Annotated in this window: 62 protein-coding genes, 3 tRNA genes and 2 pseudogenes; 39 read left to right on the forward strand and 28 right to left on the reverse strand. The window is 31.6% G+C overall.

What is annotated here, in order from left to right:
• Nucleotides 1-49: 49 nt before the first annotated feature.
• Nucleotides 50-886: an oxygen-dependent coproporphyrinogen oxidase gene (hemF, locus tag AAHM86_RS04250; RefSeq protein WP_410521579.1), complete on the reverse strand. Its 837-nt coding sequence runs from the start codon at nucleotides 884-886 to the stop codon at nucleotides 50-52.
• A 28-nt stretch (nucleotides 887-914) separates the two neighbouring features.
• Nucleotides 915-2210: an MFS transporter gene (locus tag AAHM86_RS04255; protein WP_342267381.1), complete on the reverse strand. Its 1296-nt coding sequence runs from the start codon at nucleotides 2208-2210 to the stop codon at nucleotides 915-917.
• Nucleotides 2211-2646: 436 nt separating this feature from the next.
• Between AAHM86_RS04255 and AAHM86_RS04260 the strand changes: the two genes are divergently transcribed.
• Entirely contained in the window at nucleotides 2647-4185 is a 1539-nt protein-coding gene (locus AAHM86_RS04260) for a patatin-like phospholipase family protein (RefSeq protein ID WP_342267382.1), read from the forward strand.
• Between the two features lie 130 nt (nucleotides 4186-4315).
• Nucleotides 4316-5170, forward strand: coding sequence for a cytochrome c oxidase subunit 3 (locus AAHM86_RS04265; protein WP_342267383.1), 855 nt, complete (start codon nucleotides 4316-4318; stop codon nucleotides 5168-5170).
• Between the two features lie 21 nt (nucleotides 5171-5191).
• On the opposite strand, the pseudogene AAHM86_RS04270 reads toward AAHM86_RS04265, so the two are convergent.
• From AAHM86_RS04270 to AAHM86_RS04280, 3 genes and pseudogenes are all read right to left on the reverse strand, one after another.
• Nucleotides 5192-5649: pseudogene (locus AAHM86_RS04270) on the reverse strand (peroxiredoxin).
• Nucleotides 5650-5665: 16 nt separating this feature from the next.
• Nucleotides 5666-6364, reverse strand: coding sequence for an SURF1 family protein (locus tag AAHM86_RS04275; RefSeq protein WP_410521580.1), 699 nt, complete (start codon nucleotides 6362-6364; stop codon nucleotides 5666-5668).
• A gap of 87 nt (nucleotides 6365-6451) precedes the next feature.
• The gene (locus AAHM86_RS04280; protein WP_342267385.1) at nucleotides 6452-7270 is read right to left on the reverse strand and encodes a glutamine synthetase; all 819 of its coding nucleotides are present in this window, start codon (nucleotides 7268-7270) and stop codon (nucleotides 6452-6454) included.
• Here AAHM86_RS04280 and pgeF point away from each other — a divergent pair, their 5' ends adjacent.
• From pgeF to AAHM86_RS04305, 5 genes are all read left to right on the forward strand, one after another.
• Nucleotides 7271-8005 (forward strand): peptidoglycan editing factor PgeF, encoded by a 735-nt coding sequence (pgeF, locus tag AAHM86_RS04285; protein WP_342267386.1) that lies wholly within the window; start codon nucleotides 7271-7273, stop codon nucleotides 8003-8005.
• Between the two features lie 127 nt (nucleotides 8006-8132).
• A complete protein-coding gene (gene dnaN / locus AAHM86_RS04290; protein WP_342267387.1) occupies nucleotides 8133-9296 on the forward strand; it encodes a DNA polymerase III subunit beta in 1164 nt (387 codons plus the stop codon).
• A 282-nt stretch (nucleotides 9297-9578) separates the two neighbouring features.
• Nucleotides 9579-9664 (forward strand) — tRNA-Leu (locus AAHM86_RS04295).
• A 43-nt stretch (nucleotides 9665-9707) separates the two neighbouring features.
• The gene (locus AAHM86_RS04300; RefSeq protein ID WP_342267388.1) at nucleotides 9708-10271 is read left to right on the forward strand and encodes a NifU family protein; all 564 of its coding nucleotides are present in this window, start codon (nucleotides 9708-9710) and stop codon (nucleotides 10269-10271) included.
• Between the two features lie 5 nt (nucleotides 10272-10276).
• Nucleotides 10277-11146: a 3-oxoacyl-ACP reductase gene (locus tag AAHM86_RS04305; RefSeq protein WP_342267389.1), complete on the forward strand. Its 870-nt coding sequence runs from the start codon at nucleotides 10277-10279 to the stop codon at nucleotides 11144-11146.
• On the opposite strand, the gene AAHM86_RS04310 is transcribed toward AAHM86_RS04305, so the two are convergent.
• From AAHM86_RS04310 to AAHM86_RS04360, 12 genes are all read right to left on the reverse strand, one after another.
• Complete coding sequence (locus AAHM86_RS04310) at nucleotides 11061-11756, reverse strand: metal ABC transporter ATP-binding protein (RefSeq protein WP_342268381.1); 696 nt, start codon at nucleotides 11754-11756, stop codon at nucleotides 11061-11063. The two genes, AAHM86_RS04305 and AAHM86_RS04310, sit on opposite strands and share 86 nt — an antisense overlap.
• A 401-nt stretch (nucleotides 11757-12157) precedes the next feature.
• Nucleotides 12158-12493 (reverse strand): DUF2610 domain-containing protein, encoded by a 336-nt coding sequence (locus AAHM86_RS04315; RefSeq protein WP_341751470.1) that lies wholly within the window; start codon nucleotides 12491-12493, stop codon nucleotides 12158-12160.
• Nucleotides 12494-12582: 89 nt separating this feature from the next.
• Nucleotides 12583-13260, reverse strand: coding sequence for a hypothetical protein (locus tag AAHM86_RS04320; RefSeq protein ID WP_342267390.1), 678 nt, complete (start codon nucleotides 13258-13260; stop codon nucleotides 12583-12585).
• Nucleotides 13261-13436: 176 nt separating this feature from the next.
• The gene (locus tag AAHM86_RS04325; protein WP_342267391.1) at nucleotides 13437-14192 is read right to left on the reverse strand and encodes an inositol monophosphatase family protein; all 756 of its coding nucleotides are present in this window, start codon (nucleotides 14190-14192) and stop codon (nucleotides 13437-13439) included.
• Between the two features lie 154 nt (nucleotides 14193-14346).
• Nucleotides 14347-14913, reverse strand: a complete 567-nt coding sequence (gene efp, locus AAHM86_RS04330) for an elongation factor P (protein WP_342267392.1) — start codon at nucleotides 14911-14913, stop codon at nucleotides 14347-14349.
• A gap of 97 nt (nucleotides 14914-15010) precedes the next feature.
• A complete protein-coding gene (locus tag AAHM86_RS07200; protein ID WP_410521541.1) occupies nucleotides 15011-15157 on the reverse strand; it encodes a methylated-DNA--[protein]-cysteine S-methyltransferase in 147 nt (48 codons plus the stop codon).
• Nucleotides 15117-15533, reverse strand: a complete 417-nt coding sequence (locus AAHM86_RS04335) for a methylated-DNA--[protein]-cysteine S-methyltransferase (RefSeq protein WP_342267393.1) — start codon at nucleotides 15531-15533, stop codon at nucleotides 15117-15119. The genes AAHM86_RS07200 and AAHM86_RS04335 overlap by 41 nt, the downstream gene beginning before the upstream one ends.
• Nucleotide 15534: 1 nt before the next feature.
• Nucleotides 15535-18828 (reverse strand): FAD-dependent oxidoreductase, encoded by a 3294-nt coding sequence (locus tag AAHM86_RS04340; RefSeq protein ID WP_342267394.1) that lies wholly within the window; start codon nucleotides 18826-18828, stop codon nucleotides 15535-15537.
• A gap of 25 nt (nucleotides 18829-18853) precedes the next feature.
• On the reverse strand, nucleotides 18854-19630 hold the full coding sequence (locus AAHM86_RS04345; RefSeq protein WP_342267395.1) for an ABC transporter permease: 777 nt from the start codon (nucleotides 19628-19630) through the stop codon (nucleotides 18854-18856).
• Nucleotides 19630-20367, reverse strand: coding sequence for an ABC transporter ATP-binding protein (locus tag AAHM86_RS04350; protein ID WP_342267396.1), 738 nt, complete (start codon nucleotides 20365-20367; stop codon nucleotides 19630-19632). The genes AAHM86_RS04345 and AAHM86_RS04350 overlap by 1 nt, the downstream gene beginning before the upstream one ends.
• 16 nt (nucleotides 20368-20383) lie before the next feature.
• Nucleotides 20384-20707 (reverse strand): thioredoxin, encoded by a 324-nt coding sequence (trxA, locus tag AAHM86_RS04355; RefSeq protein WP_342267397.1) that lies wholly within the window; start codon nucleotides 20705-20707, stop codon nucleotides 20384-20386.
• Nucleotides 20708-21066: 359 nt separating this feature from the next.
• Nucleotides 21067-21912, reverse strand: a complete 846-nt coding sequence (locus AAHM86_RS04360; protein WP_342267398.1) for a pyruvate, water dikinase regulatory protein — start codon at nucleotides 21910-21912, stop codon at nucleotides 21067-21069.
• Between the two features lie 392 nt (nucleotides 21913-22304).
• On the opposite strand from AAHM86_RS04360, the gene hemE reads away from it, so the two are divergent.
• The 5 genes from hemE to AAHM86_RS04385 all read left to right on the forward strand — a co-directional run bounded on the left by hemE (nucleotide 22305) and on the right by AAHM86_RS04385 (nucleotide 26338).
• Entirely contained in the window at nucleotides 22305-23324 is a 1020-nt protein-coding gene (gene hemE / locus AAHM86_RS04365; protein WP_342267399.1) for a uroporphyrinogen decarboxylase, read from the forward strand.
• A complete protein-coding gene (hemH, locus tag AAHM86_RS04370; RefSeq protein ID WP_342267400.1) occupies nucleotides 23302-24390 on the forward strand; it encodes a ferrochelatase in 1089 nt (362 codons plus the stop codon). Before hemE ends, hemH begins: the two co-directional genes overlap by 23 nt.
• 17 nt (nucleotides 24391-24407) lie before the next feature.
• On the forward strand, nucleotides 24408-24845 hold the full coding sequence (hemJ, locus tag AAHM86_RS04375; protein WP_342267401.1) for a protoporphyrinogen oxidase HemJ: 438 nt from the start codon (nucleotides 24408-24410) through the stop codon (nucleotides 24843-24845).
• Between the two features lie 113 nt (nucleotides 24846-24958).
• The gene (locus AAHM86_RS04380) at nucleotides 24959-25255 is read left to right on the forward strand and encodes a hypothetical protein (protein WP_342267402.1); all 297 of its coding nucleotides are present in this window, start codon (nucleotides 24959-24961) and stop codon (nucleotides 25253-25255) included.
• Nucleotides 25256-25450: 195 nt separating this feature from the next.
• Nucleotides 25451-26338, forward strand: a complete 888-nt coding sequence (locus tag AAHM86_RS04385; RefSeq protein ID WP_342267403.1) for an MFS transporter — start codon at nucleotides 25451-25453, stop codon at nucleotides 26336-26338.
• Here the strand turns inward: AAHM86_RS04385 and AAHM86_RS04390 are convergent.
• The 3 genes from AAHM86_RS04390 to AAHM86_RS04400 form a co-directional block, all read right to left on the reverse strand.
• Nucleotides 26265-26711 carry an HD domain-containing protein gene (locus tag AAHM86_RS04390; RefSeq protein WP_342267404.1) on the reverse strand — a complete coding sequence of 149 codons (447 nt, stop codon included), beginning with the start codon at nucleotides 26709-26711 and terminating at the stop codon, nucleotides 26265-26267. The genes AAHM86_RS04385 and AAHM86_RS04390 overlap by 74 nt on opposite strands.
• A 222-nt stretch (nucleotides 26712-26933) precedes the next feature.
• A complete protein-coding gene (locus AAHM86_RS04395) occupies nucleotides 26934-27446 on the reverse strand; it encodes an IS5 family transposase (RefSeq protein WP_342268382.1) in 513 nt (170 codons plus the stop codon).
• 2 nt (nucleotides 27447-27448) lie between these two features.
• Nucleotides 27449-27739, reverse strand: a complete 291-nt coding sequence (locus tag AAHM86_RS04400; protein ID WP_342267405.1) for a transposase — start codon at nucleotides 27737-27739, stop codon at nucleotides 27449-27451.
• A gap of 277 nt (nucleotides 27740-28016) precedes the next feature.
• Between AAHM86_RS04400 and AAHM86_RS04405 the strand changes: the two genes are divergently transcribed.
• The gene (locus tag AAHM86_RS04405; protein WP_342267406.1) at nucleotides 28017-29969 is read left to right on the forward strand and encodes a primosomal protein N'; all 1953 of its coding nucleotides are present in this window, start codon (nucleotides 28017-28019) and stop codon (nucleotides 29967-29969) included.
• 275 nt (nucleotides 29970-30244) lie between these two features.
• Here AAHM86_RS04405 and AAHM86_RS04410 read toward each other — a convergent pair whose 3' ends face one another.
• The 3 genes and pseudogenes from AAHM86_RS04410 to AAHM86_RS04420 all read right to left on the reverse strand — a co-directional run.
• Entirely contained in the window at nucleotides 30245-31732 is a 1488-nt protein-coding gene (locus tag AAHM86_RS04410; RefSeq protein WP_342267407.1) for a carboxypeptidase M32, read from the reverse strand.
• Nucleotides 31733-32226: 494 nt separating this feature from the next.
• Entirely contained in the window at nucleotides 32227-32472 is a 246-nt protein-coding gene (locus AAHM86_RS04415; RefSeq protein ID WP_342267408.1) for an IS4 family transposase, read from the reverse strand.
• Nucleotides 32473-32475: 3 nt separating this feature from the next.
• Nucleotides 32476-33606: pseudogene (locus tag AAHM86_RS04420) on the reverse strand (IS4 family transposase); the annotation flags it as partial.
• A gap of 402 nt (nucleotides 33607-34008) precedes the next feature.
• Between AAHM86_RS04420 and AAHM86_RS04425 the strand changes: the two are divergent.
• The 4 genes from AAHM86_RS04425 (at nucleotide 34009) to metG (ending at nucleotide 37152) form a co-directional block, all read left to right on the forward strand.
• The gene (locus AAHM86_RS04425) at nucleotides 34009-34776 is read left to right on the forward strand and encodes an SIMPL domain-containing protein (protein ID WP_342267409.1); all 768 of its coding nucleotides are present in this window, start codon (nucleotides 34009-34011) and stop codon (nucleotides 34774-34776) included.
• Between the two features lie 47 nt (nucleotides 34777-34823).
• Nucleotides 34824-35048 carry an AbrB/MazE/SpoVT family DNA-binding domain-containing protein gene (locus AAHM86_RS04430; protein ID WP_342267410.1) on the forward strand — a complete coding sequence of 75 codons (225 nt, stop codon included), beginning with the start codon at nucleotides 34824-34826 and terminating at the stop codon, nucleotides 35046-35048.
• A complete protein-coding gene (locus tag AAHM86_RS04435; protein WP_342267411.1) occupies nucleotides 35045-35443 on the forward strand; it encodes a type II toxin-antitoxin system VapC family toxin in 399 nt (132 codons plus the stop codon). The genes AAHM86_RS04430 and AAHM86_RS04435 overlap by 4 nt, the downstream gene beginning before the upstream one ends.
• 170 nt (nucleotides 35444-35613) lie before the next feature.
• Nucleotides 35614-37152, forward strand: a complete 1539-nt coding sequence (metG, locus tag AAHM86_RS04440) for a methionine--tRNA ligase (RefSeq protein ID WP_342267412.1) — start codon at nucleotides 35614-35616, stop codon at nucleotides 37150-37152.
• 15 nt (nucleotides 37153-37167) lie between these two features.
• Here the strand turns inward: metG and AAHM86_RS04445 are convergent, their stop codons facing one another.
• The 5 genes from AAHM86_RS04445 to AAHM86_RS04465 form a co-directional block, all read right to left on the reverse strand.
• Entirely contained in the window at nucleotides 37168-37488 is a 321-nt protein-coding gene (locus AAHM86_RS04445) for a DUF721 domain-containing protein (protein ID WP_342267413.1), read from the reverse strand.
• Nucleotides 37475-38488 (reverse strand): UDP-phosphate alpha-N-acetylglucosaminyltransferase, encoded by a 1014-nt coding sequence (locus AAHM86_RS04450; protein WP_342267414.1) that lies wholly within the window; start codon nucleotides 38486-38488, stop codon nucleotides 37475-37477. The genes AAHM86_RS04445 and AAHM86_RS04450 overlap by 14 nt, the downstream gene beginning before the upstream one ends.
• Nucleotides 38485-39153 carry a RadC family protein gene (gene radC / locus AAHM86_RS04455; RefSeq protein WP_342267415.1) on the reverse strand — a complete coding sequence of 223 codons (669 nt, stop codon included), beginning with the start codon at nucleotides 39151-39153 and terminating at the stop codon, nucleotides 38485-38487. The genes AAHM86_RS04450 and radC overlap by 4 nt, the downstream gene beginning before the upstream one ends.
• 2 nt (nucleotides 39154-39155) lie before the next feature.
• Nucleotides 39156-39956, reverse strand: coding sequence for a type I methionyl aminopeptidase (gene map / locus AAHM86_RS04460; RefSeq protein ID WP_342267416.1), 801 nt, complete (start codon nucleotides 39954-39956; stop codon nucleotides 39156-39158).
• 333 nt (nucleotides 39957-40289) lie between these two features.
• Nucleotides 40290-40850 carry a cytochrome c oxidase assembly protein gene (locus tag AAHM86_RS04465; RefSeq protein ID WP_341748108.1) on the reverse strand — a complete coding sequence of 187 codons (561 nt, stop codon included), beginning with the start codon at nucleotides 40848-40850 and terminating at the stop codon, nucleotides 40290-40292.
• Nucleotides 40851-40987: 137 nt separating this feature from the next.
• Here AAHM86_RS04465 and rpoH point away from each other — a divergent pair, with 137 nt between their 5' ends.
• The 22 genes from rpoH to AAHM86_RS04575 all read left to right on the forward strand — a co-directional run bounded on the left by rpoH (nucleotide 40988) and on the right by AAHM86_RS04575 (nucleotide 57427).
• Nucleotides 40988-41872, forward strand: coding sequence for an RNA polymerase sigma factor RpoH (gene rpoH / locus AAHM86_RS04470; RefSeq protein ID WP_342267417.1), 885 nt, complete (start codon nucleotides 40988-40990; stop codon nucleotides 41870-41872).
• Between the two features lie 67 nt (nucleotides 41873-41939).
• On the forward strand, nucleotides 41940-42692 hold the full coding sequence (gene ybgF / locus AAHM86_RS04475) for a tol-pal system protein YbgF (RefSeq protein ID WP_342267418.1): 753 nt from the start codon (nucleotides 41940-41942) through the stop codon (nucleotides 42690-42692).
• Nucleotides 42693-42720: 28 nt separating this feature from the next.
• Nucleotides 42721-43374, forward strand: a complete 654-nt coding sequence (locus AAHM86_RS04480) for a DUF2659 family protein (RefSeq protein ID WP_342267419.1) — start codon at nucleotides 42721-42723, stop codon at nucleotides 43372-43374.
• A gap of 293 nt (nucleotides 43375-43667) precedes the next feature.
• The gene (locus AAHM86_RS04485; protein ID WP_342268383.1) at nucleotides 43668-44909 is read left to right on the forward strand and encodes a PQQ-binding-like beta-propeller repeat protein; all 1242 of its coding nucleotides are present in this window, start codon (nucleotides 43668-43670) and stop codon (nucleotides 44907-44909) included.
• Nucleotides 44910-45032: 123 nt separating this feature from the next.
• Nucleotides 45033-45500 (forward strand): 50S ribosomal protein L13, encoded by a 468-nt coding sequence (rplM, locus tag AAHM86_RS04490; protein WP_341748112.1) that lies wholly within the window; start codon nucleotides 45033-45035, stop codon nucleotides 45498-45500.
• A gap of 6 nt (nucleotides 45501-45506) precedes the next feature.
• Nucleotides 45507-45983 (forward strand): 30S ribosomal protein S9, encoded by a 477-nt coding sequence (gene rpsI, locus AAHM86_RS04495; protein ID WP_341748113.1) that lies wholly within the window; start codon nucleotides 45507-45509, stop codon nucleotides 45981-45983.
• Nucleotides 45984-46045: 62 nt separating this feature from the next.
• Nucleotides 46046-46122, forward strand: a tRNA-Met gene (locus tag AAHM86_RS04500).
• Between the two features lie 205 nt (nucleotides 46123-46327).
• Complete coding sequence (locus tag AAHM86_RS04505; RefSeq protein ID WP_342267420.1) at nucleotides 46328-46663, forward strand: YraN family protein; 336 nt, start codon at nucleotides 46328-46330, stop codon at nucleotides 46661-46663.
• Between the two features lie 152 nt (nucleotides 46664-46815).
• Nucleotides 46816-46890: transfer RNA gene (locus AAHM86_RS04510), tRNA-Thr, on the forward strand.
• 67 nt (nucleotides 46891-46957) lie between these two features.
• Nucleotides 46958-47863, forward strand: coding sequence for an LD-carboxypeptidase (locus AAHM86_RS04515; protein WP_342267421.1), 906 nt, complete (start codon nucleotides 46958-46960; stop codon nucleotides 47861-47863).
• 357 nt (nucleotides 47864-48220) lie between these two features.
• Nucleotides 48221-49291, forward strand: a complete 1071-nt coding sequence (locus AAHM86_RS04520; protein WP_342267422.1) for a hypothetical protein — start codon at nucleotides 48221-48223, stop codon at nucleotides 49289-49291.
• 82 nt (nucleotides 49292-49373) lie between these two features.
• Entirely contained in the window at nucleotides 49374-50570 is a 1197-nt protein-coding gene (locus AAHM86_RS04525) for an IS3 family transposase (protein WP_342267423.1), read from the forward strand.
• 3 nt (nucleotides 50571-50573) lie between these two features.
• Complete coding sequence (locus AAHM86_RS04530) at nucleotides 50574-51083, forward strand: hypothetical protein (protein WP_342267424.1); 510 nt, start codon at nucleotides 50574-50576, stop codon at nucleotides 51081-51083.
• Between the two features lie 184 nt (nucleotides 51084-51267).
• On the forward strand, nucleotides 51268-51504 hold the full coding sequence (locus tag AAHM86_RS04535; RefSeq protein ID WP_342267425.1) for a hypothetical protein: 237 nt from the start codon (nucleotides 51268-51270) through the stop codon (nucleotides 51502-51504).
• 158 nt (nucleotides 51505-51662) lie between these two features.
• A complete protein-coding gene (hemW, locus tag AAHM86_RS04540) occupies nucleotides 51663-52859 on the forward strand; it encodes a radical SAM family heme chaperone HemW (RefSeq protein WP_342267426.1) in 1197 nt (398 codons plus the stop codon).
• Between the two features lie 212 nt (nucleotides 52860-53071).
• Nucleotides 53072-53359 (forward strand): AtpZ/AtpI family protein, encoded by a 288-nt coding sequence (locus AAHM86_RS04545; RefSeq protein WP_342259863.1) that lies wholly within the window; start codon nucleotides 53072-53074, stop codon nucleotides 53357-53359.
• Nucleotides 53359-54087, forward strand: coding sequence for a F0F1 ATP synthase subunit A (locus AAHM86_RS04550; RefSeq protein ID WP_342267427.1), 729 nt, complete (start codon nucleotides 53359-53361; stop codon nucleotides 54085-54087). The genes AAHM86_RS04545 and AAHM86_RS04550 overlap by 1 nt, the downstream gene beginning before the upstream one ends.
• 91 nt (nucleotides 54088-54178) lie before the next feature.
• The gene (locus AAHM86_RS04555) at nucleotides 54179-54403 is read left to right on the forward strand and encodes a F0F1 ATP synthase subunit C (RefSeq protein ID WP_341748043.1); all 225 of its coding nucleotides are present in this window, start codon (nucleotides 54179-54181) and stop codon (nucleotides 54401-54403) included.
• Between the two features lie 6 nt (nucleotides 54404-54409).
• Nucleotides 54410-54889 (forward strand): ATP F0F1 synthase subunit B', encoded by a 480-nt coding sequence (locus AAHM86_RS04560; RefSeq protein ID WP_341748044.1) that lies wholly within the window; start codon nucleotides 54410-54412, stop codon nucleotides 54887-54889.
• Nucleotides 54889-55383: an ATP F0F1 synthase subunit B gene (locus AAHM86_RS04565; protein WP_342267428.1), complete on the forward strand. Its 495-nt coding sequence runs from the start codon at nucleotides 54889-54891 to the stop codon at nucleotides 55381-55383. The genes AAHM86_RS04560 and AAHM86_RS04565 overlap by 1 nt, the downstream gene beginning before the upstream one ends.
• Nucleotides 55384-55503: 120 nt before the next feature.
• Nucleotides 55504-56829 carry an MFS transporter gene (locus tag AAHM86_RS04570; RefSeq protein ID WP_342267429.1) on the forward strand — a complete coding sequence of 442 codons (1326 nt, stop codon included), beginning with the start codon at nucleotides 55504-55506 and terminating at the stop codon, nucleotides 56827-56829.
• 244 nt (nucleotides 56830-57073) lie between these two features.
• Entirely contained in the window at nucleotides 57074-57427 is a 354-nt protein-coding gene (locus tag AAHM86_RS04575; RefSeq protein ID WP_342267430.1) for a TrbC/VirB2 family protein, read from the forward strand.
• Nucleotides 57428-57671 lie beyond the last annotated feature (244 nt).

Below are 57671 nucleotides of genomic sequence, written 5' to 3' on the forward strand. Positions count from 1 at the left end.
ATAATAGTGGCTTTTACCTTTTGCACAAATTTGATATTTATTATAAAGGTTACCAACGTACTTCTGGGGGTAGAGACATTAATATTGCTTCAACGTTGCCATCTGTCATTAAGCCAAACATTGTCCCACGATCATATAATAAGTTAAATTCAACATATCTACCACGACGCACTAATTGATAATCCTTTTGTTCATTAGTCCAAGGCAGTAGCATCTTTGTTCTAACAATTTCAGGATATACTGTTAAAAATGTTTGTCCTACGTCCTTAGTAAAAGAAAAATCATTATTAAAATTTCCAGTATTTAAATAATCATAAAATATACCGCCTACTCCCCTTGGCTCATTTCTATGTTTTAAGTAAAAATACTCATCACATTGTTTTGTAAATTTAGGATAATAATTTGGATTATGTTTATCACAAGCATGTTTAAAAGCATTATGAAATTTTGTCGTCTCATTTTCATTAGGGTAAAATGGCGTTAGGTCTCCACCACCGCCAAACCAATGATTAGCAGTTTCAATATAGCGGGTGTTGAAATGTACCGCTGGTACCAATGGAGAAGTAAGATGAGCCACGATAGAAATACCAGTAGCAAAGAATTGCCTACTATTTTCCGTACCCGGTATATTTTTACTAAACTTTGGAGATAATTCTCCAAAAACTGTAGAAATATTCACCCCAACTTTCTCGAATAAGTTACCACGCATTACAGACATTACGCCACCACCGCCGTTTTTTCTGTCCCATGGTGTTCGTATGAATCTCGCAGCAGCTAAACCTTGCACCTTACTATATTCAAGCTCAATTTTCTCGAATTCAGTACATACTTGATCACGTAAATTTGTAAACCATGTTACTACTTTCTCTTTGTTGCTAATCATAATAATTTATACTATCACTATAGTGGGAATGTTAAAACAACTTATTATCTCTCTTTCTAGTTTTGAAAGAATTCCTGCTAAGTAAACGTCTTATTTCATTTCTCATAAAATAAATGATAACTAAAAATATACTAGAAATAGTCATAATATAAAAGGCAGGGGCATAAAACAAGCCTGTTTTTTCAACAAGCCAACGAGAAATAAGAGGAGAAGTACCACCAAATATAGCAATACCCAAATTATAACTAAAGGATACCCCTGAAAATTTTTGTTCAGGAGTAAATAAAGATATAATAAAGCTATAGGCTGCCCCAGCTATTGCCCCACTAAGAATACCTAAGATAGTTAGTGCTAGAATTTGTTGCCACATGAACGGTAATGACATAGATAACAAAATAGGTAAATCTAATATCAAGATCGCTAGGCTTACTAAAGCTAAAGTCTTAAATTTTCCAATAATATCAGTTAATCCACCAAATAATGGCATAGATACCATCGCTATAAAATTTGCATATAATGAATAAATAAGGGAAGTTGTATTATCAAAATGCATAACATCCTGGTAATACACATTAATGTAGGTTTTTACTAAATAGACGACGCTACTAGCAACTGCACCTGTACAAAAGGTTAAAAACATTGCTTTCCAAGCTGTCTTAACTACGTTGATAAAAGGTGCTTCTAAAGTTTTCTTTTGTTCAGATAACATTTTAAAAATTGGAGTCTCTGATACACGAAGACGCAAATAGAAACCAACAAGCCCCATAACTCCGCCTAGTAAAAATGCAAAACGCCAAGCAAAATCAAAATGATAAAAATATTGTCCAATAATAATTCCTACAAGAGTGGCTATTAACGTACCAGCCATATTTGAGCCATGTACTAAACCAGCAGTAAAACCTGGTCGTAAATTTTGATGATGTTCTAGAATAAAAATGGCAGCTCCAGCTCCTTCACCACTAATACATAAGCCTTGAAAAAGACGCATTATGATTAATATTATCGGTGCATAAACTCCTATGTCATGATAAGAAGGAATTAGTCCCATAGTAAATGTTGGTATAGTCATACCAAGCATGGAAATAATTAAGGCTATACGCCTTCCATATTTATCGCCAACATAACCAAAAAATATACCACCAATTGGTCTAGTAATGAATCCTACTGCAAATACCCCGAGAGTCCATAATATTTGTAAAAATTTTGAGCTTGAAGGAAAAAATGTGTGACCAATTACTAATGCAAATACTGAATATACTGTGAAATCATAATATTCTAGTATATTTCCTGAGATGGCTGATAAAAAAACGGACTTAGGTTTACTCATCTATATCTTATCAAATAAATTTAATTAAATCGCATTATAGACTATTTAACCAACTTATAAAGTGTAAAAAATTTTATTTTTTGCGACAAGCTATATATATTACAGGAAAGTTAATTACTATTTAGTATATAGTGATTATTATACAATACAGGTAGATAATAATTAGTAGTTTATATCATTCTATAGCTTAATTTTTTTGACAATCTCTTCCACTATGTATGTTGTATACTACTCGTATCTGAAAGAGTTGTATAGACGATAGAATTAAAATCATGATTAGTAGCAGGAGTCAAAGGATCGAGGTGCTAGGCGTACATTTAGTACGTGGTTACCTATGATCCCTGAAGACGACAACGCAATTCTTGATTCTCATCGAGTATATAAAATGTTTTTTATTTAGTGAGTTATAATTATGGGCGACATAGGTGAAGCAAAATTGAATAAAATAGATAAAATAAAAGAGAGAGGAATAGATAAAATAAAAGAAAATAGGATTCTCTCTATTTCAGGTGGTGGAATTAAGGGGATTGCTGAGTTGGTTGTACTTGCAGCGATTGAGGAAATGACAGGCAAGTCTATATCTGAATTATTCAATGTTATTACTGGTACTAGTGTTGGGGGATTAATTGCAACTTTATTGACCATCCGTGACGAAGAAAAGGGATCAACAGAACCGCTTTTTTCAGCAAAACAAGCTTTAGAGCTATTTGAAAATACTGCTGCTGATATTTTCCCACAAAAATGGTATTTTAATGGACCAATCGGTAACATATTCAGCCATAAATATAGTCAAAAACCTCTTAAAGCAATGTTAGAAAAATATTTGGGTAATAGTACATTAGATGAGGCTATAACTCGTGTTATTATACCTGTTTTTGACGTAAGTGGCAAAAATGATCCTAATAAAGTCTTTGATAGTCATACCTACGACATACTAAAAAAAGAGGTAGTTCTTGCTACTACGGCAGCTCCTACTTATTTTAAACCTGTTGTTAACAAAAAGGATGTAGGTGGTTTTGGCTATGATCCTGGAGTAGATTATGCTTTTGTCGATGGAGGCTTAAGTGCTAATATTCCAGCAGGATCAGCTATAGGAGTGCTGAAAGAAGGGATGGCTCTTGAAGAACAAGTAAAAATGTTAAAACATACGATGCTTTGTTCTATCAATTTTGAACAAACTCATAAAGAAACGGCGATACCATCAAAAAAATTGGATGGTTCGATAGGTTGGGTAACTAAAGGAAACATAATAAACAAAATTATAAAAGCTACCGAACATAGTGCTATAACTGAAGTTAAAAAAGATTTACCAGAAGCTGGTCAATTTACAGAGATATCAATTCCTATACCAAAAGAATGTAAAAAATTGGATAATGTTAAGCCGGATAATATAGCTAAATTAAAAGAAATTGGTAGGCAATATGTAGAAAATAACAAAGAATTACTTGAGAATCTTTGTAAAACATTGGTTGAGAGTGTCAATAGAGAAGAGAGTTTAAAAGCAGCAAACATTGACGAATCTAATGTTTCTAGTGTGTTAGTAGCGAGTGATAATACTAATGAAGAGCAAGATAATAATGCTTCCAGTACTGTTAGTAATCGTGTAATATCGAAAGAATGTGATAAACAACAATTATTGATTAAAGATTTAAATGATAGTCAATATGAAACTTTACAAAAAGGCTTGAGTACTTTAACTCCTAGGGAATCTCAGCTTCTAGAAATGTTCTTACAAGTATTAGATAATACACAAATTGAAGCTTTATCCGGTCGGATTAGCTCAATCATCAACGGTAATCATATGGATGAAATACCTGAGTTAACTAATTCTCAAAATATGCTTCTTAACTCTTTTAGTAAGATGTTTATACCTGATAATGATTATAATACTTGTGGTCAAGAAGCTTTAGCTCAAGAAGTAACGTGTGATGGAAGAGGCTCAGATTTTTCACACGCTCCTCCTGAAGTGTATTAATTGTAATTACCCCAGTTCAGGATAAGAATTAACTAATTCTTATCCCGAATTCGCGTCTGTTGAGTATATTCTTGATATTTACAGAAGATAGCATAAAATAACCAAGCAGTGAATTGCTTATGAGTTTGTTATGTTACATAGATATATTAAAAACAATGATGTTGTTTCTTTAGAAGAAAAACAACATCTATTTCATCTCGTTGATCCGAGTCCTTGGCCAATCCTGACTTCATTTGCCTTATTGCTTTTAGCTAGCGGTAGCATAATGTTTATGCATGCATATAGATTTGGTGAATATGTTTTTGGAGCTGGTATTCTTTCAGTGATTTTTTGTTTATATTCATGGTGGAGTGATGTAATTAAAGAGGGATTAATTGGAAAACATCATACGCAGCCAGTAAGAATCGGCTTAAGGATAGGTATGGCACTATTTATTTTGTCAGAAATAATGTTTTTTGCTGTATTTTTTGGGTCATTTTTTAAAGCAAACCTTTTCCCTGTAGGACTGCTAGATGGTGTATGGGTGGTAAAGCCTGGTGTATGGCCTCCTGCTGGTATTCAAACATTTGATCCTTTTGACATTCCTTTTATTAACACATTGATTCTTTTGTTGTCCGGTACAACAGTAACTTGGGCACATTATGCTCTTGAGGAAAATAACCAAAAGGATTGTATGACTGCTCTTAGCTTTACCATAATACTTGGTGTATTTTTTAGTTTAATGCAAGCTTATGAATATCATCATGCAGCTTTTGGTTTTAAAGATGGAATCTATCCTTCTAATTTTTACTTAGCAACAGGTTTTCACGGAGTTCACGTAATAATTGGCACTATATTTCTAAGTGTTTGTTATTATAGAGTGCGGCGAGGTGACTTTGTGAAAGGTAATGGTCATTTGGGTTTTGAATTTGCAGCTTGGTACTGGCATTTTGTCGATGTAGTATGGTTGTTTTTGTTCACTTTTGTATATGTTCTTGGAAGATAGACTGTTAAAATATAGATATGTTTATATTATTTTCCGTACCTGATTTAATACGTCTTCAGCATGTCCAGCCACTTGTACTTTTGACCAAATGTAAACTATCTTGCCTTTTTTGTCTATTAAGAAAGTAGCTCTATCAACTCCCATATATTTTTTACCAAACATTGATTTTTCTACCCAAACTCCATATTTTTCACAAGTATCGGAATTAGAATCTGATGCAAGATCAAAATCCAAACAATATTTTTTCTTGAATTTATCGTGAGAATTTAAGTCGTCCTTTGATACACCAATAATGACAGCATTCATTTTTTCAAATTCTAGTTTTAATTTATTAAAGTCACCGGCTTCGATAGTACAACCTGGTGTATCATCTTTAGGATAAAAATATAATACAACAACCTTTCCTGCTAAATCTGACAAATTGATTTTACTATTGGCATAGTAAAATTTGGTGCAATATCACCTATTTTTAATGTCATAACTACTCCTTTATATTTATTTTATTTCTTTTTTAGACAAATTATAAATTACAAAAATTACTGCTAACGAGATCGCTAATGCAAACCAAGTTATGGCATATTCTAAATGATCATTTCTGACATTCAGCAAATTTTCAATCGACAAACTTTTAAGAATATCAGATCGATTGTTATTACCCTCCATAACTAAATAAAAACCTTCTAATTTTAAGCCAAGAACATCAGAGGCTTGAGTTAAATCCAAGGTAAACCAAACATTATTTTTAACATCATTATCCAGTACAAACAGCTTTGTTTTTTCACCGAGAAGAATTACACCTGTGACTTCCATAGAGTTATCTATTATATTATCAATATTTTTTTTATGCCTCCCAGCAAACCACCCTAGTACAACCAAGATTATCTTGTTATCATCAGTTTGAAATGGGGTAACTAAATAATAACCATCTTTTTCAGTGGACATTGATCTGCGCCCATAAAGATGTAAATTCTTACCCACTAGAAAATAGCCGTTCGCCCTTATTTTAGCATATAATTTATTTCCACTAAGTGTTTTTATATTAATTGGCGGATTATTAAGATTATTTTTCATTGAACTTAAAAACAGTTCTTTTTCCTGTAATCTAGCAATTTGCCAAAACCCAAGTGATAAGAGAATTACAAATGCTAATATAGTAAGTAATAAAGGTAATAATTGAACTTGGCACTTACCGATTTTTAAAGTATTTTTTTTTAAAGTTTGTAACACTATAATTTCTTCATTATTTCTAGTAGTGATTCTAGAGTAGCTAGTTCTCTTTGTCTATTGAGTATATATAAAAAACTCCAAATTAAATAGCTCTAATGCTTCTGTTAATGATTTGGGGAATGACACTAAATTATATTGTTGATCAAAAGCATTGCCATATATTTTGTTGATATTATTTATTTTATCAGGAAATTTTAGACCTAGAAATATAGAGTTTAAAATAGTAAAAATTGCCAAATAAGGATCAGTGAGTGGATTTGCTATTCTATGTTCTAGTCTTTTAGGAGAGAGGTCAGGGATGCGCAGTGCAACAGTTCTATTATTATTACCAAAAGATACATTAGTTGGTGCCATAAAATTCTTATCCAAACGAAGATAATCATCTTCATTTGGCATGAATATCAAGAAAGTGTCAAGCATATAATGACAGATACTTTGAGCCATTAGATCAATATTAAGTATACAATTCTCCAAATCATTTGGGAATATAAAATTTACATGAAAATGCATACTACTACCATAATCGCTTGCAAATGGTTTGGCAGAAAAATTTACATTACCCCGTAATTTTTCTGCAATAATTTGTATTTTAGACTTAGTGCTACTAATTTTTTCTATATACTCAATTATGTTAGTGGAAGGCGGCAAATCTACCTCAAATTGATTAGCTCCTTTTTCTTTCTTAACTGCTATTCCAAGTAGAGTCTGAAATTCGAGTGGATCAATATTTTTGCTTAAATAAAATTCTATTTCCACTCCGATGCAAGCTATTAGCGAGTAGTCTGTTCGAAATTTCTTAATGATTTTTTGTAAAGCATTGTTCTTTTGCAAATGATCTGATAGTGTATGGATAAATTGCTGTAGGGTGGTCATGTGGATGAGTTTATAAAGAATAAAGTTTATTATAAAATTTTTGATGGAAGCTTCAAGCAATCTAGTCATATTTATAGTAAAAAAAATAAGTTGGGTGATTCTAGGATCTTAGAAAGTGTCGAGAATAATCGGCTAACAGTAGTTAAACATTATGATGCCAAGAACATTGTTATCCTACAGCAAGTTCATGGTAACAAAGTTATTGATGCTGATAGTGATATTGAGACTGATCCCGAAGCTGATGGGGCAGTTACTACCAAAAAAAATCTAGTACTAACAGTACAAACTGCTGATTGCGTTCCTATTCTACTTAGTAGCGAAGATGGTAAGGTTATAGGGGCAGCTCATTGTGGTTGGCGTGGAGCTAAAGCTGGTATCACTAATAATTTGGTAAAACTAATGCATGAGAAAGGAGCAAAAAATATTAGAGCTATTATTTGCCCTAGTATTCAACAATATTCTTATGAGGTAGACCAAGAATTTTACGATAATTTTATAAAGCAACGGGCTAAGAACTCAAAGTTTTTTAGTAGCTCTTTGAGAACAAAGCATTATATGTTTGATTTACCATCTTATGTAGAACTTCAACTACAAGAAGCTGGTATTAAAGATATAACAAGGATGCTAGAAGATACATATACTACCCCTGAGAAATATCCAAGTTATCGACGTTCCTGTCATACTGGAGAATTATATAACCGTACCATATTATCCACCATTGTAATTAAAGGATAAATAACACTAGATGAGAATCAACTACATGGGAAACATATTTGTATTTATTTGTTAGATAGTATATAATATGTATACTTCTCCTACTTCAAGAGTAAGTTTGCACTGAGGTTAATTATGGATAAATACTATGAATAATAATAACTTAAAAACAATAGTTGAAACAAAAACATTAACTCATGCTTTGGCTTTTGCCAATTCTGTGGTAGAAAAACGTAACGTAATTGCTAAGCTTAGTCATGTTAAATTATCATCTAAGGATGGTAAGCTAGAGCTAATAACTACTAACATGGAAATATATTTAAGCCAAAAAGTAGCAGCTCAAGTAATAAGTGAAGGCGAAATAATGGTATCTACTAAAACATTAAATGACATAATAAGAAAGATATCTGATAATGATGTAACACTTAGTGTCTCAAATGAAACAGATCAACTTGAAATTCTAGGAAAGAATTGTGCTTTTAACCTACTAACCCTACATGCTAACCAGTTCCCTGCGTTAGATGATATTAATGTTGAAGCTACTTTAAAAATATCTTGTAGTGATTTTGTTAAAATGATCGACGGTACTTTGTTTTCGGTATCCGTTGATGAAACTCGTTATAATCTTAATGGTGTTTATTTCTACGTAAAAGATGAAGAATGTTGTATGGCTAGCACCGATGGGCATAGATTATCAGTGTCAGTAGTAAAAATAGCCAATAATGCTAGCGAATTTGGAGTTATTTTACCTAAAAAGACTCTCGAGGAAATTGTTAAGATATTGAAAGACCCTAAGAATATTCAACTGGAGGCTGAAATTTTTCTAAGTGTTAATAGGATTAAATTTGTTTGTAATGCTATTATAATGGTATCAAAACTAATTGATGGAACTTTTCCGGATTATCAAGCTTTTATCCCAGTAGAGAACAACTATAAACTTACTATTAATACCAAGTTGCTAGCTGATGCTATAGATAGAGTAGCGACAATAACTATAGACAAATTTCAAGCAATAAAATTGATTTTATCAAAAGACTTGCTTGAAATTACCGCTTCTGGAGAAGCAAGAGGCGTGGCTAAAGAATGCATACCATGTTCTCTAGATGAAAGTAATTTATGCATTTTTGATCATGAAGATACTCTGTCTATAGGTTTTAATCCTAAATATCTTACTGATGCACTAAGTGCTGTGTTAAGTGCTACTAAAGCAAACCAAGTTGAGCTATACTTTTTAAATGCATCATCACCAATGTTATTGAAAACCCCTCAGAATCCTAAAGATGTTTTTGTGATTATGCCAGTTAAGGTTTAATATTCACCTTAATTCAATGTATATACTGCTCGTAAATGAAGAGTTGGTAGACGAAGGTCAACTTCAAGAAGAGCTAGGAGTGTCAAAGTCAAGCAGCGGAGCGTACATTAGTACGTGAGCAGCTTCGATCTTTAGACACGACGACGCCAATTCTTGAAGTTCACCGAGTATACTCGATAAAAATCAAGAAGAAATGAAGTTTTTATAGTAAAAATACTTGCTTTTTAACGTTTTTTTTATTAGTCTGTGCAATCTTCATAGAGTCTAAAATAACCTGACCTTGCCCGCGTGATGGAATGGTAGACATAACGGACTTAAAATCCGTGGGGTGCAAACCCTTGCCAGTTCAAGTCTGGCCGCGGGTACCATTCATTTTTATCAAGGTCATTCTTTTTATCGAGGAAAAAGTATATGTTTATTCAAACTGAAATTACTCCTAATCCTAATGCGATAAAATTTTTCCCTAACATACCTGTTAGCCCTAATGAGCCGGTTCATTTTAGTAATCTTGATGAGGCAAAAGGTAAAAGCAGGCTAGTAGTTCAATTATTTAGTATAAATAGCGTAAAATCTGTATTTTTTGGTAGTGATTTTATTACTATTACTAAAGAAGAAAAAAGTGATTGGCTAGTTTTAAAACCTGAAATTTTGATGATTATTATGGATCATTTTACTGCTGGTTTTACTGCTTTTGATGGGGAAAATGGTCAATCTGCCATAAATAATTCTGACGAGATGTCTGAAATCGAACAACAGATTGTAGAAATTATTGAAACACGTGTACGTCCTTCGGTTGCCATGGATGGAGGTGATATAATATATCGAGGATTTGAAAATGGAGTGGTAAAATTAGAACTTCGTGGAGCTTGCCAAGGTTGTCCTAGTTCGGCTATTACTTTAAAAAATGGTATTGAATCAATGCTTAAACATTTTATCCCCGAGGTAGAATCTGTTGAAGCTGTAGACGAGTTATAGATATTATGTCAAAGTTAGCAGTAGTTACAGGGGGAACAAGGAGGATAGGCAAGGCTATTACTATAGCATTAAGGGATAGAGGCTTTACCGTTGTAGCAAATTTTTATAGTGATTACCAAGCTGCTAAAGATTTTAATGAAAATTATTCTATTAAAACTAAGCAATGGAATACAGCAAATTATGCTGAATGTTTTAGGTCAATAAAGGAACTTGAAAATGAATTTGGTCGTCCAGTAAGTGTCCTAGTGAATAATGCTGGTATTACTAGGGATGCGATGATGCATAAAATGACTGAAGAAGAGTGGCAAGAAGTGATTAACGTTAATCTTAGCTCATGCTTTAATATGTGCCGTGCAGTAATTAACCAAATGCGAAATCAAAATTACGGACGAATTATTAATATTAGTTCAATTAATGCTCAGGCAGGACAAATAGGGCAAACTAATTATTCTGCTGCTAAAGCTAGAATTATAGGATTTACTAAGGCGTTAGCTAGGGAATCAGCTTCTAAAAATATAACGGTAAATTGTATAGCTCCTGGGTATATTAAAACATCAATGGTTGAAAAGATACCAGCTAATGTACTAGAGCAAATAATAGCAGCTGTGCCAATGAAAAGGTTGGGTAGACCAGAAGAAATTGCTAGAGCCGTAGAGTATCTAGCAGATGAGCAAGCTGGTTTTATTCTGGGGAAACGTTGTCAATTAATGGTGGGTATAATATGTCATGAGGTATATTTCTACCAATCCTTCATTGCAGGCAATGCCCAAGTGAGTTTGCCAAAAATATCTAATGTTTATGGTCATGATTATGGACATAAAAACCAATTGATGACAAGGTGTTTAGGAAGTCTTGGTTCTGTGCTAAATCGTTAGGCTTACCACTACAACATATATGTCCATTCAAACATATAACTTGGTCAGAGTTTTTCATCACAGTAAATAAGTCATGTGATATCATAAAAATTGTAATATTTAGACGTTTTTTTATTTGATTAATAATCCGATAAAATTCTTGCTGACTAGTAACATCTAATGATTGAGTTGGTTCATCTAAAATAATTAGATCAGGATTGTTGAGTAAGGTAGCAGTTAGAATTAGCTTCTGAAATTGACCACCAGAAAGTTCTGAAATATCATGATGTTTATAATTATTAAAATCAATAAAATTATTCCATTCTTGCCAATCATTGCGAGTAGCATTTGAGGCTAATAAATATAAAAAATTTTCAGCTGTAATTGGTAAGTCTGAAGCAAAATCTAGTCTCTGCGGTACATAGCCAATTTTTAGATGGGGGTGAATTGTTATATTACCAGATGAGGCACTGTCTAATCCCAAGATTAATCTAGCTATTGTTGTTTTCCCAGCACCATTTGGACCAATTAAAGTCGTAACCTCACCTTTTTTAACAGTAAAATTAATATTATTAAGGGGTAACTTTTTGCCAAATTGTTTAGATACATTACTGAATTTTATTAATGTAATATCTTCTGATATAGACACAACCACCTGATCAAAATTATTATTGTGTGCCAATTATGATAAATAGCTAACCTCAGTTTGATGTAAGCCATAGTACTCTACATTTCTCTATAATCGTCATCGCGAAGCATCTTTGGATGCCGTGGCGATCCAAATAAACAGCGAAGCTGTTTCTTCTAATACGCTTTGCATCATATCCTGGATTACCGCGTCGCCGCTTTCAGCGACCCCTCGCAATGACGCTCGTAAGGACTCTTAACAGTAGTGACATAAAAAATGTACTATGGCTGCTCCGTTACTCATGTACACCTAGCAGCTCGACTTTGCTGCTGCCTAGCTCTTCTTGAAGTTATACTATCGTCTACACAACTCTTGAAATCATAGCAATATACATCGAACTCAGGTTAACTAGCAGTCTCACCGTTAACATCATTATTACTATCTTGGTCGTCATTATCACTTTCCGATTCTTCACTTTTTTCAGATTTATCATCCTCTTCTTGTGCAGAACCAAGAGCATACACACACAATTCTTCCAGCAGAACATTATTCTTATTAGCCAGTTCTTGCAGTTTAGTTATCGCATCCATGACCTCAGCTGGTATTTTCCCACCACGTTGCTTTGATAACCAGTCATCCTGAAAATGCAAGGGATGATGCCCCGGCTCAGGTTGCCCTACATATATAGTAAACGGTGCCATTTGTCCACCAAAATCACAATTAACACTAAACTTTTTCATAACACACTTTATAACATAAGATTAAATTATCAAAATAATATTAGGAACTTCAAGATTTGATCCTTAAAAAACTTAACTAACAAATAAATTTAATACATCTGCATAATTCCATGAAATTTCCCCGTTTTTATATTACAAAAAATATATATGGTAGGACAATCACCATTTATCCATTTATTGTCATAGTCAGTAAGCTGTATTATTAATTCATCACATTCAGATAATTCAGATACTTGACACCAAGCAGGCCAACCAAACAATTTGTCACTAACTTCACATTGGTATGGTATTTGTTCGATATTTGGATATAAATCATCTAAATATTTTTCAACTTCTTGTGGCATATCTTCCCTTTGGGGAAAATCTATTATCTTACTAAACTTTGCTAACCTAGGGCTAGCATTAATTTCTTTTGGTTTTATTAATAATTCTAAATCTTCATCTTTATAAACTCTTATACATAGAGTACTTGAATCATCATAAGAAATCCCATCTTCTGGATAAATAAAAACAGCAATATATTTTACATCTTCCACAGACTTAGGAATAAAAGGTAAATCTAAAATCCTTATTTGAATAACTGGAACTAATAAAGTACTATTATTATCTGTTGGCCATCCCTCACCCTTTGTACATATATTTATATCTCCTATTATTGAACTTTTAAATAATTCTTTAAATTGGGCTGTAGGTATTTCAAGTTTATTTATAATTATAGCTTCTTTTTTGAATTCTTGTAACTTTACATCAAGATTAATATTTTTCATATTTAATTTTTTATAATTTATTTCTTCAATTTATAATTGAATAACATGTTTTGTCTTCTAGTTATCACATTAAAATCATTAAATACCCTAATATTTTAAAGTAGAAATTATAATATTCATTACCTATCTTCAAGATAAATATATATGATATAACAAAAAAATTTTGGCAACAAAAATTAACTACTCAATGACGTTTTTTCAAGTAATAGATGTTTAAATTTCTCGGAAAGTTCATAATTAGTAGCAACAAACGTTTTGTCATTATTTATTATTGCTCCACCTGATTCCCGGACAATTAAATCAAAACTAGCTTTTAAAGTGTAATTTAATGATGAAAAATAAACAGCATCAATCTTACCAGCTGCAAGTAATAGAATTCCATAACAATGAGAACCAAAAACCCTAGAATTTTTCAAAAAAACTGGGTTTATGTTAAAATCGTCAGTAGAAATTAGAAAATTATCAAAACTAGAACAAGCAGAAACCCTTAATCTACCACTATTATTAGTGATATTATTTCCTACCCATACCCCTTTTCCCTTCTCAACATAATAAATCTCATCAAGAGCTGGAAAGTTTATCACAGTACAAACCGTGGTTAAAATTTTATTAATCTTTTTTAAACACGTTATAGATACAGCAAAAAATGGTATACTTTTTTCTAAATTACTCAAACTATCAAGCGGATTTATTAATAAAACCATCTCAGAAGCGTTATCTAATTCAAACTTATCCTCTGGAAAAAATAAAGAACTTGTATATTTTTGCAACTCATTACGTAATAAATCTTGTGTTTTAATATAAGATTTATTGCAGAAATCATAGTTTCCCTTATTAGATCTTTGAAGCATTTCCAGCTCTAAAAAATCTCTCTTCAAAAACTTAACAGCTTTACATGATGCAGTAATAAGTAAGTTAGTTATAGGCTGCATAAGCTATATATGACTTCAAAAGTTGATGATAGACGATAGTATAACTTCAAGAGGCAATAGCAAAGTCGAGCTAGCTGTGCGTACATGAGTAACTAGGCAGCTTTAATCTTCAGAGACAATGACCTTAACTCTTAAAGTTCTACCTGAGTATATATTACTTTGCTCTCTCAACAAAGCTTATATCTTCAATTTTTATAACTATTTTCTCCCCAGTAACTAAATAAGGCGATACCATTACCTTTACTCCATTGGTTAAAATCGCTGGTTTATAAGAAGATGTTACCGTAGAGCCTTTAATTACAGGATCAGTTTGCATAATTTCAGCAATAACGGTTTGCGGTAATTCAGCATTTAAAGCTTTTTCTTCATAAAACTGTACCTTGAGTACCATATTATCCTCAAGAAATGGCAATCTTTCGCTAAGAATTGCCTTATTAATTAAAATTTGCTCAAATGTCTCATTATCCATTAACACGAGGTCATCACCTTCAAAATATAGGAATTGTAAATCCTTATTCTCAAGCTGTGCTTTTTCAACATAATCGGATGAATTAAAACGCTCATTAAGTTTTGTACCAGTTTTTAAATTTTTCATCTCTACTTGCACATAAGCCCCACCTTTACCAGGTTTGGTATGTTCAGGTGTTTTGCTCACAACCCATAAATCATTATTATACACTATAATGTTACCAGCCCTAATAGCATTTGCTGAAATTTTCATATTATTATCACTTATCTAAAATAATTATTTTGTATATTTGTTCAAGCTGGTTATTAACACCTTTCTAGGTCTATTTTATCATTTTTATCGATAAAGGTCAAAGTATAATCATATCCTTATAGCTTTCTTCTAATTCTAAAAGTTTTTTCTTGAGTTCAAGTCCTCCAGCGTAACCAGTTAGTCTACCATCAGTACCTATAACCCTATGACATGGTACTATAATTGACAAAGTGTTGCGTGCCACAGTTGTTTGCTACTACACGTACAGATTTAGGAGCAAATATTAAATTTGCAATATCCTTGTAACTCATCACTCTAGCATATGGGATGGCAGAGATGGTAGACCATAATTTCTCCTGAAAATTAGTCCCCGTGAAACGGTAAGGTACGGTAATTTCTTTTCTAGTACCATTTATGTATTCTGTTAGCTCTTGGTAAGTTTGATCGAATATACTGCAATTTTGCTGTTCATAATAACTACTATCTAAAATTGGCATATGTTTTTGCCCTACAAAATATAAACCTGTTAAAAAGTCCCCATCTGATACCAATAATATATTCAAATCATTTGAGTATATTAGAGCAATTGGTAAGTCTATATATCTATATATTTTTGTCATTTTAATTTTTTTCTTGGAGAGAATTTTGTTCTAAACGACTTTTACACCCTGTGAAGTCAACTATTTTTGCATCTTGATCTTGGCAAGCACAAGTAAAAATATATTTCCTTTCGTCTGTGACTCCCTGAATACATTGTCCGCAAATGCCTTTCATCATACACTGCATAGGAGAATTAAGACTTACTATTAATTGAGTTTTGTTACCAAAAAAATCATCTTTTATATCTTTTATAGCTTCCATCATTTCTGTACTACCCGCAGCTATTATCCTATCTATGCTCAAATTTTTCCAAAGGTAACAATGCCCCATTATAGCATACACCAAATCGCCCTTAACACTAATATCTTCCGCCCTATTTTTTGATAAAATACCTTCTTCACAACACCAAACTACTATATCGGCTGCTTCTTCTATTCTGTCTTGATAGAACCTATCTTGTAAATTTTTATAACCAGCAAAATATATAATTTTACAATTATTATTTTTAAGAGCCTTAGCTATTGAGCATAAAACTGCATTTCCAACTCCTCCACCAACAAGCACTACATTACTATCCTTTAATATCTCAGTTGGCTTACCACTAGGTCCCATTAGTACTACTAATTCATTTTGCGATAAATATCTACATAATTTACTTGATTTACCATTTTGCCAAACTATCAAATGAATTAACCCTTTTTCTGAATCAACATAAGCTCCAGTGACAGCCAATGGTTCGATAATTTTTGAAATATCACTAGAATAATTTTGTAAACGGAAAAATTGCCCCGGTTGAAAATTTTGAGCAGCGATAGGAGAATGTATTACCAGCTCTACTATCTTATAAGATAGAGTATTAATCCGTTTGATACGGCTAGCTAGTAAATAATCTAGTTTAACGAAGAAATCTAGATTATTACCAAAAAAACTTGGTTTATTTTTGATAAGTTTTTTTCCAATAAACTTGTACCCCTCTTTACTACTTGCTAAGGCTTTAACCACACTTCCAGAGTATTGAGGATTACAATCACCAAAATATGTTATACTTCCTGCATAAGTCAATCTAGTTGGTAATTTTGTTGCCGAAACTCGCCTGTACTCCTCACGTACGCCTGTGTACGCTGCGGTACTCGGCTTCGTTTCTCCTAAAAATTCCTCAACTATTTTTGACTTATGCAGGAAGTCTGTTATACTCGAATGATTTTCCAAATAACTATTATCTTTATGCGTACCTATTGCCATAAGTACAGTCCTTACCTTAAATTTTTTCCTTATACCTAAATTATCAAATTCTATTGATTCAGCGTAAGTATACTGATCAACATCAATGCCTAAAGGTATCATATCTTCAGCAAAATTTACACCTGCAGCCATAGCATACATAACTTCCTCAGGATTTAACTTGTAAGCAGGAGAATCCTTTAATTTTCCTCTATAACAAATTGTTACTCCACCTAGTTCATTGAGGATTTTTTTTACAGCTTCTGTATCTTGTACTTGCCTAAATAATTTTGCATGCGAGATAAATTCTTCGGCTATTAATTTGTCCTCATCTGTCCAATTTTGTTCTGTATGATTTTTCCCATTCTCCTCAACTGACAATTCATACTTTTTTAGAAATTTTTCTACTTGTAACTTATAATAATTTAAACTTTCAGTTGCTGCATCAATAGAGGTCAGTCCCCCGCCAATGATAATAATAGGCATCCTAATAAGCAAATTAGTGTTAGATTGTTCTAAAAAAGCTCCTCCTGATTGTAATGTCATTAGAAAGTCGGAGGCTGTTTTCACACCTTTTGCAAGAAAATTTTTTATTTGAGCAATTTTGGGCTTACCAGCTCCAACACACAAAGCAACATGGTCAAATCCTAAATGAAATACTTGCTCCATAGTTATATTACTATCTAAACTTACACCACCAAAAAGCTTAAAATGACTGTTTCTCTCCAGTATCAGACGTAATATAGTTAAATTATTTTTATCCCACCTTGCAGTAATACCATACTCGGCTACTCCTCCAAAACCTTCAGGTATTTTTTCTGATAAGTTTTTTTTATAATCAGACCAGTATTTAATAGGCTTGTTAATATCAAAAGGTAATGGGGTAATTTTTAAGCCATCTATAGCTACTACAGTATGTCCGTCTCGTAATAAATAATGGCTTAAACTAAACCCAGCTGGTCCTTGACCCACTACTAAAACTTTGTAATTAGTTGAAGGCTTTGGCATCAGAGAAAAAATGTTAAGTGGATTCCAATTGGTAAGTAATAAATATATTTCCACCCCGTAAGGTAGAAGCAAAGTAGTTTCCAAAATATTAGATTCAACAAGAGGAATATCTACAGGTTCTTGCTTTTGATAAATGCAAGCATTAGAACAATCATTACAAATCCTATGACCGGTAGCAGCCACCATTGGATTATCAATGACAATAATAGCAAGAGCAGCTAAATTAAATCCCTTGGACTTTACATAATTCATCTCAGAGATTTTCTGCTTCAGCGGACAGCCCGACTTTGATGGCGTAGTCGGTAGTATATTCGCAGAATCATTCGAGTATAACCCTTTAGAACACGAGTCTTTTCCCTGTTTATGACAGTAGATACAATAGTGAGTAGCATTTAAGACTGTATCTAGATTAGATATAGGATTTAAACAATCAAACCCTACTCTTACATGTTTTTTATATTTAGCTACCTTATTAAGATCTATTAAATTATCTTTATCTGTTTTATTTGGTAAAGAAAATAATATACTTTCAGATTCATTAAATCTACTTTGAAACTCTACTCCTGCAAGAGGTCTATTATAAACCATAAAGGCAGCATATTTTGCTGCTATATCTAACTCAAAAGCATATTTTTCATCATCTAATTGCCATTTTATTACTTGACGAGCAAACTTGTCTTGGGTAAACTCCTCTCCTAAAAGTTTTTCTAAAAAAATTGATACACTATCAAAATCAATCTCTTTTAGTTTTTCAGGAGGATATTTTCTTACCGCAACACGCTGGATGAACTTTCTCTTACATTCATAAATTACATCAAATTCTTTATGACTAAATCTCAGATTGGCTATTTCTTGTTCAATACCAAATAACTTAGCTAGAAAATCATCAAAAACAGGCGAAATTTCTAATAAAAAATCCGAGTAATATTTTTGATCAACTTGATCAGGATTAGCCCTTAATGATAAAATAATTTCATAAAGAGAATAACTATGGCTACGCAGAAAATTTAGAAAAATTTCATCTAATTTTTTTAAGCCTTCTAATCTATTCAGATCTATAAAATCTAAACCAAAAGCAAGTATCATATAGCTAAAACCTTCTTTAGATTAGCTATATATAATATATGACATTTTTAGAAAAAAATCTGTAGCCAAGATAACTGAAAAATGAAACAATAACGGCTACAATAAAGGATTTTATAATCATAAATACATCTGGCAACACTCCTTCTATTACTAAGAATTGAACTGGTCTTATGACAAGAAAAATGGGGTTAATTTCAAAAAATATTTTCTTTGATTCTGGTACCATAGAATATGGGTACACTATTGGTATAGTCCAATATGCAACATTCAAAATCAAATTTAATACCTGTGGAATATCACGTATATAAGGAGTTAAAAATGCAAATGCGATAGAACTACTAATCACAGAAATAATCAGCGGTAACACAAGCATTGGTACAAAAAGTATATATACACTAAATCTTTCAGGATATAAAATGATAAAAGCTATATACATAGCTACAAACGAATAAATTAGGGTATAAACTTGTGTTAAACTATCCGATATAGGAAAGATAGTTCTAGAAATTACTACCTTTTTTATAATACCACTGCGATTAATTAATGAATTTGATGATATATTTAAGCTGCTAACAATAAATGTCCATAACGGTAAACCACCGACTAGATTCATAATTATTGCTTCTCTTGGTAGCTTAAGTAAAAATCCAAAAAAATATGAAATGATCATTATATGCACAAAAGGCTGAACTAAACCCCATAAAGAACCTAAAAAAGAATCTTTATTTTGATGAGATATAGAAGCTTGGGTTAATAATACCACTGACAACCAGTATTTCTTGGAAAAAAAATACTTTATCATTAATAATTCCCACTATTATAAATTTTTAGTATTTCATCTGGATTACCGTCTGCAATAATACTACCTTCTTTTAATAATACACATCTATTACAATTCTCCTTAATAATATTTTCTTGATGACTTACTAGTATTAAAATAGGTATATTTTGTAACTTGTTTTTCATAAAATTGGTTGACTTCTCAATAAAATGACTATCACCAGCAGCAAAAACTTCATCTAGTAAAAGAATATCTGAATCTTGAAAAGCCGATACAGAAAAAGCCAATCTTGATAACATACCAGAGCTATAATTTTTTACCGGTAAATCTATTTTATTCCCTAGCTCAGAAAAATTTATAATTTCTTGTTCCAGTTCTTTACTGTACTTACCTAACATATTATTATAAATCATAAGCATTTTGATATTTTCTCTTCCAGTTTGCTCTAATTCAAAACCTACTCCCATCTCAATAATGGCGGCAAAGTTACCATGAACTTTAATTTTTCCAAACTTTAATGGATAAATTCCAGCAATTACTTTAAGCAAAGAACTCTTACCTGAACCATTGCTACCAATAAAGGCAATTTTTTCGCCTCTTTGACAGGAAAGATTTATATTATTTAAGATAGGAATTGACGAAGGAAAAAGTTTACCTCCTTTAATAAAAAAGTGTCTTAAACTTTCTACCCTTTGTTGGTTATTGATTCCTTCTACACAACCATCAGATATCTCTATAGATACTAGTTTAGACGTCATATGTTAAAAACATGAGTTATATTTTTACTGAAGAGTTAATCCATTCTTCAATAATATTTTTGGGGAATACTCCAGTCTTAGTAGCTAGTTGTTTTCCATCTTTAAACAAAATCATTGTAGGTATACTACGAATACCTAAACTTGAAGGTATATTAGGATTTTGATCTATGTCCATTTTAACGATTTTTATTTTGCCCACTAATTCCTTACTTAATTCTTCAATAATGGGTGTTAACATTTTACATGGTCCGCACCATTCAGCCCAAAAATCAACTAATACAGGTGTGTTGGACTCTAAAACTTCTTTATTAAAAGAATCATCTGTTATATTACTTGCCATAATCTCTTATTTTTTGAATTATTAAATATCGAATAAAAAACACCTTCGATGTCATCCCCGCGTAAGCATAATAATAGTACCCTACATTTTTCTATAATCGTCATCGCGAGACACCTTTAGATGCCGTGGCGATCTAGGTAAACAACGAATCTGTTTTTTTAGAGTAACGCTTCGCGTATCCTATATTGCCGCGTCGCCGCTTTCATCGACTCCTCGCAATGACGATTATATATGAGGCATAATACTCAACAGCCTGCTATTTTTCTAGATTTCTCTACCTACGCGGGGATGACAGCCCTGTATTTTAACAATTATAATCATACTAGGTAAAATTCTTATTGTAAATGACTGCTTTAAGTTTACTTAAAAATGTTAGTATCTAAATTGTTAAGAACATATTTCTTACGATCATAATAAAGTTTCATAGCTACAGCAGCGGTTTCTTCTACAGATCTTCTTGAAACATCAATTATTGACCATCCCTGTTGCTCGCAAATTTGTTTTACTTGCATACATTCTTCTTGGACTATTTTAAAATCCGTATAATTAGTATTATCGCTCATCTGTAACGAATGCATTCTAGTTTCTCTTATTTCAATTAGCCGAGTTGGGTTAATAATCAAACCAATTACAAGCTGTTTTGTAATGCTGCCTAACAAATCTAAAAACGGATAACCATGAATATAAGGTACATTTGCTGTTTTAAATCCATTATATGCTAGATATACGGAAGTTGGAGTTTTTGATGTCCTAGAAGGACCAATCAGAATAATATCAGCTTCATCTAATTCACTAGTCATCTGACCATCATCATGTCTAAGAGTATAATCAATAGCATGAATCTTATCAAAATAACCTTCATCAAATTTATAATCATAAACTAAACTTTCTTCTGTTTCTACACCTAAAAAAACTGAAATTTCTTTTACAATTCTACCTACAACAGAGATACAAGGAATTTTTAAATCATAACAAAATTTAGTTAAATTTCTTCTTAGTTCGTGATCTAAAATAGTGTACAATACAATGCTTGGTTTCATCTTGATTTTTTTTAAAACCTCATTTAATGATTCTGCATTTCTTAACATTGGCCAATGATACAATTTTGACTCAATTTTGCTAAATTGTGACAAAGCAGTATTAGCTGCATGTTTAACTGTTTGCACTGAAGAGTCTGAAACTAAGTGAATAATCAGCTTATTCATAGTTTATTAGTCTTTGTGGATAATTTTTATTCATATTTTAATCTCTATATTAAAAGTAACCAATAACTACCCATATATATCCCGTATATAGAGGTTAATAACCTCTATAATTTAAAGAATAATTTTGTGGATAATTTTGTGTGTAAAATGCTAGATATCTAATATCTTTCACGTTTTCTCATTCTACACACATAAACCACTATGAATTATCCACTAAAAAAATAATCCTATGAATAATGTGAGTAATAATTATAATTAATAAACTTCTCTAGTAATTTAGCAATAAAAAAATGTGTATAACTATGTGTATATATAATTAATCTACATATTAACAATGTCTATATCAACTAAAAAAATATTATATATAAATATAGATTATTATGGGTTATTTCATGAATCAGCTTTTACAAACTTTTAAGAAAAAAAATGATCTTGTACCTATTTGGTTAATGCGTCAAGCTGGTAGATATTTGTCTGAATATAAAAAAATAAGAAAAACTGTTAGTGGTTTCTTAAATTTATGTTATAATGTTGATAAGGCTGTAGAGGTGACTTTACAACCAATAAGAAGGTATGGATTTGATGCTGCTATAATTTTTTCTGACATTTTGGTTTTACCTGATGCACTTGGCTGGGATGTAAAATTTGAAGAAAATATAGGACCAATATTACGTAAATTTCAATCAAAAGAAGATTTTAAATATCTTGAAGGAAATTCTAATGGAAAACTAAATGTAATTTATGAAATAATCAATAAAACTAAAGCAAAATTACCAGTTGATACTGCATTGATAGGTTTTGCCGGTAGTCCATGGACGGTAATGACTTATATGCTTGAAGGAAGAGGCAAACAAAGTTTTGAAACAAGTAAAAAATTTATTTATGAAAATAATAACTTAGCACAAGAACTTCTAGACTTTATTACTGAAAAAACTATTATTCATTTAAAGGAACAAGTAAAAGCTGGGGCAGACTTAGTACAATTATTCGATTCATGGGCAGGGATATTAGAAGAAGCAGAATATGATCAGTTTGTAGTGCAACCAACAAAAAAAATAGTATTAGCTTTAAAAAAACAGTTTCCACATTTACCGATTATAGGTTTTCCAAGAGGTTCTGGGCTTTTATATGAAAAATATATTATTAATACTGGAGTGGATGCTATTGGAGCAGATCAGTTTGTACCAGCTAGTGCTATGAAATTATGGAGTGAGAAAATTGTTGTACAAGGTAATTTAGACCCATTTATATTGCTTACTAATAAAGAAATTATCGCAGAAAAGGTAAGTAAAATAATTGCAAATTTTAAAGAAAGAAATTTTATATTTAATCTTGGACATGGTGTTTTGCCAAATACACCAGTTGAAAATGTTGAGTTTTTAGTTAATTATGTTAGAGAATTTAAATACTAAAATATCTCAAAAAAAAATAGCCATCGTACTTTTTAACCTTGGTGGACCAAATAGCTTAAACTCAGTCAAACGATTTCTATTTAACTTATTTTATGATAAAGCAATTATTAACTTGCCAAATCCCCTAAGGTTTATTCTTGCTAAGATAATATCAATCACTAGAAACAAAAAATCTCAGAAAATATATTCTCTAGTAGGTAATAATTCGCCTATTTTACAAGAAACAGAATCTCAAAAAGCTGCTATTACAGAGAAGTTGAAACAAACTCTGAATGAGGATTTTAAGATTTTTATAGCAATGCGTTATTCTTATCCTAATTCCGAAGAAGCAGTAAGAAAAATAAATGAGTATAACCCTTCAGAAATAATATTGTTACCATTATACCCACATTTTTCTAGCACCACTACTGGATCTTCGATTAAAGATTTTATATCTTCTCTTTATAAAAATAAAAGTGAATATTCCCAATATATTAAAACTATTTGTTGTTATCCTATCGATGACGAATTTATTGAAGCTCATTTATCATTAATAAAGCAATCATTTAAAAAATTGAAAAACAAAAAAAATTTTCGTATATTATTTTCAGCTCATGGTCTGCCTGTAAAAATAATAAAAGCAGGAGATCCATATCAGTGGCAGATTGAAAAGACTGTAGAAAATTTGGTGTCTAAGCTTAGCATAGATAATTTAGATTATAAAATAACTTATCAAAGTCGTGTTGGTCCAGTGGAATGGCTTAAACCTAATACGGAGGATGAAATTGAGATAGCAGGAAAAGAAGATAAATCTCTTATAATAGTCCCAATAGCATTTGTATCAGAACATGTTGAAACACTGGTAGAATTAGACATTGAATATAGAAAGATTGCTGGTAAGTACAAGATAGAATATATTAGGACTCCTGCTCTTGGAACAAATAAATTGTTCATCAATAGTATAACTAAAATGGTATCAAATTTAGTTAATTATAGTTTCGATACAAAAAAATTGATATGTAGTTCAATTAATAAAAGAATATGTCCTTATAATTTTACTATGTGTCCTTGTAATTTAAAAAACTAAGTAATGGGATAAAATTAATGGCTAGTTATTATTTATGGTTTAAAGCATTCCATCTTGTATCAGCAATTTCTTGGATGATAGGTTTACTATACCTACCAAGATTATATGTCTACCATACTAAAGTTGTAATAGGTAGTGAAACTGACAAGATGTTTCAGTTAATGGAAAGTAGGTTACTCAGAATCATTATGAATCCGGCTATGATCAGCACTTATACCTTAGGTATAATTAACAGTTATATATACGGATTAGTAGCTTTAGGAACATGGTTTTACGTAAAAATGACAGCAGTTCTAGGTATCACTATTTTTCATGGTTTATTAGCTAGATGGAGGAAGAATTTTGTTGAAGGCAAAAATAATCATTCTGAAAGATTTTATCGTATCATTAATGAAGTACCAGCACTGTTGATGATAGTGGCTGTTGTCATGGTTATTGTTAAACCATTTGATTAATATATTTTTCTGCTTTATTATTCATACTACTGATTTCTAATTGTGATGCATATAATAATTATTGAAGCAAGTAATTATTATAGCTAACATAGCAGTGAGGCTTAAACAATTATATGAACAAAATTATCCAAGCAGATAATAAGGTTATGCAAAAACAGACTAGTTTGACTAGAGAACAAAAAGAGGTTGTTGGATTACTCTCAATAGGGACATTTCTTGAATATTTTGACTTAATGCTTTATGTGCATATGGCGGTATTGCTTAATGAGTTGTTTTTTCCAAAAACTGACCCGCATACGGCTACTCTTCTTTCAGCCGCTGCTTTTTGTTCTACTTACTTGCTTAGACCATTTGGTGCATTAATATTTGGTTGGATAGGCGATAATGTAGGAAGGAAAGCATTTTTTTAATGGCAATATCTTGTTTTGTCATGGCTAATTTGCCAACTTTTGCTCAAATAGGGATTACTGCAGCTTGGCTGGTGACAATATGTCGTATTGTACAAGGTATGACTTCTATGGGGGAAATCACAGGAGCTCAATTATATCTAACAGAATATCTACAACCACCAGGACGATATGTTTCTGTAGCTATGATAGTTTTTTGTGCTGCCTTCTTTGGAGGGGGGGTTTGCTGCTCTAGGTGTAGCCTCTCTTGTTATTTCTTATGCTCTTAATTGGCGACTGGCTTTTTGGTTTGGTGCAGGTGTGGCATTAGTTGGTATGATTGCTAGGACAACGTTGCGAGAAACACCTGAATTTGCCGACGCTAAACGTCGATTAAACAAAACTTTTCAACAGTTAAAAAGTATAGTATCTAACATTGACGTTGAACATATAATGCAAGATACTCTCAATATTCAAGAAAAAACTAATTGGAAAACAACAATAAGTTTACTGTTAGTAGATTGTATATGGTCAGTAATTTTTTATTTTACTTATATACATTGTGCTAATATTTTAAAATATTCATTTCACTATACAGCCGAACAAATTATTTACAATAACTTTATTGTATCTGCTATATTACTAGGAAACATGATTTTTGTGCTGTATTTCACCAATAAATATCATCCACTAGTGATATTAAAGATAAGATTAATTTTAGTTTCAATATATTTCCTAATGATTCCATATTTATTGAATAATGCAACAACTGGCTTTGATATATTGATAATTCAGTCTTTACTATTATTTACTGCATGCGAAGCATCACCAGCTAATGCAATATTCTTTAAGCATTTTCCAGTTTTTAAACGTTTTACTTATACTAGTGCGATATACGCTGCATCCCGAGCTTTAGTATATCTTATTACTTCTGTTACCCTTGTGTACCTAACAGATTATTTTAGTCATTGGGGATTGTATTTTATTACAATCCCAACAGTTGTAGGTTGTGCATATGGATTATCATATTTTATTAAACTCGAGAAAGATGCTGGAAATCTTTCTGAAAAGAAAACTTATGTAGACTCTGTAGCAAATATTGCTTAGATGATATAGTAGATAAATATTGATAACATAGCTCTATTAGTTTTTTTTCTAAACCAATTGCTTCTAAGTATATAGCTAGACTTATAAATTCTTCTATAGTTTCCTCAATAATCTTCCTAGCTTTTTCAGGTGATTTAATTCCTATAGTTTGTAAGTTGTGAATTCGGTCGAAAATTTTAATAAATGCTACATCATATTTTTTTTGTTGATATAATAAATTTAAAATCTCTTTGGAGCTAATCTTGCCGTGAGGTTTAACCCTAGTTAAAGCTTCTACTTGACTAGCTACTACACTTCCAAAAATATATTCAATCATCTTTTCGGTCAGTTTTGTATCCTCGATAGTATCATGCAGTATACTGGTAACAATCATATCAGTTCTGAAATAGCTTGGAATTTCTGATGCTGCATATTCCCACTACCATATACGCTACTTCAATTGGATGCGAGTAATAGGGTTCGCCAGACTGTCTCATTTGACTGCCGTGATATTTTTTGGCGTAATAAATAGCTTTTTTAACTTCGTCAATATTTATTGGTCGGTTTACTTCCTCATTTATCTTACAGAGTTTGTTCAATAGCCTAGGGTATATCGTCACGAGATTTTAGCCCACATTAGTAATCCCCTTAGACAAAGACCTGCCATGTATGATTTTGTATTTTTAGCATATCTTGTTGCTATACCACGCCATTCTTTAAATTTTTGAAATGTATTTTCAATAATGTGCCTTAACTTATATAAATCCTTATCTATCTCTCTTTGAATCTTTCTGTTTCTTTTTGATGGTATTACAGGAATTATATTTGCTTGCTCAGCAAATTCTACGATGCTATTTGTGTCATAAGCTTTATCTGCTATAAGGTACTCTGCCTCTATATTTTGGGTTAATTCACAAGCTTGAGTACAATCGTTTCTGGAACCTTCTGTAACAATAATTCTGACCGGCATACCATTGCACATCCACGGCCATATGTATCTTTGTATTGAGCCCCCTTTTGTACGGCTAATCGTTTGATTCCTGCCTTTTGCCCCAAGTCCTGCTTTATGAACTTTTACAAATGTTGAATCTATCATTAACCATTCGAAATCAGGAGCATTTATAAAAATATTTAGTACATGCTCCCATACTCCATTATCGCACCATTACAGAATCTTCTGTGTACATTCTTCCAATTCCCATAATCAGGTGGCAAATCTCTCCAAGGAGCTCCTGTCCTAAATATCCACATTACTGCATTTACAAAGGTTCTATTATCTTTTGCAACCCCTCCCCAACAACCTTCCCTGCCAGGCAAATGCCTTTGTATCTTATTCCAAAGTTCATCATTTATATCATGTCTTCTATGTGCTAGCCCCATAACTATTATCCCTATTACTATAATTAGTATAACCAACTTCACAAATTATTCAACTATAATCTCGTGACGATATGCCCTAGTAGCATACTGACAATATTCATACTTTGAGTTGTCCCAATAGTTAATATCTTCCATAAAAACCATAATATTTTAAATCACTATACAAGTTAAACTAAAAATTAGAATATTACTAGGAATTTATTATATTTTTTTTAAAAAAGATGAATATTTTTGCATTTTGTTATTGTTTATCTATTAGTGCTTCTGATAATTAGTATATAGTATATGGTATACTCAAATGACCTGAAAATGAATTTCAATGCAAGTTGCAAAAATATTATTGCCATTAGCTAAGCTTTTCCCGTTGGATTATTTAATTCCAAATGGATTAAAATTAGCTATAGGAGATTTAGTAGTTGTCCCATTTAGGAATAAAGAATTAACGGGTATAGTTTGGCAATTAGATACTGAAGTTTCAGAGGGAACTAGTAAAATCAAATCTATTAAACAAAAAGTGCCACTTGAATTTAGGTTTAATCAGGAAATATTAGATTTAATTAAGTGGGCTGCTAATTATTATATGACTTCACTTGGTTCAGTTGCTAAGTTGACTTTGCCGATCGATATTGCCCAGCAACCTATAAAAATAAAGCATCAAGAATTAAACAAAGATTTTATTTTGCCAAATCTTTCAGTAGAGCAACAAGAAGCACTTTCTCTATTAAGTCAATCGGATAAACCATCAATTATTAAGGGAGTAACCGGATCAGGTAAAACAGAAATTTACTTTCATCTATTGGCTGATTATTTGAAGCAAGGTAACCAAATATTGATCATGTTACCAGAAATTGCTTTAAGTCAGCAAATTATAAATCGTTTTACAGCACGCTTTGGCTTTCAGCCAGTAATATGGAATTCTGCGATTACTAAAGCTCAGAAAAAGATGATTTTAAGAGGTTTGCTCAACAATGAAATTAAAGTTATAATTGGTGCTAGAAGTAGTCTATTTCTGCCGTATAGTAATCTTGGATTAATTATTATTGATGAAGAGCATGATAGTTCTTATAAGCAAGATGATGGTATATTATATAATGCTCGCGATGTAGCGGTATTGCGGGGAAGCTTATCCAAAATAAAAGTAGTATTATGCTCGGCTACTCCGTCTATTGAAACAATTTATAACGTAAGTACCAATAAGTATCAATTAATTGAATTGTCAAATCGTTATCAGGAGGCAACTTTGCCAGAAATTCAAATAATTGATATGAAAAAGGAGAAATTATCAAAAAATTCTTACTTATCTAAGGAGTTAATAGCATTAATTGGTAAAAAGCTAGCAAGTAAAGAGCAGGTGTTATTATTTTTGAATCGTAGGGGTTATGCCCCTTTGATGTTATGTAAACTTTGCGGTTATCGTTTTACTTGTAATTCTTGCTCTGCTTGGTTAGTGGTACATAAATCTAGCAAAAAACTTGAATGTCACCATTGTGGTTATCAAAGTAGGATTCATATTTTTTGTCCTGATTGTCGCGAAGAAGACTCTTTAACTGTTTGTGGTCCTGGGATTGAAAGAATTGAAGAAGAAACTAGGCATCTTTTTCCCGATAGTAAAATTGCGGTAATTAGCAAAGATTATGCCAAAAAACCTGAGAAGATCCGCGAATTATTATATAAAATGGAGCATTCTGAGGTTGATATTCTAATTGGTACTCAGATGATTACTAAAGGTTATCACTTTCCTAACCTTACTTTAGTAGGTGTTGTTGATGCTGATCTTGGGGCTATTAGTAGTGGAGACTTGCGGTCAAGTGAACGCAATTATCAACTACTTCACCAAGTAGGAGGTAGGGCAGGAAGAGAAGATAAAAAAGGTCTAGTATTAATGCAAACTTATTATCCAGATAATGCTATATTTAGTTATATAAAAAATGGAGGAGATCAGTTTTTACAATATGAACTTAAAACAAGGCAAGCAGAGAATATGCCTCCTTTCACCAAAATGGCATCAATAATTCTGTCTGGGAAAAATGAGCATAAAGTGCTTGAAATATCCAAAACTCTAGTTGCAATTGCACCAAAAAGTTCAGCTAGAATACTCGGACCATCTAGTACATTGATGTTTAAATTAGCAGGAAAGTTTCGTTACCGTATTCTAATCATAGTGGATAGGAAATTTAATTTACAAAAATTTTTACAAACATGGTTAAGTTTAATCAAAATCCCTGCTTTTTGTCATTTAAAAGTGGATATAGATCCTAAGAGTTTTTCTTGATATTACTCTCATGATTATTCAAGTAAAAGCTTTAGCTTAGTACTACATTTGTAGTTATTTACAATGTCGTCATCCCTGTGAAGGCCTGTTGGTGTCCGGTTTAAAGTCGGGATGTCATCCTAGACCAGTGAGAGCCTTCGGTGCGAATGACGGATTTGGGGTCTAAAAATGTTGAATAGTCTTCTTGGCTATTTTTTTAGACCCCTGCTTTCGCAGGGGTGGCGATAATACTGAGCCTAATATTAACTTGTTACAGATATTTGAGGTTAAATAAGTTATAAATATTTTTGTTGGAGATATTTTAAAAATATTTCCGATTGAATGCGATCTTCACCCGTAGCGTCTTTAATTAATTCACTGGTATTTTTTAATGAGCCATAGCTTCTAATATTATTATCTAAGAATTGGTTTACACCATTGAATTCTCCTCTTGTTATTTCCTTTTTTATATTGTGATTAACTTCCTGTGCTTTTTTCATGACCATTGAAGCAATAATTGCTCCATTAGTATAGGATGGAAAATAACCAAAACTGCCCATTGGCCAATGTATATCTTGTAAGCATCCGTCTTTATCGTTCTGTGGAGTAATGCCTAAATATTCCTGCATCTTATTGTTCCAATAATGTGGTAGATCATTCAAAGATAGATCTCCGCTAATTAGCAATCTTTCTAGTTCAAACCTAACTATTACATGCATTGGATAAGTCACTTCATCTGCTTCTACTCTAATAAAACCTAGTTTGACTCTTGTCATTAATTTGTAAAGATTTTCTGCAGAATATTCTAGTCCTTTGAATCCAAATTCATCCTTAAGTAGCTTTGATAGATATTGACAAAATTCTCCTGATCTACCTACTTGCATTTCCATAAATAAAGATTGACTTTCATGGACAGCCATACCTTTAGCCTTACCTACTGGTTGGTTTTTATATTTGCTGGGCAAGCCCTGTTCATATAAACCATGACCAGTTTCATGCATAATCCCCATAATCCCTGAAATAAAATTATACTCATTATATCTATTAGTTAACCTAACATCATCAGGAGTACCCCTACAAAATGGATGGGTTGATTCATCTAACCTACCTTTAGTGAGGTTAAAACCCATTATTTCCATAAGCCTTTTAGCAATTAATTTTTGTTGTGCTTCACTAATACTATTAGTGATAGGTAGAACATTTTCTTTACTTTGTTTTTCTACTATTTGACTAATTAATTCTGTTATAGTTTTTTTTAGATTATTAAACACTACTTTAACTTCATCAAGTGTACGTTCAGGATCATATGTGTCAAGTAAAGCATCATATACAGAACAGTTTAGTGCATGGGCTTTAGATTTAGCCATTTTTTGTACGCAATCTAATACTGTTTGTAGGTAAGGTTTAAGTGATAGATAATCATTATTTTTTCTAGCATCTCGCCAAATTAACTCACATTTTGCACTAGCAGTAACATACATTTTCCATAAATCATCATCTATACATGTAGATTCTGTAATTCGTCTTTTTGTTTCTCTTAAATTAGCTAACTGCCAAACATCAAGAGTGTTCACGTTTTCAGAGACAGATTCTATTAGTTCAGCTAATTTTTTCGATTGTAACCTAGAGCGGGCTATGGAAGATAGTAGTGCTATTTCGCTTGTTCTACTATCAATTGATCCATGCGGAATATTTACTGCGATATCCCAATAAAGTATGTTAATCACGTTATTAATTTGAAAAATTTGCTCTAACTCTTGCTCTAATAATGTATAATGTTTCATATAATTCCCCCTACTTCAAAAGTTGTTTTAATCCAAAACTGGCTAGAATATTCAGAAAAATGCATTCTTGAAGCGGCTGACACGAATGCATTTTAATCTATTATCGCTAATAATCTTATTTTTATTGATATAACAACAAGATTATTAGCAAATGAAATATTTAACAATATATTCCTGAACTTTTAAAAAAAATAGTACAATTAATAAAAAATATTAGATGTGAATTTGCAAATTCACAGGTTTCTAGTTTATCTGCTGGGATTTATGCTTTGACCCCATTTTGATCTCTCTAAGGAGATAGAATATTTTGTAGCTAACAATCTGACAGATCAAGAGATTAGTCAATGGATAGAAATAATTTCTAGAGATGGTAATATAATTCACAATAACCCTAATTCTGAAGCAATTATAATTATAGGTAATTTTACTAATTGTTCACAAGAGATGAAGTTAGAGGGTGACAATAATTATTCACCAACCCAAGACACTTACTTTTACCCACAATTTTGGGAAAGAAATATAGATAATATTTCGATACTTTCTGTAAGATTTTCGTAGCCCCTCCATAATGTCATAGTTCCTGGTAATTTATCATTTTTTCTATTCATAAATCCTCCTAATTTACCAAGCCAAATAATAGCTTGTTTCATAGTTGGAGGTTCTTCAGGTATAAAAATAGTTTTATGCTCTCGAATATAAAGAGCTTGCCATTCTTGTGAAGTTAAAATCTTAGTACACACTTCTTACGGATGAGATATTGCTACTTTTGATAAATATAAAATTTTAAATGCAATGATGCTTTTTATGGCAATTAATTTTTCTAGTCTTTCTTTTGTAGCTAAACGAGAATTTTCTATTTTACATCCAGATTTTAGAACTCTAAAATATTCTTCAATTCTCCATCTTAACTTATACCAATTTATCCTTTTAATCGCATCTTCAAAATTACTGACAGGAACATTAGTTAACAAGAGCCAATCAATTGCTTCCACTCCTTTAGGGGGGAATTTTTCTTTAGCTCTTACAACATAGAGCACTACTTTATCACTGATTTTGTGTTCAGTATTTTTTGAACCATATAATGAAGGGGTTCTAATTGGTATTAAACCAGACATATATTTTATTTCAATATTTGCCATTCTTGCTGCTTCATTGTTCTTTTTTGGAACTTGAATTACTATTTCTTTCTTTGCTGATATCTGATTTATATGGGTTTGCAAATTTGTTTTTCTTCCCTCTGTAGAAATAAATTTTCTATTTTGTCTATTACGAACAATAAACAAACTACCCTTTTCTTGACACGACCATAATAGTTCAAAGATATCTGCTTCTCTGTCACCAATAGTTATAACTTTAGTGTCTTTAGGTATAATATGCATAGTGTCCTTAAGTGCTGCTATCCACTTATAACTTTCTTTATCTTCACTAGAAGAGATATATTTTCTTCTTGATTTCTCTTGTGCAGTTTCTTCGCGTATAGCACGAGCCCAACATTGTTGAGAAGATAATCCTAAAGGTAATCCTTCCACTGTAAACATCAATGCACTATGCACAATCAGCCCCATTTTATGTTTTGTATAAGACTTTGAGACGCTACCGAGTCCTTTAGTTTTAATATGAGAATCAAAATCTAGGTATGTTGTATCCTGAACTGAAAATACAAACTCATTACCTTTAATCCTTTCTTGTGTTTCTTTATAATATGAATGATAAATTCCCGCTGGATCAAATTTTTTATTGCTAAATAATCTATACGCTTCTTTAGCCTCTTTCCAACTTCTGCAACTTTGATTTATTGAACCAGAAGCTTTGCTTTCTATAAGTGAGCTAGTTTTAATAAGCCTTTTTATAAGTCTTTGATCTCCAAAGTTAACATGCCTAAATTCCCCTTTCTAACCACTTATCACCTAAGTTGTAAGCATTAGATAATGCTTGTATATGCCTCATTCTTTCCCCTTCTTATATTTTAAGTATATAATTCAATATTATTTTATACTTAATTTTATATTTGTGGGTAAAAGTAAGCCCAAGACACTATTGAAGTATGCTAGCAAATACACATTCATGGCTGTAGATATGTATTTTTTAATAAGAATAGTAAGATTCTTACTTGTAAGTTCTTTACTTATAACGTATACTAGACTTATAGGGTCTAAGCATAAATCCCCGTGGATAAACTGGATGTTTTTTGGGTTCTAGAGGGGAAGTGCTTTTTTTTGAAATAAGATGGAGCGTTTTGGATAATCTCAAAAAACAAAACTATTCTAGGGGTAGGTATGTATAAAAGTCTTCTTACTATTGCTATAGCGTTAATATCATTTACTTTACCGGTAATTGCTATGCAGTCTAAAGATTTACCAACAAATCAGAATGGTTCGTATCTTAATATATCTGTTACTGAACAAATGGATGTAAAAGAAGATTTACTTATATCTAGTATGCGAATAGAAAAAGAGGGAGTTGATCTAAAATATATACAGGATGAGATTAACCTAATGATATCTAAAGCAGTAAAAATGGCTAAAGAAGTTGAAGATATTACTGTGTCAACAGAACAATATTATGTTTACCAATATAACCAAGACCAAAATATTGATAATAAAAAAGATGAAGTAAAGAAAAAAATGTGGCGTGGTACTCAGGTATTATCACTGAAAAGCAAATCATCTGAGGCTTTATTGACATTAATTGGAAAATTACAGAATGAAGGGCTGTTAATACAAAGTTTAAATTATACTCTTTCTAATGAAAAAAGAGAAGTCATCCGAGATTCTATGATAGAAGCTGCTATTGCAAAACTAAAGCAACGAGCTACACGTGTAGCTAAAGCTCTTGGTAAAGAATACGATGGATTTACTATGATAAATGTTGATTCTGAAACAAGGAGAATTCCAGTGCCTAGATTGATGATGGGATTACCTGTAAATGCTAATGATAGTGCGGTTAATATGCCAGTTGCAGAACCAAGCACAAGTGAGGTAACTATAACTGTTTCCGCTACTGCTTTGCTTAAATACGGCTCAGTGTTAGGAAACAAACGATAAAGTGCCACTTATATTTTATAGCACAACGAAAGCACGAGGTAATAATTATGAAAGTATCTAGTAAAGGGCAAATAACTATACCTATAGATATTAGAAGTAAATTTGGCTTCTTGCCAGATACAGAAATCACTTTTGTAGAAAAAGAAGACGGCGTTCTATTAAAAAAATATCAAAATCAAAATAATAGAGGTAATAAATTAATATTGCATATGTCTAGAAAAAGCACAGTAAAAATGTCTACTGATACCATAATGAAATTAACTAGATCATGATCTTAGTTGACAGTAATATATTATTGGATATTATCACCTATGATGCTAGTTGGTATAATTGGTCTTCTAACCAATTGTTAAAATTATCGCAATTTCATGAATTAGCAATTAATGATTATATATATACAGAAGTTTCAATAGGGTTTGAAAGAATTGAAGAACTTGAAGAAGTAATCGGCAATAATTTTAAAGTTCTCCCTATCCCTAAAGAAGCCCTATTTTTAGCAGGAAAAGTTTTTATACAATATAAAAAAGCAAATAGTGGCAAGAAAAACTCCGTATTACTAGATTTCTTTATCGGAGCACATGCGTCTGTATTAAATATTCCTCTTCTTACAAGAGATGTGGCACGTTACAAAACATATTTTTCTAAACTCCATCTTATTCACCCTTAGGTCAAAAGATTTACAATCTTATTCTAATGTATACTTGTGACTGCTTGATTTCGAAATGACACTGGCTTGCTTTCATCGGCAACAAGCGGCTCAAATTAACTATTTTTATAGTATACATATTTAGCAAGAATAACTATAACAAATATAGGTTTATCCATTATAAATTCATTATGAAAAATACATATTATATTACCACCCCTATTTATTATGTTAATGATATACCTCACATAGGGCATGCTTATACAAGCGTTGCGTCTGACGTAATAGCAAGATTTATGCGTTTATCAGGTAAAGAGGTAATGTTTCTGACCGGTACTGATGAACATGGTCAAAAGGTAGAAAAATCTGCTATTGCCAAAAATGTTGAACCACAAATATTTACCGATACAGTATCTGAAACTTTTCGTACATTAATGCACTCAATGAACATTTCTAATGATGATTTTATTAGAACTACAGAAGCTAGGCATAAACAAGCAGTAAGTAGTCTATGGCAAAAATTGCTAGATAGTGGCAATATTTACCTTGATAGCTATAAAGGCTGGTACTCGACGCGTGATGAGGCTTTTTATGATGAATCAGAATTAACAGAAGATGGACTAGCTCCGACTAAATCTCCTGTTGAATGGCTTGAAGAACCAAGTTACTTTTTTGCCTTATCAAAATGGCAAGATAAATTATTAGATTTTTACGATGCCAACCCTGATTTTATCAGACCAAGTACTAGACGTAATGAAGTTATTAGTTTTGTCAAATCCGGATTGCATGATTTATCCATATCACGTTCTAGTTTTAAGTGGGGAATTAAAGTACTAAATGATGAAAAGCACGTAATATATGTATGGCTTGATGCACTAACCAACTATATTTCTGCTTTAGGATATCCAAATGATACAAGCAAGTATAACAAATTTTGGCCGGCTGATGTTCATATAGTCGGTAAAGATATATTACGCTTTCATGCCGTATACTGGCCAGCATTTTTGATGGCAGCTGGCTTGCCGCTACCAAAATGTGTTATGGCACATGGGTGGTGGACTAATGAAGGACAAAAAATCTCTAAATCTATAGGCAATGTAATTGATCCATTGCAATTAATAAAAGAGTTTGGTTTAGATACAGTTAGGTATTATTTGATGAGAGAGGTAATATTTGGCTCAGATGGTAATTATTCTCGTAGTAGCTTAATCAATAGAGTGAATAGTGAGTTATCTAATAAAATTGGTAATTTATTGCAAAGAACTCTAGCCTTTGTTTATAATAACAACGAGACAAAAATTCCGTCAATTGGCAAGGAATCTATCGATAGCATTTATGAGTCATTTTTAATGAAGCTATCCCACCAAATTATATCAGAAAATTCACTGTTCACTAAGACTTTTGCTATTAATTCTGTGTTAGAAAATATTATTACTTTAACCGAAGAAGCCAATATTTATATAGATCGAAAAGCCCCTTGGCAGTTAAAAAAAACTGATCCTATAAGGATGAATGAGGTGTTATATACGCTACTTGAGACACTAAGATATATTGCTGTAATGTTACAGCCATTTATTCCTGATTCGGCTAATAAAATGCTTGATCAGCTTGGTGTACCAAAAAGTCAGAGAATGTTTAAACATTTAACAAAGGAGTTTATTTTAATTCCAGGTAGTAACATTAGCCAGCCAAAAGCTATATTTCCAAGATTTCAGGATAATACTCGATGAAAATAGAAGTCTATTCTAGTTATTTCTTGTAGCATATATTGTAGTTCTTAAACTATGTATGGCCTTAAAACCTAGATAAACGGAAATACGCTCAATAATTATCTGTTGGTGAAATGATATTTCTAAGGCGATGCTCGAATTTTCCACTTGTACATGTAAAATATTTATTCTCTGTCCTTTCTCTTTAGGGCTAGATATTTTTAAGGGGCTAGTTTTGCTACTAAATTTTGGTCCAACAATCTTGCTCCAATTAATCATAATTTCTGCAAGCAATTGGTGCTGTTTACCAAAGATTCGTCTAATAATTATGTTGATGTCATGGCTAAGCGGTTTCATGGGCAAAATTAATTATTGTAACCATTACTACTAATATAGCAAAGATAATTGATAATAAAGGAAAGTACAGAGAAATGATTGATAATACCATAAGTAATATATTGCATATTATAATTCTACTCACTACTTCCTTATGACTTTTACCATTTCTGACTGCTTTTTGAAAAAAATGCTTTAAGTGAGGTTGCCAAATTTTCTCCTTATTAACTAGTCTAATTAGTATGGTTAATCCTCCATCTGCTAGGTAATATAAGCTAGCAATAGATGAAGCAACAAACAAATGAACACTAGATGCTGAAATAAGTAGCAAACATAAACCTAATAAAAATCCTAAGCTTATACTACCTACGTCCCCTAGAAAGATTTTAGCAGGATGCCAGTTAAATATCAAAAAACCTATGGAACATGCTAATATAATGATGTTAAGCACAATTATAAAATTTATATTTATTATTATATCAGATTTTAGATAACAAAGTATCAATATAGTGATCGATAAATGAATAGATTCAGCACCACTAATACCATCTATTCCATCAAGAAAATTATAAATATTTAAAAAGACAATCAATCCTATTATAGATAGCATAAAATCAATATATAAAGGTAATTCGTGATGAAATAATACTACTGGAAATAAAAATAGGAAAATGGCTATTGTAGAACAAATTATGTGAAAAATTAGTCTTACAAATATCGGAATGGAAATAAGATCATCTAAAAATGAAATGCTGGAAATGATCAGCAGTAAAGGTACAATTTTAATTGAGTTTATCAGAGTTTTTGTTGAAAAATATTCATAGGCGATAAGAGCAATTATTACCACTATAACTATCGCAAGTCCACCTCCTCTTGGTGTGATTCTACTATGTACTCTACGTGGATCTGGTATATCCACCACTCCAAAAGATGGAAGACTAGAAATCAATAGCCAAGTAAGAAAGCTTGTTGCTATAAAAGATAATAAAAACAAAAAACTATAATTAATAAAGTTACTCATAACAGCATATTAGATTTAAAACTGAAATATTCATTGGCTGTAATAATTACGTGGTCATGAACCGATATGTTCATATTAGCACAAGTTTCTACTATTTTGTGTGTTAGTTCAATATCAGTATTTGAAGGCTTACTAACACCACTTGGATGATTATGTACCAATATAATTGCACCAGCTTCATTAAATAAAGCTCTTTTAATTATTTCTCTTGGATATATTGTTGCCTGATCTATAGTGCCTTGGCTTAAAATTTCATCAGCAATTAGGACATTCTTTTTATTTAAAAATAAGATACGAAATTGTTCTGTTTTCATGCTGCCCATCGTTGCTTTTAGATAGTCTATTAGAACGTTCCAAGAACTAATTACATTTTGATTTATTACTTTTTGTTTTAGCATTCTGTTAGTTAGTTCACGCATAATGACAAAATTTACATATAAATTATCATTAGTTCCTTTAATATTAAGCAATTTTTCTTTATCTGCATTTATTAAATTAGCAAGACTACCAAATTGTATTAATAATTCCTTTGCTAATGGTTTTACATCTTTTCTAGGTATTACAGAAAATAATATCATTTCAAGTAATTCATAATCTGCAAGATTTTCTGCAGAAACAATAATACGTTGTCTATGCCCAATATAATGGGGTATATCATTTTTCATATTTAGTTTTCCAATAAGTCTGTTTTATAAGGCGGATATGTCAAATGTTTTGGTGATAAAGTAAAAATGTCAAAACCATCTTTGGTTACGCCTAAACTATGTTCAAATTGTGCTGATAATGATTTATCACTTGTTGTAACTGTCCAACCGTCTAATTTACTTAGATGAGTGGAGTGATGTCCAGCATTTACCATTGGTTCAATAGTAAAAAACATACCTTCCTCTAAGACCAAGCCAGTGCCAGCTTTGCCATAATGTAGAATAGTTGGTTCTGTATGAAATATACGCCCTATCCCGTGACCAGTATAATTTCTAACAACTGAATAATTATGTTTTTCAACATAAGTTTGTATAGCATTTCCGATATCTCCTAAATGTACTCCTGGTTTTACTAGTTCAATTCCTATCATCATAGCATCATAAGTAACCTGTACTAAGCGTTTTGCTTTAATTCCTACATCACCAACATAATACATTCTACTAGTATCACCATACCATCCATCGACAATTACAGTAACGTCGATATTTATTATATCGCCATTTTTAAGGAGTTTATCATTTGGAATACCATGGCATACTACATGATTAACAGAAGTACAAATTGATTTCGGAAACCCATTATAGTTCAAAGGTGCAGGGATTGCATTATTGGACACAATAAAATCGTGGCAAAGATCATTTAAATAGATCGTACTCACTCCTGGTTTTACATAATTAGTAATGAAATCTAAGGTTTCTGCAGCAAGTTTACCTGCAATATGCATTTTCTTAAAGTTTTCTTGGGAATGAATTGTTATGGTCATAAAATAATTAACTTTTTTTATTAAAATCATCTATAGCTAACCCGATTAGTATTTAGCCATAGTAAATTGTTGTCATTGCGAGAAGCCACTTTGGTGGCGACGAAGCAATCCAAGAAGACGATTGGATATAGATTGCTTCGTCGTAGCAATGCTACTCCTCGCAATGACGTTTGGGTAAAAGCCTTTCCGTCTATTAGCGAGACCACGTGAGTGGTCGTGGCAATCCACTTCATTTAGATTGTTTAGTCGTACTCACGCACTCCTCACAATGACGAAGTAATGCTAATCGGGTTAGCTATATAAATATATACTAAATTTCTACTTCTTAAATTATTATTTGAATTTCATTGAATCTTTTTCAATGGTTCTTACCTTATAAAAACTATAAGATAAGGTTATTGTATCCACATCATTCATTTCTTTATCTTCCTCAAAATCAGAGTCTATAAAAAATGTCACTGGCATCAACATTTTTTCTCCTGCTTTTAATAACTGTTCTTCAAAACAAAAACAATGTATTTTAACAAAGTATTTACCAGCTTTATTAGGTGTAACATTATAAATGGAAGTTCCTATTATATCATCGTTACTTAGATTTTCAGACTCATAAAAAATTAGTGTATTTTGTCCTAGGGTAACTTTAGACCTCCTTTGCTTAGGAATAAATCTCCAAGGCAATTTACTGTCAACATTGGAATCAAATTCTATAGTTATGGTTCTAGTTCCTTTTTTAGGAGAATATATATTGAGTTCTTGTCTTGTGGTAGTACCACCATATCCAGTAACTTTACAAAATAAATTGTAAATTGGTATTGATGCAAAGCTTAAAAAAACCATGCTAAGTACTAAACTAACTAGGGCTAAGGCAAAATTTCTATTAGATTTTTGTAACACTATGTTGCTCTCTTTTTGTAAAAAAGTTAAATTTCAATTTTTTACAAGAAGTCTATTTAAAATATTTTAAACTTATGATATTATGTACCCATTCTAGTATATCCCCTAAGTAAAGGAATCTATTTTAAAGGTATTATATGACTAACAAAATCAGTGTGCCAGTAATTTCTGCAGAATCAGGGTTTTATCAATATTTGCAAAAGATCAATAAAGTTCCGTCACTTTCACAAGAAGAAGAGTTTCTACTTGCCAAAGCCTATCTTGAGCAGAATGATCTAGAAGCTGCTCATAAGCTAGTAACTAGTCACTTGAAATTGGTAGCAAAAATTGCCGTTAGATATAGAAATTATGGACTACCTCTAAATGAGCTTGTGTCAGAAGGGAATTTAGGTCTTATGCAAGCAGTAAAGAAATATAATCCTGATTTAGGTTTTCGCTTGTCTACTTATGCTTTGTGGTGGATTAAAGCTTCAATCCATGAATATGTTCTAAGATCTTGGTCTTTGGTTAAAATGGGTACTACGGCAGCACAAAAAAAGTTATTTTTTAGCCTTGGTAAAATTAAGCATAAAATCACTAACCTATATTCAAGAGCTGTTACAGATCAAGATTTTGTTCAAATTGCTCAAGAACTTGGAGTGACTAAGAATGAAGTTAGTGAAATGAATTCTAGGTTATCTGGTCCAGATTTATCATTGAATAATTTGGTAAATAGTGGAAATGATAACAGTGATAGCGAGCTAATTGAATTTTTACCGGAAACCCGTCCAAGTCAAGAGCTAAGATTAATTAGCCAAGAGGATTCTGTTAACAAACATAATTTGCTAACACAAGCGATGAAGATATTAAATGATCGTGAATTACATATTCTCACTGAGCGTAAATTAAAAGATTCTCCAAAAACTCTTGATACTCTTAGTATAGAATATAAAATCTCTAAGGAAAGAATTAGGCAGATTGAGAACACAGCATTTGAGAAAGTGAAAAACTTTATATTGCAACAGATGCCAAAAGTTGTTTAAGTGGATTACTATAATTTTTCTAGTATACTCAGATGGTTTTACAATATATTAAATTAAATATTAATTCATGAAAGCAATTGCTATACATTTATTGATTATTTTGATTTCTACGCAAGTATTTGCTGGAAATCAAATTACTAGAAAAGATTTGAAATTTAATTCATCTAATGATTGCACAGAAAGATTAGATATTTTGGAGAAAGAGAATCAGCACTTACTTGGCAGAGTCGAAATAATTGAACATACTATTGCCAAATTAGAGAGAATTTTAGGCTCTACAAAACAAGAGGTAATAAGTTCTAAGGATACCAGTACAGCAAAAAATTTAGCAGATGATTCTATAGTTGGCGATGTCTTTGAAATACCAGATACTAAAGAAGTACAAAAGGAAGTTGCGTCGTATGATATTGCAAAACCCATTTCGGGGATAGCAAAAGATAAGCAACTTTATGACTTAGCACTTGCCTCTTTAAAAGATAATAAATTAACCGATGCAGAAGAAAAGTTTGTAAATTTTTTAAAAAATTACTCTAATAGTCCTTTGGTAAGTAATGCGTATTTTTGGTACGGAGAATCTTTTTTTAGACGTAATATGTTTGATAAAGCGGCTATAAATTATCTAAAAGGTTACAAACAATCACCAAAAGGTTCTAAAGCTTCTGACTCATTGTTAAAATTAGCATTATCTCTTGGGGAATTGAAGAAAATACAAGAGGCATGCTCTATTCTTGATAAACTTGAAACAGAATTTCCGAGTAGATCAGCTACATCAATAAAAAGAGCTAAGGATGCAAGAACCAAATTTGCTTGTAAGCGTTAGGTTCTTATGAACAAAAAGGTAAATAATAATGACTGACATTTTAGAAGAAGTCTTAAATGATAAAAATGAAGAAAAGAAACTTTATTACTTTAAAAAACTTCTTCCTATAACTATAATCCTCGCACTAATAGTCGTATTATTTATGCTAATAAACAATTGGCTTGACGGTAAGAAAATAAAGAATAATCAAAAGACAGGTGATATTTTAGTTAAGTCTATGTCGCTTATCAATGACAACAAAGACCTAACCATAAAGTCGTTGGATAATTTAATTGAAACAAGTAATAATAAAGTAGGAGAGCTTGCTGCTATCGAACAAGTCAGTATAAAAATACAACAAGGAGATTTTATAGAGGCTAGAACTTTATTAAAGAAAATTATTGATAACAAGAATTATGCCGAATTAACAAGTGCATATGCACGTCTAATTTGGTTAAGTTTAATGATAGACGAAACAAATTTATCTAATGCAAACATTAATGAAATCGAGGAATATTTAAATTATTTTGATGATGAGAATAAACCATTCTTTGGTACTGCAAATATTATCAAAGCAATTTGGTATATTAACAACAACTCAAAAGATTTAGCAGAAAATACTTTGAAAAAGGTAATATCACTAGAAAGTACAACTCAAGTAGTTAAAGAGCAGGCTAAAGCTTTACTTTCAAACTTACAATAAACCTCAATTCAGGATAAGAATTAACTAATTCTTATCCCGAATTGGCTTTAATATAAGGAAAAATGCATTCTTAAAGCGGTTTTGCGAATGTATTTTAAACCTTTCTAAAGCTAAAAACATGATTTTAATCTTTTAAAATCATGTTTTTAGCAAAATGGATTGCCACGCTCACATACGTTCGCTCGCTAATAGACATATACGTCTATAAAACGTCTATTAGCGAGGAGGTCGTAGGTCGACGAAGCAATCTATAATTTCACCGAATTCGCGTAATAACACAGGCTTAAATTATGATAAAACAACGATTAATTATTTTCTTACTACCTTTTCTTCTAACTTCTTGTGGTCTTGGAGCTAAAAAGATTAAAAATATTGTAGAATTAACTCCTAGATTATCTGTAGAAAGTAATGAAACAATTCAAATAGATTCTGCTGTAAAAATAAATATATTTAGCCCTGAACAGCTGCAAAATAAGGAATATACTGTTGCAAAATATAAAATAATATCAGAGCCAGTTTTTAATAAAGCTGTTGCCTATACCATTGATACTAAAGGTAATATTTCCGCTTTTTCTATGAAAGATAAATCTATTATGTGGTCATATAATATCAGCACTAACAAGAGTGATTATTATGTTGGTGGAGGGATCTTATGCCACAATGATAAACTATATGTTACCTATGGTTCAAGATTCTTGGTAGTATTAGATAGTAGGTCAGGTCATGAAATAATCAGAAAAGAGTTGCCTGATATTACTAGAGTAAAACCGGTATTAATTAATAATTATACTATTGTAGTTCAAACAGTAACTAATCAAATATTAGCGATTAATATTGATAACTTAAATTTTGTTTGGCAACATGAAGGTGTAGTAGAAACTTTGTCATCAAGTTACCATGTTAGCCCAATAGTACAAAATAATCATGTAATAGTAAACTATAATTCAGGACAAATTCTTGCTCTAGAAGCAGGTAGCGGTCAAGTTCTATGGACTAACGATTTATCTAGTCATCAAGAAATAGGCTTGCCAAATTTTGAGGCAGCATCTATATTATGCAAACCTATTGTCAATAACTCTCACATATATATAGCTAATAGTGCTGGTAAGATAGTAAAGCTAGATATCATGACGGGTAATATTCTTTGGCAAACCAAAGCTTATGATGTGCAATCTATGTTGTTAGCGGGTAATAGTTTATTTATAACAAATAATGCTGGACAAATAGCTGCTATAAGTACTGATTTTGGTAAAGTCAAGTTTGTAGCAGATCTAAATGATGGGAAAGATATTAAAAAAGTTAAAGCCTCATCATTCCTAACCCCTATAATTGGTAAGGTAGCTGAGGTAGAAGAGTGGAATTTAAATATTATTTCCACTAAAGGTGAATTATATAGTTTCCAATCAGATGTTAATGGTAATTTAAGCACTACTCCACAGATTGCTAAAATTACTAAAAATATTGAATATCATGGAAAAACCTGCTGTGGTAGTATGTATTTTGCTACTGATAAAAAAATTATGTTTGTCGATTAGTCAAGAAACTATGTAAAATATATATTTACATTTATCTTGACAAAATAGTGGTTATAATGCTATTTAGTATAGCTTAGGCGAGGACAATGATAACATTAATTCTAATTAATAAAGATATATAACGTGAAAACTTATTCTGCAAAACCATCACAAATTCAGAAAAAGTGGTGGGTCATAGATGCTAAAGACCTTGTATTAGGTAGACTTGCTAGTGAAGTAGCTAAGATCTTACGCGGCAAACATAAGCCTTCCTTCACTCCTCATTTAGATTGTGGAGATTATGTAATAATAATTAATTCCAAGCATATTTGCTTGACAGGTAAAAAATCAGACCTTAAAGATGGTAAGTTTTATTATCGCCATACTGGTTTCCCAGGTGGGATAAAGGATACAACAGCTGGAAAAATTCTGTCTAGTAAATATCCTGAACGTGTCGTTAAGCTTGCTGTAAAAAGAATGATTACGCGAAATGTTTTGGGATCAAAGCAGATGGGTAATCTATATGTCTATGCAGAGAATGAACACCCACATAAAGCTCAGCAACCTGAGTTTTATGATTTTGCAAGCAAAAATACAAAGAATAAAAAATAGTGAATTATGACAATATTAAAGGTTCAAAGTGAAAAAACCAAAAGTGATACAGTTCAGAGTAAGTTAGTTAAGCCTAAAACGCCTGTAGGAAGTAGTGATAATAAAGTCTATGGTACAGGTAGAAGAAAAAGTGCAATTGCTAGAGTTTGGTTAAAAAGTGGTAGTGGTAAGGTAATTGTCAACAAAAAAAATATGGAGCAATATTTCACTCGTGAAGCTCATACCAAATCTCTCTTGCGACCATTTGTTGTAACTAATACTGCTGGGCAATATGATATAATATGTACTGTTAGAGGTGGTGGAATATCAGGGCAACTGGGTGCTGTACTACACGGTGTTTCTAGAGCACTTGACAAAATTGCACCAGAATTTCATAGTATTTTACGCAAATCTGGTTTCTTAACAAGAGACTCAAGGGTTGTAGAACGGAAAAAATATGGTAAGCATAAAGCTAGAAAAAGTACTCAATTCTCTAAACGTTAAAATTTTACATAATCTGTTTGGAGTTGTCTAGCATGTGATTTTTCTGAAGCTCTTTCCATCATGGCGGGGTAGCTCAGTTGGTTAGAGCAGCGGAATCATAATCCGCGTGTCGGGGGTTCAAATCCCTCCCTCGCTACCACAAAATGCTAATTCATGTGGTAGTTTATTATCGACTTTGTGTAATGGGGGTTTTCATAATAAGAATCAACAACTAATTCTTTAAAGCATTAAGAATACTGTGATTTTTTTATATTTTATATGTAAAAGTCATTAGTGCTACTTGATATATATGCTATTATGCGGTGAATGTACTCAAAATTCTTCAAGTTCTTGCAAACATTATTATGAAAAGGGTTACATTCGGTTTAATAGCTGAGTATGTGGCTATTGTTATTTATAAAATTAAATTTTATCAAATTCTTCACCATCGTAAAAGATATTATGTTGGTGAGATTGATATTATTGCCCTACATGGAAAACAACTTGTTTTTATAGAAGTAAAAGCAAGACGTTCTGACGTTGATGATCGGATATTATCAACTCATCAACAAGCAAGAATAAAAAGATCTGCCAGTATATTTTTAAGCTCTAACCCAAAATACCAAAATTATCAAGTTAGATTTGACCTAATAATTATTAAACCTTACAGTATACCAATTATTATTGAAAACGCATGGTAATAGGGTTTTTTCTACTAGACGAAAAAGAATCTAAATTATACACTCAAATGCTAACTGACTAAGTAATTATTTTAAAATTATTGCTTGACCAATAAAGCAATATATGTCAAAAAGATCATACTCATATAGTCTGAGACTTCTCTTAAAACTAGGCCGCTATAGCTCAGAGGTAGAGCACATCATTGGTAATGATGAGGTCGTAGGTTCAATTCCTACTAGCGGCACCATATTAGTATCAACATTTTTATTTTAAATTAAGAAAGGATATAATTTTAAATTCCTTAAGAGATGTCAATGAAAAAATTAATTATAGATGTTGTAGCTCCTTCTTCAAAAACGCTTGGTATGTACCAATATTTTGATCAGATCCAAGCATTATTTAAGGATTATTATAATATACAAATAAGTATTGCAGATAATATTATTGATGATTCAAGTGTATTTAGTGCCTCAACATTAGAAGTAAGACTACAAAGCTTTATTTCAGCTCTACAAAATCTAGATTCAAATGTTATATGGGCTTATAGAGGAGGATATGGTTCTATGGAATTAATTCCTTTTTTGAAACCTCATATGTTCAATAAATATAAAATATTAGTAGGCTTTAGCGATATTACTGCGTTACACTTATATTTTAACCAAATAATAGGGTGGTCATCTTTACACGCTACAGTTTTAGACAGAATAGTGCGAGGCGTAAATGCTCAAGACCACATTGATATAATCAATGCTCTTTTAGGTAATACTAAAAATTTTACTTATGATCTTTATCCTATAAATGCAATAGCAAAAAATTTAACGAATAGAGATTCAATTTTAGGACAAATCCTTGGTGGTAATTTATCTATGGTGCAATATTCTCTTGGTACAAACTGGCAACTTAATTCTACCAATAAAATATTAATTTTTGAAGATGTAGGAGAAAGAGGTTATAGAATATTTGCAAGATTAGAACAATTAAAACAAGTGAGAATTCTAGAAAAAAGCCAAGCAATTTTTTTCGGTGAATTTACAAACGGAGAGGAACAAGATGGTAGAGATCTTACACAAACGGCAATTCAAATTGCAGTAGAAAATTCACAAGTACCCGCCTTCTTTATAAAAGATATAGGACATATAGCACGAAATTTACCACTGCCATTAGGTACGTCAGCTGTTATTAGTCAAAATAAATTATTAATCACTAATCCGTTTATTTAATAGAACTTACGCGAATTCAGGATAAGAATTTGTCAATTCTTATCCCAAATTCGGTGAAATTATCGAAACAATCAGATTTGAGATGGCTCTGCATCTGATTGTTAAATTAATATTTTGCTAAAAACATGATTTTAATCTTTCAAAATCATGTTTTTAGCTTTAGAAAGGTTTAAAATGCATTCGCGTTAGCCACTTTAATAATGCATTTTTCCTTCAAAATTACTGAAACTAGAGAAAATTTTAACAATTATAGACATAGGTTAAAGTTGGGTTTTTTAAACTGCCCTAAAAATACGTTTGACAAGTGAGATACTTTAACTTAAGAAATTAATATAAATTCTAACCAAAAGGGTAAATATGGCAAAACATACTTTTTACAAGCTAATACCTGTTGTCGGGGTTTTGTTTCCTACTACTTATTTTACTTATGATAGATATACAAAGTCTACAAAACCATCTCATTTCGAATTAGCTGCAACTAAATTGGGTTTTACAGGTTATAAAAAAGCAGGTCAAGATATAAGTGCAACAGAACATCAAGAAGCCTTATTAAAGCAACTTCAAATCGCAGGATATTTTCATCCGGAAAAGCTATGGCAGGATATTAATCGTCTAGGAGTAAAGGATCCTGTAATAACTTTTAAACAGATATATCCTGCAATAAAAAAATCTAAAGCTGATCAAAGTGATCCTAGCAAATTTAATGCTAAAATATTACGTAAAAACCTTGGAAAAGGAACAGGATTAGATGAACAAGATATCATGGATTTCCTTTTCTATATTTCTCAGAATGCTTTTGGTCGTAAACCTGGCCAGGAACGTAATGAGCTATCTTCCCAAGACTGGATGAAAAAGTATGAGAAAGAATATTTAGCTGGTGCTAAAGTACTACGTCTAATTGATCGCGAAACTCCAGAACATCAGGAATATGACAGTGCTTGGATTGCCGGGGCATCTCGTATAGGCGTAATGGCTTGGATAATAGATTACCATAATATATTATCAAAATGTAATATTAAAGTGAACGGAGAAACAGCAATATTAACAGGAGCACGAGAATTATGGGCTAATATTGATGGAATTACGCCTACAGTACGTGATAAGTTGATTGAAGCTTATAAAGCAAAAACTGACTTAGATACATTGGATGTTTCTCTGCCTATAGGAGAGGATCTAGCTCGTGTGACAGAAGGTAAGGAATATATAAAAGGCTTAGCTGCACGACATGGTATCAGATTGAACGAATCATCTCCATTTATCCAATATAAGACAAAAGATGAATGTCCCCCAGGATATTTTCCTGGTAGAGTGTATCCTAATTATGCAGAAGGAGAAAGTCGAAAATTAACAGAAACTTTAATGTCCAAAGATTTACTTACTACTTATCTATTAAATGATAGTAAAACCATTACTATAGTCGATATATAATGGACTGAAGAAAATGGACAAAAAAATAGAGTTAAAAGTTTCCTAATTAAGATAAAATAATAAGAAAAAATTAGGAGAAAAAATGACAAAAGAAAAAGTAAGAGTTTTTAGTGCTGAAGAAAAAACTAGGATAGTATTAGAAGTGCTGAAAGAAGAGAGTCCATTATCAGTGATAGCATCAAAATATGAGATAAACTCCAAGACAATTAGTAATTGGAAAAAACAATTTATATCAAATGCAGCATTGGCTTTTGAACCAGCAAAACTGGTAAGTAAATATCAGGAACAAATTAATATGCTGAAAGAACAAAATGATGAATTAGCGAAAACTCTTGGAAAAACAATAGTAGAGAGAGATTGGGCTGTGGGAAAGCTACAAAGCTTGGACTTATCAAATAGAAAAGAACTTGTCGATTCCAAGCTAGCAATGTTACCAAAGACAAGGCAATATGAATTATTAAAGATTAATCGTTCTTCAATGTACTATAAAGCAAAACCATTTAGTGGGTATAACTTAAATATTTTAAATAAAATAGATGAAATATATACTGATAATCCTGAATTTGGTTATCGTTATATCCATAGACAATTATTAGAAGATGGCTTGGTTATTGGTAAGGATCGGGTTCTAAAATATATGAACATGATTGGCATAGAGGCTATTTATCCAAAGAGGAAAAAGTTAACATCTGGAAAAGATAAACAGCATAAAATTTATAGTTATTTGCTTGATAAATATTGGTCTAATCTAGGTACAAGTAAAACTGTAGATGTACCTAACGCTAACGAGGTTTGGAGCGGAGATATCACTTATGTTAGAACTAATTCGGGATTTATGTACATGGCGGCAATTATAGATTGGCATAGTAGAGCTGTGTTGAGTTATAAATTGTCAAATAGTATGGATGTAAGTTTGGTAACTGAAGTATTGCATGATGCACTTAACAAATATCCTGCACCGCAGATATTTAATAGTGATCAGGGCAGTCAATATACTAGTCATGAACACATTGAAATTTTACAAGAGCATAACATTAAAGTTTCGATGAATAGTAAAGGAAGAAGTATTGATAATATAATTATAGAGAGATTTTTCCGAACTTTAAAATATAATTGTATATTTATTAATGATTTTAAAGATGTTAAAGAGCTAAAGAGTGGTATTGATGATTACATCAATCACTATAATTATAGAAGATTCCATTCAAGTATTGGTTACAAAAAGCCTATGAATATCTATCTAAATTCTATACAAAATTATGAACAAATTGCAGCTTGAAAAATGCAAAAATGGGAAACAACATTATTATTTTTTTGTCTTGATTTTTCAGTCCAGTATCATACATTAGCAGAACAATACCAAAGGCCTAACACTACTAGTACAGCCCGTGACGCTGCAAGAAAGTTAGTTGAGAATATTATTAATGGTCAGTATGGAGATAAAAAAGAGTTTGTCATTCTATTTGAAACTAATAATCCATATATTGAGCGACAAACTATTGCAACACAACGAGAGGTCAATAAAGTATTAAAAGACTATAAATTGAGCAACAAGGGATACAGCATAAAAGTCGAAGGTGTAGGCTTTGAATGTAAACAAGATGTTGCAACAATACATTCAGAGTTTGCGGCATTAGTAGCAGAAAAATGGAAAGACGCGGTTGAATACCAAAGAGAAGAAGGCATATCACCAAAACGGTCTATTAAAATTTTACAATTTCAAACTCGTGATAATGTTGGATTTGTTCCACCTCTGCCTGATATTTTTGAAGTAAGTCTATCAGGAATATAAGATCTATTTGATGAATATCTACCATAATATCGAATATGTCGATCGTTTAATAAAATAGTTATGAAATATGGTACATCAAATTGAATTAGGTGACAAAGAACATGGAAATGGCCTCAGATAATTTACCAATTTCTGCTATTTTGTTTTGAATCCAATGATGATAATAATTAAAATCACATATTGAATGGAGTGTTATATTTTAACAATCAGGTGGGCAGCTGCTTCAAACCTAATTGTTTCTATATATAACACTGAATTCGATGTAACTTGTTACATCGAATTCAGGTTACTTAAAGACTACCTAGAATATAAGGGGGTGATACTATCAACCATTACCCTAGATACCGTACTTAAGGTAGCTATTGCCGCTAATTTGATTAAGAATGGTGAAGTAATGACAGTAACTTACCGGTTAAAGTAGATGTACAATCTTATGATCTGATCACCTATCCACCTCTCAAAGAACATATCGATGCTAACATGCTACTATTGTTTACGTATGGTAATATATCTAAATAAAGGGTTTGGAAGTAGTGATAGTAAAAGATGAGCTGAAGTAATTTTCAACTAAGCATAAACATGAAAAATCCTTTATCAATATATATACACTGGCCATTTTGTTTGTCAAAATGTCCGTATTGTGATTTTAATTCTCATGTTGTAGATAAAGTAGATCATGATACATGGTTGAAATGTTATGAACTAGAGCTTGATCATTTCAAGGATATTATAGGTCATAAATATATAAAATCTATTTTCTTTGGAGGTGGAACTCCATCTTTAATGAAGCCATTTGTTGTTGAAGGAATAATTAAAAAAATAGCAAATCTAGCAACAATAGATGAGCAGACAGAAATTACTTTAGAAGCAAATCCCACTTTATTTGAGACTGAAAAATTTAGGGACTTTAGATCAGCTGGAATAAACCGTGTGTCAATTGGCGTCCAGTCTCTAGTGGAAGATGACTTAAAGAGTTTAGGACGACAACATGATGTAGGGCAAGCAATTAAAGCTATTGAGACAGCTCGCCATCTTTTCCCTAGAATATCTTTTGACTTAATTTATGCAAGAAGTAACCAAACTCTAGAAAGTTGGCAAGATGAACTTACCAATGCCATGAAACTTGCCTCAGGTCATATCTCACTGTATCAACTGGTAATCGAAAAGGGTACGTTATTTTACAAATTGTTTAACGAGGGAAATCTGACTATACCAAACTCAGATCAAGCAGCTGACCATTATGAGTGGACTAACTGCTATTTAAAGTCCCAAGGATATCTTAGATATGAAATATCAAATTATGCTATATTAGGTCATGAATGTAAACATAACTTAACATATTGGCAATATGACAACTATTTAGGTGTAGGTCCGGGTAGCCACAGCAGGGTTAACATGTGTGATAGTAATTTTACATCTAATCTATATAGTATTATGATGTGGCATAAACCAGAAAAATGGTTACAAGCTGTTGACAGTTTAGGATGTGGTATTCAGCAGATTAATAAACTTTCTATGCAAGAAATAATTGCAGAAATGTTGATGATGGGACTACGTCTTGAAAAGGGTTTAACTATTGATAGTATACAGAAAAGAATTGGTAAACAATTATTTAAGATTTTAGATATGGAAAAGGCAACATACTATAAAAAGCTAGGTTTACTTAGGTGGGATGAGGGATTAGGTGATAAAGGTCATATTAATCTTACAAACAAAGGTCTAATGTTACATAGCTATATAGTGCCAAGGTTATTTAAAACCTCAGTTTTGGATTAAAATTTTTAATCCAAAACTGGCTAGAATATCAGAAAAATGCATTCTTGAAGCGATTCTACGAATGTATTTTAATCTATTATTAGTAAATGAAATATTTAATAGTCAGGTGTCAAACCGCTTTAAGCCTGATTGTTTACATTCTCATTCCAATTTCGGATTAATTTCATTAATCCGAAATTGAGGTTTAAATAGACTTCTTTGTATTAATGTATATGTTGGAACAAAAAGAGAAAGAGTTAGATAAGATACAAAAAAGGATTAAGAAACTTAAAACAAATAATCGAACAAATAATCATTTTCACCCTAAACTTAATCCAAAAAAAGAAATTGATGCGTTGGCTATAGCGTTAGATTTGTTTTCTAGTGTGATGCTGGGGTTTATTGTTGGTTTTACATTAGATAAATTGTTTAATTCTAAACCATTTTGTATTATAATATTTTTGTTGATAGGTATGCTTGCAGGTTTTAAAATAATTTGGCAAAAACTAAATAAGAAATAATGTCCCATAGTCCCTTAGATCAATTTGTAATAAAGAAACTAGTAGAAATTAATTTATTTGGTTTCGATATTAGTTTTACTAACTCTAGTTTGTTTATGTTGCTTGCTGGAGTTGTAGGTCTTTCCTATTTTTATTTAGCCTTAAAAGGCGAAAAAATTATACCATCTAGATTACAGCTTAGTGCTGAAATAATTTATGATATAATTACAGTGATGCTCAATCAAAATGTTGGAGAAAAGGGACGTAAGTTTATACCGTTCATTTTTACTTTGTTTATGTTTATTTTGTTATGTAACTTGCTCGGCATGCTTCCTTACGGATTCACTGTTACTAGCCATATTATAGTAACATTTGCCTTAGCAATTATGATATTTTTTATGGTTACAATTATCGGTTTTATTAATTACGGTATACATTTTTTATCAATATTTTTGCCTAAAGGTACGCCATCTTGGTTAGCTCCACTTATGATTTTGATAGAATTATTTGCCTATCTAGCAAGACCTATAAGTTTATCTTTAAGGTTAGCTGCTAATATGGTAGCAGGACATATATTACTAAAGGTGATGGCAGGATTTATAGTTTCATTAATGATTTTCTTTAAATTTTTGCCAATTCCACTAATTGTGATCCTTATTGGATTTGAAATTTTTATAGCAATACTTCAAGCTTATATATTTACAATTCTTTCTTGTGTATACTTGAATGATGCTGTAAATTCACATTAGGTTCTGCGTATGACTTCATTTTTATGGTCTTATAGATAAAAATGCAGTAATATGCAAGAACCTAGAATTTTTTATATTTAGGAGTTTACATATGGACGGAACGTCTCTAAAATTTATTGGTGTAGGATTAATGGCTATTGGTATGTCAGGTGCGGCCATTGGTGTAGGTAGTATATTCAGTGCATTGCTATCTTCAATTGCCCGTAATCCTTCAGCTACTGATCAATTACAAAGAATGGCATTCATTGGAGCTGGACTTACGGAAGCTATGGGCTTATTCTCGTTCGTAATTGCAATTTTGTTGATATTTTCCTAAGTAACTATGCCTCAATTTGATGTTACCTTTTATTGTTCGCAAATCTTTTGGCTGGTAGTTGTTTTTAGTATCTTATACCTTCTAGTTCATAAGTTCATTGCACCGCTAACTGAAAAGATTCTTGAGAATAGGCAAGCTTATATAGATAGCAATATTGCTAGTGCAGAAAGTCTTGGGGAAAAAGCTGATGACTTGCATAAGCAATATGCAAATACACTAGCAGAGATATCAAATATAGTGGAAAATATTAAAAAAGAAGCTAGGGATGCAATGGAAGCATCTCTTCTATCAAAAAAAATTCAACTCCATAATGAGTTGAAAGCACAAATTGCCAATAATCGTCATGATATAGAAACAACTAATAAATTATTTTGGATTAATGAAAATGACTCATGCATCGATTTAGCAAAATTGTTAATTCAAAAAATTACTAATCAAGAAGTTGATTTAGAGTTATTAAAAGAATCTTACAAAAAGATAAAATAATGCAATTGTTTGACGAAAAATTTTGGCTAGCCGTCTGTTCCCTAATTTTTGTGTATTTAGTCTATAGACCAATAAAAAATATAATTTTAAAATCGTTAGATGACAAAATTATGGCCATCAAAGACCAAGTTTTAGAAGCCCAAAAACTTAACGAAGATATGACGTTGTTATTTGAAGATGCTACAGCCCAAATACAACAGATTGAAGTTTTAAGAGAAAAAATGATCAAAGATGGCAAAGAAACTGCCAATAATATAATTAAGCAGCAAAACGAAGAAATTGATAAGTTTCTAGAAAGCAAAAAACTTGAGACTATAGATTTAATGAATAGACAAAAACTAGAAGCTTCTCAAATGCTACAATCTGAGTTTTGTGATAAAATGGTAGAATTAGTAACTATCTATATGCGATCTACAAAAAACGATTCCATATCAGATAGTGAGATAGCTAAGAGACTCATGGAAAATCCAGTATCTGAAAAATTTATACAATAAACCCAATTCAGGATAAGAATTAGTTAATTCTTATCCTGAATTTGCATAATAACTATAAACTCCAATTCTTTAAAGTAGCAGAATATATAAGCTCATTTTAACATTAAAGGAGAAAAATAAATGATAAAGTATCCGCATGAACAGAGAAGTTTAACTAGAGAACAGAAAGAAGCAGTGGGCTTACTTTCAATTGGTACATTTTTAGAATATTTTGACTTGATGTTATATGTTCATATGGCAGCGTTTCTTAATGAGTTGTTTTTTGAACCTGCTGATTCTCACTTCACTTCTTTAATGATGTCTTTTGCTTTTTGTACTACCTTTGTTTTTCGGCCGGTTGGTGCCTTAATATTTGGTTGGTTGGGTGATAATATAGGACGCAAATCTACTGTTATAATTACAACTTTTATGATGGCTGTATCATGTTTTGTCATGGCTAATCTTCCTACCTATGCTCAAATAGGAGTAGCTGCTACTTGGATAATAACAATTTGCCGTATTGTTCAAGGCATGACATCTATGGGGGAGATAGTAGGGGCAGGACTTTATTTAACCGAAACAACTAAGCCACCAATCCAGTATGTAAGTGTGACATTTGTAGGGCTATCTGCTACCTTAGGAAGTATGGGTGCTTTAGGAATTGCCTCACTTGTTACTTCCTATGGTTTTAACTGGCGTCTAGCATTTTGGATAGGTGCAATAGTGGCATTGATTGGTTTTGCTGCTAAAACAACATTGCGGGAAACACCTGAATTTGCTAATGCAAAACTTATACTAAAAAAGAAATATGAGAAAGCTAATATTGATATAAAAGCATTATATAATGATCCAGTCGTTAATGAAAAAATTAATAAAAAAACAATAATAGCGTTCTTTTTATTAGAGTGTTCTACACCGGTATGTTTTTATTTTATCTATCTGCATTGTGGTACTATTCTCAAGACTAATTTTGGTTATACATCAACTGAGGTTATTCATCATAATTTTATTGTCTCTGTATTAGAGTTCTTAATCTTATCAATATTATCTTATGTAAGTTACAGAGTATATCCATTATTAACCGCAAAAATTATACTTATTATATATTCTATTGTTATTTTATTTTGTCCATATTGGCTAAATAATCTTAATTTTCCGTTTGAGCTATTTTTCATTCAGATAGTCATTATTTTATTTAAGTACTGTCATACCTCTGCTGCTCCAATTTTTTATAAAAGCTTTCCTGTATTTAAACGTTTTACCTGTGTTAGCGTGATATTTTCTGTATCTCGTGCTTTGATGTACGTTATTACTTCTTTTGGTTTCATTTATATTATTGACTATTTTGGCAATTGGGGGATATTGATTATTATGATTCCTACAATTATAGCTTTTGCCTACGGGCTATTGCATTTTGAGAAGTTAGAAAAAGACTCTAGAAGTTACCCACAAAAGAGAACTACATAGTGTAACCTCAATTTAATGTAAGACATCGGTTTAAAATCATAGTTGATGACATCCGAAAGTGCAGGGATAACATCGGGAGTATTAATTAAACTTGCAAAAATTGTGACTAAAACACCACGTAAACCTTGCTTCTCCAGCAATTATCTAATTAGATTACGATCACCCTATATTAATCCTTGAACTGTAAAAATGTACAGTATAGAATCATTCACATGTCTAAAACAATTCGTTAACGAGGTAAAATATGAATATTTGTAGGTCCTATTCTGAACAGTTTGATAGTAGTTTTGTGTGGCGTTTGCTGTTTATTCTTTGTAGCATTGCTCTAATTACTACAGCATCGGATGCTTTTGCTACTACTGCTGATCCAGTAGGTAATGTATTGTGTAAGATGATCAAAACATTTCGTGGTAATACAGCTCGTGGTATAGCAATTATTGGTATAGTTGTTCTAGGGATTCAAACTCTCAGAGGACAATTAAAATGGGAAGTTGCATTGGTTATTGTGACTGGTGTTATAATATTGTTTAAGGCTCCCGAAATTATAAACATGATAGCTGGTAGTGCTGCCGGTACTGATGCATGTAAAGGAACTTAAGTAGTCTTTTCATCTTAAATGCGGAGATCTAAAAAATAGCCTAAAAAGTTATGATATACATATCTCTGCTTTCTTTTTGTTAGTTAATTTTGCAAAATTGGAAAATTTAGATTAGTGAGTAACATATAATGTGGTATAATTTCGACGTAATACCATTTCCGAAAACTAATTATCACGTTGTCGTACTTCATGATCTCCGCTCCTCACGTACTAGTATGTACGCTCCGGTGTTCGACACTCGTAC

It is taken from the genome of Candidatus Tisiphia endosymbiont of Empis tessellata, assembly GCF_964031035.1.
Lineage (GTDB): Bacteria > Pseudomonadota > Alphaproteobacteria > Rickettsiales > Rickettsiaceae > Tisiphia.

What these genes read in the sequence shown, in the direction of transcription:
- AAHM86_RS04575 (WP_342267430.1), top strand. Translation starts at nt 57,074, where the DNA reads ATGAATATTTGTAGGTCCTATTCTGAACAGTTTGATAGTAGTTTTGTG.
- efp (WP_342267392.1), bottom strand. Translation starts at nt 14,913, where the DNA reads ATGAAAATTTCAGCAAATGCTATTAGGGCTGGTAACATTATAGTGTAT.
- AAHM86_RS04450 (WP_342267414.1), bottom strand. Translation starts at nt 38,488, where the DNA reads ATGAGTAACTTTATTAATTATAGTTTTTTGTTTTTATTATCTTTTATA.
- AAHM86_RS04350 (WP_342267396.1), bottom strand. Translation starts at nt 20,367, where the DNA reads ATGACGTCTAAACTAGTATCTATAGAGATATCTGATGGTTGTGTAGAA.
- rpsI (WP_341748113.1), top strand. Translation starts at nt 45,507, where the DNA reads ATGACAATATTAAAGGTTCAAAGTGAAAAAACCAAAAGTGATACAGTT.
- AAHM86_RS04565 (WP_342267428.1), top strand. Translation starts at nt 54,889, where the DNA reads ATGCAATTGTTTGACGAAAAATTTTGGCTAGCCGTCTGTTCCCTAATT.
- AAHM86_RS04380 (WP_342267402.1), top strand. Translation starts at nt 24,959, where the DNA reads ATGAACAAAATTATCCAAGCAGATAATAAGGTTATGCAAAAACAGACT.
- hemW (WP_342267426.1), top strand. Translation starts at nt 51,663, where the DNA reads ATGAAAAATCCTTTATCAATATATATACACTGGCCATTTTGTTTGTCA.
- AAHM86_RS04335 (WP_342267393.1), bottom strand. Translation starts at nt 15,533, where the DNA reads ATGACAAAAATATATAGATATATAGACTTACCAATTGCTCTAATATAC.
- metG (WP_342267412.1), top strand. Translation starts at nt 35,614, where the DNA reads ATGAAAAATACATATTATATTACCACCCCTATTTATTATGTTAATGAT.
- AAHM86_RS04425 (WP_342267409.1), top strand. Translation starts at nt 34,009, where the DNA reads ATGTATAAAAGTCTTCTTACTATTGCTATAGCGTTAATATCATTTACT.
- AAHM86_RS04280 (WP_342267385.1), bottom strand. Translation starts at nt 7,270, where the DNA reads ATGACCACCCTACAGCAATTTATCCATACACTATCAGATCATTTGCAA.
- AAHM86_RS04535 (WP_342267425.1), top strand. Translation starts at nt 51,268, where the DNA reads ATGGAGTGTTATATTTTAACAATCAGGTGGGCAGCTGCTTCAAACCTA.
- map (WP_342267416.1), bottom strand. Translation starts at nt 39,956, where the DNA reads ATGACCATAACAATTCATTCCCAAGAAAACTTTAAGAAAATGCATATT.
- AAHM86_RS04550 (WP_342267427.1), top strand. Translation starts at nt 53,359, where the DNA reads ATGTCCCATAGTCCCTTAGATCAATTTGTAATAAAGAAACTAGTAGAA.
- AAHM86_RS04410 (WP_342267407.1), bottom strand. Translation starts at nt 31,732, where the DNA reads ATGAAACATTATACATTATTAGAGCAAGAGTTAGAGCAAATTTTTCAA.
- AAHM86_RS04345 (WP_342267395.1), bottom strand. Translation starts at nt 19,630, where the DNA reads ATGATAAAGTATTTTTTTTCCAAGAAATACTGGTTGTCAGTGGTATTA.
- hemH (WP_342267400.1), top strand. Translation starts at nt 23,302, where the DNA reads ATGTTAGAGAATTTAAATACTAAAATATCTCAAAAAAAAATAGCCATC.
- rpoH (WP_342267417.1), top strand. Translation starts at nt 40,988, where the DNA reads ATGACTAACAAAATCAGTGTGCCAGTAATTTCTGCAGAATCAGGGTTT.
- AAHM86_RS04445 (WP_342267413.1), bottom strand. Translation starts at nt 37,488, where the DNA reads ATGAAACCGCTTAGCCATGACATCAACATAATTATTAGACGAATCTTT.
- AAHM86_RS04390 (WP_342267404.1), bottom strand. Translation starts at nt 26,711, where the DNA reads ATGATTGTTACCAGTATACTGCATGATACTATCGAGGATACAAAACTG.
- AAHM86_RS04255 (WP_342267381.1), bottom strand. Translation starts at nt 2,210, where the DNA reads ATGAGTAAACCTAAGTCCGTTTTTTTATCAGCCATCTCAGGAAATATA.
- AAHM86_RS04545 (WP_342259863.1), top strand. Translation starts at nt 53,072, where the DNA reads ATGTTGGAACAAAAAGAGAAAGAGTTAGATAAGATACAAAAAAGGATT.
- AAHM86_RS04520 (WP_342267422.1), top strand. Translation starts at nt 48,221, where the DNA reads ATGGCAAAACATACTTTTTACAAGCTAATACCTGTTGTCGGGGTTTTG.
- AAHM86_RS04360 (WP_342267398.1), bottom strand. Translation starts at nt 21,912, where the DNA reads ATGAATAAGCTGATTATTCACTTAGTTTCAGACTCTTCAGTGCAAACA.
- AAHM86_RS04430 (WP_342267410.1), top strand. Translation starts at nt 34,824, where the DNA reads ATGAAAGTATCTAGTAAAGGGCAAATAACTATACCTATAGATATTAGA.
- hemJ (WP_342267401.1), top strand. Translation starts at nt 24,408, where the DNA reads ATGGCTAGTTATTATTTATGGTTTAAAGCATTCCATCTTGTATCAGCA.
- trxA (WP_342267397.1), bottom strand. Translation starts at nt 20,707, where the DNA reads ATGGCAAGTAATATAACAGATGATTCTTTTAATAAAGAAGTTTTAGAG.
- AAHM86_RS04515 (WP_342267421.1), top strand. Translation starts at nt 46,958, where the DNA reads ATGAAAAAATTAATTATAGATGTTGTAGCTCCTTCTTCAAAAACGCTT.
- AAHM86_RS04320 (WP_342267390.1), bottom strand. Translation starts at nt 13,260, where the DNA reads ATGAAAAATATTAATCTTGATGTAAAGTTACAAGAATTCAAAAAAGAA.
- dnaN (WP_342267387.1), top strand. Translation starts at nt 8,133, where the DNA reads ATGAATAATAATAACTTAAAAACAATAGTTGAAACAAAAACATTAACT.
- AAHM86_RS04525 (WP_342267423.1), top strand. Translation starts at nt 49,374, where the DNA reads ATGACAAAAGAAAAAGTAAGAGTTTTTAGTGCTGAAGAAAAAACTAGG.
- AAHM86_RS04570 (WP_342267429.1), top strand. Translation starts at nt 55,504, where the DNA reads ATGATAAAGTATCCGCATGAACAGAGAAGTTTAACTAGAGAACAGAAA.
- AAHM86_RS04480 (WP_342267419.1), top strand. Translation starts at nt 42,721, where the DNA reads ATGACTGACATTTTAGAAGAAGTCTTAAATGATAAAAATGAAGAAAAG.
- ybgF (WP_342267418.1), top strand. Translation starts at nt 41,940, where the DNA reads ATGAAAGCAATTGCTATACATTTATTGATTATTTTGATTTCTACGCAA.
- AAHM86_RS04530 (WP_342267424.1), top strand. Translation starts at nt 50,574, where the DNA reads ATGCAAAAATGGGAAACAACATTATTATTTTTTTGTCTTGATTTTTCA.
- radC (WP_342267415.1), bottom strand. Translation starts at nt 39,153, where the DNA reads ATGAAAAATGATATACCCCATTATATTGGGCATAGACAACGTATTATT.
- AAHM86_RS04305 (WP_342267389.1), top strand. Translation starts at nt 10,277, where the DNA reads ATGTCAAAGTTAGCAGTAGTTACAGGGGGAACAAGGAGGATAGGCAAG.
- AAHM86_RS04340 (WP_342267394.1), bottom strand. Translation starts at nt 18,828, where the DNA reads ATGATACTTGCTTTTGGTTTAGATTTTATAGATCTGAATAGATTAGAA.
- AAHM86_RS04435 (WP_342267411.1), top strand. Translation starts at nt 35,045, where the DNA reads ATGATCTTAGTTGACAGTAATATATTATTGGATATTATCACCTATGAT.
- AAHM86_RS04325 (WP_342267391.1), bottom strand. Translation starts at nt 14,192, where the DNA reads ATGCAGCCTATAACTAACTTACTTATTACTGCATCATGTAAAGCTGTT.
- AAHM86_RS04405 (WP_342267406.1), top strand. Translation starts at nt 28,017, where the DNA reads ATGCAAGTTGCAAAAATATTATTGCCATTAGCTAAGCTTTTCCCGTTG.
- AAHM86_RS04560 (WP_341748044.1), top strand. Translation starts at nt 54,410, where the DNA reads ATGCCTCAATTTGATGTTACCTTTTATTGTTCGCAAATCTTTTGGCTG.
- hemE (WP_342267399.1), top strand. Translation starts at nt 22,305, where the DNA reads ATGAATCAGCTTTTACAAACTTTTAAGAAAAAAAATGATCTTGTACCT.
- AAHM86_RS04265 (WP_342267383.1), top strand. Translation starts at nt 4,316, where the DNA reads ATGTTACATAGATATATTAAAAACAATGATGTTGTTTCTTTAGAAGAA.
- AAHM86_RS04300 (WP_342267388.1), top strand. Translation starts at nt 9,708, where the DNA reads ATGTTTATTCAAACTGAAATTACTCCTAATCCTAATGCGATAAAATTT.
- AAHM86_RS04315 (WP_341751470.1), bottom strand. Translation starts at nt 12,493, where the DNA reads ATGAAAAAGTTTAGTGTTAATTGTGATTTTGGTGGACAAATGGCACCG.
- AAHM86_RS04555 (WP_341748043.1), top strand. Translation starts at nt 54,179, where the DNA reads ATGGACGGAACGTCTCTAAAATTTATTGGTGTAGGATTAATGGCTATT.
- AAHM86_RS04505 (WP_342267420.1), top strand. Translation starts at nt 46,328, where the DNA reads ATGAAAAGGGTTACATTCGGTTTAATAGCTGAGTATGTGGCTATTGTT.